Here is a 57671-nt window from a genome sequence, read left to right on the forward strand (position 1 = left end):
CGCGCCCGCCCAGGAGCCGTCTTCCCCGCGGCGGGGACGGCGTGCTCTCAGCGTCCTGACCACGGTCCTGGTCGGGGTGCTCGGGGCGATGGTGGGCCTGCTGCTGGTGCCCTCGACGCCCGTGGACGTCGGGCCGCTGCACGCGACCGTGCATCTGCGGCCCTCCCTCGACTCCGCCACGGTCCTCCTGCTGCCTCCCGTGGGCGAGGTGGCCTTCGACTCCCACACCGCACCGGTGCGCATCGAGGCGACGGTGCAGAGCGTCGACATCGAGAAGGCGCAGGACCTGTTCACCTCGATGGAAGGACTGCGGGAGCTGCAGCGCACCGCCCCGGAGGCGATCACCGCAGCGGCCGCACAGAACGCGGTGCTGAACGCCCTGTTCGCCGCGGCCGGGGCAGGTCTGGCGGTGGGCCTGACGTTCCGGCGGGTACGACGGGCGCTGATCGCCGCCGGCTCCACTGTCGCGGTGGTCGGGGTGTCCGTCGGCGCGACGGCCGTGACCTTCTCTCCGCACTCCCTCGCGCAGCCGCGCTTTGAGGGGCTGCTCTCCCAGGCCGCGTATATCGCGGACCTGGGGCAGGGCAAGGCGATCGACTACCAGAACTACCGCGACACCCTCGCGGAGTTCGTCGGACAGGTCTCGGCGCTGTACATCGCCGCGGACTCCCTGCCGGCGGGGCTGGATCGCGAGAACGTGATCACCGTGTTGCATGTCTCGGACATCCACGACAATCCGCAGGCCTACGACGTCATCGACCAGCTCAACGGCCAGTTCGACATCGACCTGGTGATCGACACCGGGGACATCGTCTCCTGGGGCACGCCGCTCGAGAACGAGCTGCTGCACCGCATCGGCTCACTGGATGTGCCGTACGTGTACATCAGCGGCAACCATGACGGGCAGGCTGCGGCGGAGGTCATCGAGTCCCAGCCCAACGCGACAGTGCTGGACAACGAGATCGAAGAGGTCGCGGGGCTGACGATCGCCGGGATCGGCGACCCCCGTTTTGCGGCCGATGACGACTCCGATGCGGGCGGCTGGCGCGAGGGCGATCAGGCGGTCATCGCGAGCGTGTTCCAGCTGGGCGAGACCATTGAGGCCTATAACGCCGAGAACCCCGATAATCCCGTGGACATCGCGCTGATCCACGACCCGACGAAGCCGGAGGGCATGCTGGGGCGGGTCCCGCTGGTGCTGTCCGGGCATATGCACACCTCCTCCGTGGAGCGGGACCGTGAGGGCTCGGGCACCGAGTGGATGACCGTCGGATCCACCGGTGGGGCGCTCGCCTCCGGGGGTGTGCAGCCGGTGCTGCGCGGCGAGGATCCGCTGGACCTCACGGCCCGGATGCTCTACTTCGATGCCGAGACCAAGCGGCTTGTGGCCTATGACGACATCGTCATGGGGGGCCTGGGCCTGGTGTCGGTGTCGATCCAGCGCGCGCAGGAGAGCCGCGAGGAGCTGGAGCTGACGATCCCTGAGGGCGCCGAGACCCCGGAGGGCACGATCCCGCCGGAGCAGGAGGTCGAGCCCGGCGAGGGCCTGCCCGATGAGGATCGCGTGACGCCGACCGACCCGATCAGCCCGCTGCCGAGCGACGGCGGCGGCGCCGAGAGCCGGGATCCGCAGGACGCCACCGATGGGCAGGGCGGCGCCGATGGCCAGGACGGCGCCGACGCGCAGGGCGGCGGGGAGGACGCCGAGCAGCCCGCGGGGTGACCCGTGTCGCCTCCGGGCGGAAGGGGTGGGGCCGGGCTATACGATGGCCGGGACCATTCGAGACCCAGAGAGATCCACGGTGACACAGATCAATCCCCGCACCGACGAGGCCGTGTCGGCCTCCTCCGCCGTCGAGCCCAGCTCCGGCGCCCCCGCTCCCCAGCCCCAGCAGACCTTCGCGGACTTCGATGTCCGCTCCGACATCGTCGAGGCGCTCGCCGAGCAGGGCATCGTCCACCCCTTTCCGATCCAGTCGCTGACCCTGCCGGTCGCGCTGAAGGGCCGCGACATCATCGGCCAGGCGAAGACCGGCACCGGCAAGACGCTGGGCTTCGGCATCCCGCTGCTGCAGAACACCGTCGCACCGGGCGAGCCGAACCCACAGGGCCGCACGATCGATAAGCCCCAGGCCCTCGTGGTGCTGCCCACGCGCGAACTCGCCGTGCAGGTGGCGCAGGATCTGCAGGCCGCCTCCGCCAAGCGCACCGTGCGCGTGCTGACCGTCTACGGCGGGCGCGCCTATGAACCGCAGATCGAGGCTCTGGCCAAGGGCATCGATGTCGTGGTGGGCACGCCGGGCCGTCTCATCGACCTGATGCGCCAGAAGCACCTGGACCTCTCACAGGTCTCCACCGTGGTGCTCGACGAGGCCGATGAGATGCTGGACCTGGGCTTCCTCGAGGACATCGAGAAGCTCATGCAGGCGGTGCCGACGAATCGGCAGACGATGCTGTTCTCCGCCACCATGCCGGGGCCGATCATGGCGCTGGCGCGGCGATTCATGCTGCAGCCCACGCATATCCGCGCCCACGACCCCTCGGACACCGCCCGCACCAAGGCGGACATCAAGCAGGTGGTCTACCGCGCTCATCAGCTCGACAAGATCGAGGTGATGGCGCGGGTGCTGCAGGCGCGCGGCCGCGGGCTGACCATCGTCTTCATGCGCACCAAGCGCCAGGCGGACCGCGTGGCCGGTGACCTGGCCGATCGCGGCTTCGCCGCCGCGCCTCTGCACGGTGACCTGGGCCAGGGGGCGCGTGAGCAGGCGCTGCGCGCCTTCCGCAACGGCAAGATCGACGTGCTGGTGGCGACCGATGTGGCCGCGCGCGGCATCGACGTCGAGGACGTCACCCACGTGGTGAACTGGAACTGCCCGGACGATGACAAGACGTACCTGCACCGCACGGGCCGCACCGGGCGCGCGGGCAAGAAGGGCACCGCGATCACGTTCGTGGACTGGGAGGACCTGGCGCGCTGGGCGCTGATCGCCCGCCAGCTGGGGCTGGAGTCCACCGAAGCGGTCGAGACGTACTCGACGTCCGAGCATCTGTTCACGGACCTGGACATCCCCACCGAGGCCAAGGGCACCCTGCCCAAAGATCAGCGCACCCGCGCCGGTCTGGACGCGGAGGAGATCGAGGACCTGGGCGGCCCGGACTCCCGTCGGCGCGAGCAGCGCGGCGGTCGGGAGGGCGGTCGCGGAGGCCGGGGCGGTCGGGGTGGCGGCCGCGGTGGTCGCTCCGGTGGCCGTGGCGGTCGTGGCGGCGCGCAGGGTGAGGGCGAGGATTCCGGTGAGGGCCGCTCTGAGCGGCCGCGCCGCAAGCGGTCCCGCTCGCGCACCCGCCGCGTGAACGGCGAGGTCGTGAGCCGGGAGCGCACCGGCGGTGAGGACGGCTCGAAGGGCGGCGCCGAGAGCGGTGGCTCGTCCGGCGGCGAGCGCTCCGGCGCGCAGCAGGGCTCCGGCTCGGGCGAGCGCTCCGGCGAGGGGCGTCCCCGTCGGCGCCGTTCCCGCGGCGGTCGCGGCCGCGGCCGACGCGGCGGCAACCAGGGCGACCAGCAGCAGGGCGGCAGCAGCGCAGACGGCGGGGCCCCCGAGGCCTGAGCTCGTCAGCGCCCTGCGTCAGGGGCGGATCAGCCTCGTGCCGCTCGTCCCGCGCGCCTCGATCTGCTCGAGCACCTGCGGCGCGGTGAGGTTCTCCCCCAGCTCATTGGGCTTGCCGGCCCCGTGGTGGTCGCTGCCGCCGGTGATCAGCAGGTCGTGACGGCGGGCGAACTCACTCAGGCGCTCACGCTCATCGGACCCGTGCTCACGGTGGTGCACCTCCACCCCATCGAGCCCGGCTGCCACCATCGCCTCGAGCAGCTCGAGCGGCAGCGCATCCCCGCGGGTCACCGAGCCGGGGTGGGCTGCGATCGAGACGCCTCCGGCCTCACGGATGAGCTCGATCACCCGCACCGGATCAGGCGCGTAGTACGGCACGTAGTAGGGGCCGCGCGGGGAGAGGATCTGCGCGAAGGCCTCGGAGCGGTCCGTCACCACACCCTGGGCCACGAGCGCATCGGCGATATGGGGGCGCCCGATGACGGTCGAGTCGTCGGCCACCTGGGAGGTGACATCATCCCAGCGCAGCGGATGATCCGCGCCGATGCGGTCCACCATGGCGCGAGCCCGCTCATCACGGGAGGCGCGGGCCCGGGCCATCTCCACGGCGAGCCCCGTGTCCGCTGCAGGATCCGGCAGCAGGGCGAGGATGTGCACGCTGCGCCCGTCATACTCGGCGGAGACCTCGATGCCCGGCACCACCGCGACGCCGCTCGCGGCGACCGCCTCCGGCAGCTCCTCCCAGCCCGCTACCGTGTCGTGATCGGTCAGCGCCAGCACGTCCAAGCCCGCTGCGGCGGCATCGGCGAACAGCTCCCGCACCGACGTGGTGCCGTCGGACCACGAGGAGTGGGAGTGCAGATCGATCCGCGGGCGGGGCCCGACGTCCGGCTCATCACTCATACCTCCAGCCTAGACCGGGGCGTGAGACCATCGGGGGGTGAGCACCGAGAAGCAGAACAGCATGACCACCACCGACGCGACCGCGGAGAAGACCACCGACGAGCTCGCGAAGGACCTCTCCTCCCGCGGCGACACCCGCTCCCAGCGCCCCAACAGCGAGGCGTTCCGCGAGTTCATCGCCTCCGGCTGGGATGAGACCGTCCCCGACGCCGACCGTCTGGAGGCCGCGGACTTCACGCCCGCCCGTCGTGACGCCCTGGTGCGCCGGATTCCCGCCACCCGCATGGTGCTGCCCGCCGGCGTGCTGAAGGTCCGTTCGAACGACACCGATTACCCCTTCCGCCCGGACACCGCCTTCGCGTACTACGCGGGGCTGGGGACCGATGAGGAGCCCGACAGCGTCCTGGTCGTCGAACCCTCCGTGGAGGATCCGGCGCGCGCGCAGGCCACGTACTTCTTCCGCCCCCGCGCCGGTTTCGACACCTCCGAGTTCTACGCCGATTCCCGCTACGGCGAAATGTGGGTGGGCCGCCGCCCCACCCTCACCGAGGCCGAACAGCGCCTGGGCATCGAGGTGCGGCACATCGATCAGCTGCGCGACCACCTGGCCAAGGACGTCGGCGCCCAGCTGTCCCTCGCCGTGATGCCGAGCGTGGATGCCGGCGTGGAGGAGATGGTTACCCAGATCCGCGAGCAGAACGGCCTGCCCACCGGCGATGAGGCCGCCGCGGAGAACGCCGCGCTGAAGGAGGCCGCAAGCGAGGCGCGCCTGGTCAAGGATGAGTACGAGGTCCGCCAGATGCGCCGCGCCGTGGACGCCACCATCGCGGGCTTCGAGGACGTCATCCGACACCTGGACCGCGCCGTCGGCCATGAGCGCGGTGAGCGCGTCATCGAGGGGGTGTTCGCCGCGAACGCCCGCGCCGAGGGCAACGGCGTCGGCTACGACACGATCGCCGCGGCCGGTGACCATGCCTGCACCCTGCACTGGATCCGCAACAACGGCGCCGTGCGCGCCGATGAGCTCGTGCTCATCGACGCGGGTGTCGAGGTGGACTCGCTGTACACCGCGGATGTGACCCGCACCCTGCCGGTCTCGGGCACCTTCTCCCCCACGCAGCGGAAGGTCTACGAGGCGGTGCTGAAGGCTGCGGATGCCTCCTTCGCGGTCGCGAAGCCGGGCGTGAAGTTCCGTGACTTGCACGCCGCGGCCATGGACGTGCTCGCCCCGATCCTCGAGGAGTGGGGCCTGCTGCCCGGCACCGCGGCGGAGTCCCTCGCCCCGGAGGGGCAATGGCATCGGCGCTGGATGCCGCATGGCACAAGTCATCACCTGGGTATGGATGTGCATGACTGCGCGCAGGCTCGCCGCGAGATGTACCTGGATGCCGAGCTGGTCCCCGGCATGATCTTCACGATCGAGCCTGGCCTGTACTTCAAGGAGAACGACCTGCTGGTGCCCGAGGAGCTGCGCGGCATCGGCGTGCGGATCGAGGATGACGTGCTGGTGACCGAGGACGGCGTGGAGAACCTCTCCGCCGCTGCGCCCCGCACCGCCGATGACGTGGAGGCGTGGATGGCCTCACTGCGCCGATGAGCACCTCCGCGCAGCAGCGCTTCTACGCCGCGCGCCTGGCCGGCACCACGGTCTTCGACCCCATCGGTGACGTGGTTGCCACGGTGCGGGACGTCGTCGTGGTGCCCGCGAGCCGCACGAGCGCGCGCGCTGTCGGTTTCGTGGTGGAAGTGGCGGGCAAGCGCCGTGTGTTCCTGCCCATCACGCGCGTGACCTCCATCTCCCCGGGCCAGGTGATCTCCACCGGGGTGCTGAATGTGCGGCGCTTCGAGAAGCGCACGGGCGAGCTGCTGGTGATCGGGGATCTGCTGGACCGCCGGGTGACCCTCGGGGACGGCTCCGGGGAGGCGACCGTGCTGGACATCGCCCTGGACCAGAACCGGCATCGAGACTGGGAGGTCTCGCGGCTGTACCTGCGCCGCCGACCCAAGGGCGGTTCGCTGACCCGCCTGGTCTCCCGCGGCGAGACGCTCACCGCCTCCCTCGAGGAGGTCTCCGGACTGTACGGCTCACAGGCTGAGCAGTCCGCGCACCTGCTGGCCGCCTCCTATCAGGACCTGAACCCGGCCGATCTCGCGGAGATCATCCAGGAGCTGGAGCCCAAGCGACGCATCGAGCTGGCAGGCGAGCTGGCTGATGAACGCCTGGCGGACATCCTCGAGGAGCTGCCGGAGGACATCCGCGTGGAGGTCGTGACGGGGCTGGAGGCCTCCCGCGCGGCCGACGTGCTGGATGAGATGGATCCCGATGACGCGGCGGACCTCGTGCAGGAGCTGCCCGAGCCGGTGGCCGCCCAGCTGCTGAACCTCATGGAGCCGGAGGAGGCGGAGGATGTGCGCCGCCTGCTGGCCTATGACGAGTACACCGCCGGCGGCATGATGACCACCGAACCGCTGATCGTGGCACCGGAGACTCCGGTGGCGCACTGCCTGGCGATGATCAGCCGGGAGGCGGTGCATGCGGCCCTGGCCTCCACGGTGCATGTGTGCCGCTCCCCCTTGGAGACGCCGACGGGGAAGCTGCTGGGCATCGTCCACTTCCAGCAGCTGCTGCGGGAGCGCCCGGACCGGGCCGTCGGCGAGATCCTGGATGCCGACAAGGTGGTGCTTGAGCCCACCGCGCCGCTGTCCACGGTGACCCGTGAGATGGCGACCTACAACCTGGTGTCCCTGCCGGTGGTGGATGAGGACGGTCGGCTGCTGGGTGCCGTCACGGTCGATGACGTGCTGGATCACGTGCTGCCGGAGGACTGGCGCGAGCAGGATGAGCCGCAGCCGACGACCGGGCAGATCGACCTGTCGGAGATCGCGCGCGCCACGTCGCGAGAGGAGGACTGATTGATGGCCGAGCACAACCCCGCACCGCTGGATGATCCGGCGCCGCGCAGCGGTGGCCGTCTGCGGATCCCCTTCTCCGGCGATGCTTTCGGTCGCGGCGCGGAGGCTTTCGCCCGCATGATGGGTACGCCCGCCTTCTTGGTGGGCATGACGATCTTCTGTGCCGTGTGGCTGGGCTGGAACTCGCTGATGCCGGAGTCCGCGCAGTTCGATCCGCGGGCGCTGAACTTCACGCTGCTGACGCTGATCCTCTCGCTGCAGGCCTCCTACGCGGCGCCGCTGCTGCTGCTGGCGCAGAACCGGCAGGATGACCGCGACCGCGTGCAGGCTGAGCAGGATCGCCAGTCCAATGAGCGCAACCACGCCACCACCGACTACATCACCCGGGAGATCGCCTCGCTGCGCCTGGCGCTGAACGACGTGGCCACCCGCGACTTCGTGCGCGGCGAGCTGCGGGACCTGCTCGAGGAGATCGAGGAGGACAAGCAGACCGCGGACGCATCGGCCCCTGCTACGGCCCTGGATGCTGAGCAGCTGCGGGCCGTGCTGCGCGAAGAGGTCGAGGCGGCCCTCACCGCCCGCTCGAGCGCTGCGCCGACTGCCCCGTCGGCCCCTCATGCATCCTCCGCGACCACCGCCCCGTCGGCCCCTGCGCCGCCCGATCAGGTGCAGCGCGATCAGGCCCCGAGCTCTGACACAGACCCCACCGCTCCCATCGACCCGAAGGAGACCGACCCCCGGTGACCCCCGCCGAGACCCCGGAGACCCCCGACACCCCTGGCACCGGGCAGCACCCCGATGCCCCGACGGCCCCCGCGGCGGCCGATGCCAGCACTCCCCACACGACTGGGACGAGCGGTACGACCAGTACGCCCGGCACGTCCAGCCCGGCGCAGGATGACCGCGTCACGCGGATCCGCGCTGCCCTGGACGGGGTGATGGACCCCGAGATCCACCGCCCGATCACGGAGCTCGGCATGGTGGATGCGGTCGAGGTGGACGCCGACGGGATCGCGCGCGTGCACGTGCTCGTCACGATCGAGGGCTGTCCGATGCGCGATCGGATCGAGCGGGAGACCGCGGAAGCCGCCGCAACCGTGCCGGGTCTTTCGCGCGTGGAGGTCACCAGCTCCGCGATGAGCGAGCAGCAGCGTCAGGAGCTCACCACGCGGCTGCGGCAGGGGCGTCGGCAGATCCCCTTCAACCAGCCCGGCTCGCTGACCCGCATCTTCGCAGTCTCCTCCGGGAAGGGCGGGGTGGGCAAGTCCACGGTGACGGCGAATCTCGCCGCCGCGATGGCGGCCGACGGGCTGCGGGTGGGCGTGATCGACGCGGATATCCACGGGTTTTCGATGCCCGGGATGTTCGGCATCACCGAGCAGCCCACCAAGGTGGGTGACCTGCTGATGCCGCCCACCGCCCACGGCGTGGCGGTGATGAGCATCGGCATGTTCGTGCCCGAGGCGCAGGCGGTGGTGTGGCGCGGCCCCAAGATGCACCGGGCCATCGAACAGTTCGCCTCCGATGTGTTCTGGGGCGATCTGGATGTGCTGCTGCTGGACCTGCCACCTGGCACCGGGGATGTGGCGATCTCGGTGGCGCAGCTGCTGCCGCAGGCCCAGATGGTGGTGGTGACCACCCCGCAGGTCTCCGCCGCGGCCGTCGCCGAACGGGTGGGCTCCCTCGCCTCCTCGACGAAGCAGCAGATCGCCGGGGTGGTGGAGAACATGGCGGGCCTGACCCTGCCCGATGGCACGGTGATGGACGTGTTCGGCACCGGCGGTGGGGACCGGGTGGCGCAGACCCTCGGCAAGGCCGTGGGGGCCGACGTTCCCGTCCTGGGGCGCGTGGGCCTGGATCCGGCGCTGCGCGAGGGCGCCGACGGAGGTGTACCGCTCGTGGTCTCCGCCCCGGGCTCCCCCACTGCGCAGGCGCTGCGGCAGGTGGCTCGCGCGCTGACTCGAGCGCCGCGGGGCCTGGCCGGAAAGAAGCTGCCGCTGAGCGTCAGCAGTCGCTGAGGGGTCGCCGATACAGGGGGCCTGGTCGGCTCAGGTGGCGTCGGCGGCTCGTGACCTGGTCGGCTCAGGTGGCCTCGTCGTCGAAGGGGGCGCGCTGCGGGCCGGAGTCCTTCCGGGAGTTCTTCCGCCCGGAGCTGCTGGATGACCCGGCAGTTTTCTTGGTACTGCCGGCCGCGGCCCCGCCGGTGGCGATGCCCATCGCCTCCTTGTCCGGCAGCAGCTCCTCGAGGTCGGTGTCCCCCCAGGCCTCGCGGATGATGCGGCGGGGATCATACTGCCGCGGGTCGTATTTCTTGAGGTCCTCGATGGCGATGCCCATCTCGTCCTCGACGGTGTGGCGTGAGTCGTCCACCCAGCGCCGGACCTGGCGCACCCACTGCACGACCTGGCGGGTCACCTCGGGGAGCCGCTGCGGGCCCACGATCACGAGGAACACGATGAGCACAACGACGATCTCCCAGCCGCCCAGGCCGAAGAATCCGGTGCCGCCCATTGTCCACCTGTACGTCTCGAGGTCACGTGATCAGGTGACATTATTGCATCGAGCAGCAGGGCACGCGGGATCCGGTCCGCGGCGTGCGCTACTGCCGTAGGATCGGCCGGATCCCTGCAGGCGCAGGGGCAGGAGAGGAGAGCGCATGACCCCCGGGAAGGTGGCCGGCTGGGCCCATGGCGAGGAGTTCGTCGAGGAAGCCGGTCTGTTCTCCGATGACCAGGTGCTCGCGCGCGCCCGTGAACGCGGCAGCGAGCTGGGTGCCACTCCGGTCCTGCCCGGGGCGGGGGCGCTGCTGCGCGTGCTGGCCGCGGCGGTGAATGCACGGGCCGCGGTGGAGATCGGCACCGGTTCCGGGGTGGGGTCGCTGTACCTGCTCTCGGGGATGCATCCCGACGGCGTGCTCACCACGATCGATCCCGAGGTGGAGAACCAGCGGGCGGCCCGCGAGGCCTTCGTCGAGGCGAAGATCCGCTCCCCGCGGGTGCGGACCATCGCCGGGCAGCCGCGCGACGTCATCGGTCGCCTCACCGATCACGCCTACGACCTCGTCTCCTTCCCCGCGCATGCGCCGCACGCCCTCGAGCTGCTCGAGCATGCTCGGCGTCTGCTGCGCCCAGGCGGGGTGCTGGTGATCCCGCATGCGCTGTACCACGACCGGGTCGCGGATCCGGCCGCGCGCGATGCCACCACCCAGGCGGTGCGGGCGCTGCTGCGCGCCGTCTCCGAGAGCGAGGACCTGATCAGCGTCCTGACCGGCAGCGGAGACGGCGTCCTCGCCGCGGTGCTGCGCCCGATGGCCTGAGGAGCGGGGCGCAGCACCTCCTGACGCGCCCCTCCTCCTCCTGACGTGCCCCTCCCGGCACGCCACCCAGCACCGCGACACGCCGCTCCGTTCCGCCGAGTGCAGCGATACGTGCCGAAACGGGCACAGATCGGTGCACTCGACGTTGCTCATCGGCCCGGCGACGGTGTCGACGTGACGGCGGTGTCGGCGTGGCGGCGGTAGCGGCGCGGGCCCGACGTCGACACGGCGGCCGCGGCCTCCGCCCGGCAACGCGGCTCCGGCGCCCCTCGGCGCGGCTCCCCCGCAGACAGCGACGGCCCTGCCCCAGGTGTTCCTGGTGCAGGGCCGTCGTGGCGTGCTGGGGCCGCTTACTTGATGACGCCCTCGAGAGCGTCCCGGAGCTCGACCGCTTCCGATGCGGCGATCTCGACGACCAGTCGGCCGCCCCCCTCGAGTGGCACCCGCATGATGATGCTGCGCCCCTCCTCCACGACCTCGAGCGGACCGTCCCCGGTGCGCGGCTTCATAGCAGCCATGGCGTGCCTCCCTTGATGGTGTCGCTGCCCCTGCTGAACTCCCCCGGACGGGGCTGTGGACAGCGCTCGTGCCCGCCCATTATCTCAGGTTCGCGGAGTGCGCGGTGACCGTCGGGCGCGTCGGGGCCGTGCAGGCAGGTCCAGACCCCTCCCTCGGCGTCCGGTGGAGACCACGATCATGAGTGCAGCGACCACGAGCGCTACCAGGAGCAGCAGCAGGACGATCGGGCTGGTGGCGGTCACGCGACGCCGTTCTGTCCCGGCAGCTGGATGGGTGAGTCCTCGCGCTCGACGAATTCGTGCAGCACGGAGATGGCCTCCTCGGCACTGTCCACCACACGCAGCAGATCCATGTCCTCGGGGTTGATCATTCCGCCGTCCACGACCGCGGTGCGCAGCCACTCCACCAGGCCTGACCAGTAGTCCCGGCCCACCAGGACCACGGGGAACAGATCGATCTTGTGGGTCTGCATAAGGCACAGCGCCTCGAACAGCTCATCGAGGGTGCCCATGCCGCCGGGCATGATGATGAAGCCGCTGGAGTACTTGACGAACATGGTCTTGCGGGCGAAGAAGTAGCGAAAGTCCACGCCGAGGTCCACGTACTGGTTCAGGCCCTGCTCATGCGGCAGTTCGATACCCAGACCCACGCTGGTGCCCCCGGCCTCCTGGGCGCCGCGGTTGCCGGCCTCCATAATGCCGGGGCCGCCGCCGGTGATGACGGCGTAGCCCATGTCGGAGATGCCGCGGGCGATCTCGACAGCGAGCTCGTACGTGGGATCGCCCTCGCGCAAGCGCGCGGAGCCGAAGATCGAGATCGCGGGCCCGAGCTCGGCGAGCGCACCGAAGCCTTCGACGAACTCGGCCTGAATGCGCAGCACCCGCCAAGGATCGGAGTGGACCCAGGCGCCGGAGCTCTGCTCCTCGAGCAGACGCTGGTCGGTGGTGCTGGTGGGCCGCTGCTTGCCGCGCAGCGTGACAGGGCCCTTGCGATGGTGATCTCGGTTCTGCGACGTCATGGACGAAAGCGTAGACGGCGCCATACGCATACGGGGCCGATGACGCATACGGGGCACATGATGCATGTGGGGCCGATGTTCCCGGGGGGGTGTCCCTATGTTCCGAGTCAAGCCGCGAGCGGGGCCGGCTCGGGGGTAGGGACGGTGGTCGGTGGCTGGTAGTAGGTGCCGTCGCGGAGCATCGCGAAGATGACGTTGCAGCGGCGGCGTGCCAGGCAGATCACGGCGGCGTTGTGGCGCTTCCCCTCGGCGCATTTGCGATCGTAGTAGGCCCTTGGAGGTCTGGTCGCAGCGGGTGAGGGTCTGCTCGATCTCCTCGCGCGATCTCGCAGCGCTGACCTGCGTTGACGAGGCGTACTTCCCGCGCATTCGAGGCTCCTCTCTCGGCTGCTGCGATCCGTGCTTCGCCTCGAGCACGCCGCCCGGCAGAACCCGGCCCCGGCTACCGAGGCCAGGACGCCGGAGAGATCGGCTACGCCTTCTCCGGCGTCACCCAGCGCGCCTACTCGGTGGGCGCTGGCGTGGAGCTGCCTCGCACGGCCCGAGCCCAGTGGGCGGCCTACAAGGGGAACCGCGTCGACCCGGCCGACATCCAGCCCGGTGATCTGATCTTCTGGGCTTACGGCCGCCTCGGCAGCACCGTCTCCCACGTCGCGATCTACGTGGGCGACGGGATGATGGTCGAGGCGTCCATCAGTCGCAACCGGGTCGTGCTGACCCCGGCCCGGCTGAGCGACCGAGGCTTCGTCGGCGTCGCCCGAGTCGTCGACGGCGCGGCGACACCCGCAGCCCCCACGGCTTGACGTCCTCCTCGTCCTTCAGGGCGGGGAGGACGTCAACCATCCAGTTCCCAAGGTCAGCTGAACCAGTTCCGAACTCCGGCAGGCACTCTGTGCCGAGAGACGAGGAAGAACCCCAGGATCTCGCCATCGCTCCCGCTTTCACGTCCATCGAGCACGCGCTGGTCCCGGATCGCCCAGGAGATTCCGACCACAACGCCGGCAATCGCAGGGATGACGCCCCACGACCCCAGCATGTCCCAGAGGTGGATGAGTCCAGCCGCGAGGAATAGGCCGAACACGATGTACCCGAGCCAGTCGGTCACTCGCACTCGCCTCACTGCCCACAGGATGAATCCGCGTACCGACAGGATCAGGAGCGCGATCGGGTAGAGAGTTTTGATGACCACCCAGACAGATTGAGGAAGCTCGTCCATGGCTAGACCTCTCTGCCCTTGACCAGGGCAATGCAGTCTTTGACGCCCAGCACGTCGGCCACGACTCCGGCCGCCCCGAAGAGCACAATCATGCCGTACTTGTACTTCGACCCCTTCTGTTCGACCTTGTGGCGGGCCTTGGCGAACCCGACGTTCTTGACCTCCTTGGCGAACTCCTTGAGCGTCGACCAAAGCGCCTTCGCCCGATCAGCGTTCGATCCACCCATCTTCTTCCACGCCTGATACGCCTCGTACAGCTTCGTGCCCGACTTCGCGGCCTTGAGCCGCTTGGCGATCTTGGTGCCGACGCTCGCCGCCTTCGCCGCAATGGACCCGAACGCCGCAATGTTCGCCAGGCACAACGTGGCCTTCTTGGCGTACCACCATGCCGACGGGTCCGCCACGATCGGGAACGCCGCCCCTTCGGTGTCGACGACCTGTTTGAAGTACCCGTCGCCCGTTTCGAAATGAGTGGCGATCTGCTGCCCGTTCGCGTCGATGGCCCAGGGCTTGTTGATCGTGACGAGAGGATTCCCGAGTGCGTCGATGAGCTTGAGCCCGCCGTCGGACTGCTTCTCCCACCTGGTGTCCGACGAGGTGGACACGGCGAAGGTCGCTTCCGGCGCGGACCGTTCGCCCTCGATCAAGAACGCTATCTGCCCGCCGCCCGAGGTAGTGTGCGCCATCGCTTTGAGACCAGAACCGTCCGCCGAGTCTGAGACAGCGACGCCGTCGGTGACGGATGTCGTGCTGGATCCCACTGCTGTGATCACGACGTCGCTCGAACCCTCAAGGGAGCCGCCGCTGAGGCTGATTTCGTCCCCCAACTCCGGCAGAACTGTCGCGTATCCGCTCGGCGCATCCACACCTACCGGTAGGTCGACAGTCGGTGCGATGAGCTGATCGAGCGTCTCGGAGTCGAAGTCATCAGGAAGCTCAGCTCTCAGAGCCTCGAAACCCTCGTCTGTCGGCGTTTCCGGCTGGAACAGCTCAGCGAGCTGCTCTCCACCCTGCCCACCTGCGCCGTTACCCTCCGCTACCGCTGTAGGTGCGTAGCTCGCTGTCAGAGCCACAGCCAGCACCGATGCAACCGCTAGCTTCACCGAGCCCCCTATGCCCGGCCACTGTCTTACTCCCCGCTTCATTCCGCTTCCTTTCTGAGCGTCTGGACAGCCCCTCAGGGAATCCTGAGAGACGTCTGCAGAATACGGCGCAAGTTCGAATCGCTGTGGCGGAATGCGGCAGCTCGACCTACCGGCGGCACCGTGGCTGCTGCAAGGTGTGTCACCAGACTGCGACGGATCCGTCGGTGCGGACCGTCGCGTTCGCGGGGACCTGAGCACCGTGCGGCACGATCGCGTGCTCGGAGACGAACGCATCAGTACCGATCGACGACTTGCCTCGGACGTGCTCCCGCTTACCGACATGGGCGCTGGCACAGACAACGGCCCGAGCACCGACCTCCGCTCCCTCCTTCAGCAGGGGGCCGTCGCCGACCTCGGCGTCCCTCCCGACATGTGCGCCGCGTTGCACCCGAGCATCGGCACCGATCCGCGCACCGGCTGAGACGCCGGCACGTGCACCGGTCGACGCCCCCGCACTGATGCGGGCACCGGCCTGAACCATCGCTCCCTCCCCGATCACCGCCCCGTCCCCGACCTCGACACCTTCACCGATGGACACGCTCGGATGAGCGCTCACCGCCGCACCCCCCGGACTTGCGGTATGCGGCCGGCCTGGGCGGGGGTGTCAGCTCTCGGGGCGTCCCTCACGCCAGTACCCCATGAAGGAGACACGGCTGCGATCGATGCCAGCATCCCCGACGACCAGCCGACGCAGGGAACGGACCATGGCCGATTCCCCGGCGATGAACACATAGGGGACGTCCTGGCCGCCGACGGTCTGAGCTTCTTCCGCGAGCGACCATTCGCGGAACGGCCCGCAGGCCACCGGTGCGGGACGGGAGAGGACCTCCCCCGCGGCGACGTTCAGGCGCAACAGGTCGATGGTGGTGCGCATCGCCCAGTCACCGGCGCGCTCGCCCGCGCTGCGGTTGCCCACCCGCAGTCGCACACGACCCTCATCGGCGCACAGCGCGGCATCCACCGTGTCGGCGAGGCCGATGCCGGCAGGCAGCTCGATGAGCACATCGGCCGGTGGGGCGGTCGGATCATCTGCGAGCTCGAGAGCGATGGAGACGAGCGCCGGGGCCGCGGTCTCGTCACCGATGGCCAGGATGCCGCTGGCACCCTGCGGCGCCCAGGCCGACCACGCCGGGACGTCCGGGCCGGGCAGCAGCATGCTGAGCCGGTCACCAGGTCGAGCGGCCCGCGCCCAGCGCAGTCCGGGGCCCTGGTGAGGGTCCTCGGCATCCTCGGGGTCACCGTGCAGCGCGACATCGACCAGCATCGCGGGAACAGCCCCCTGCTTGGTGCGAACCCGGGCGACGGCGCGTGCAGTGTAGGTGCGCATCCACCCGGCTCCTTCGACCTCGAGGCGGTGGAGCTGCTCACGCAGCGGACTGTCGACGTCGACCTCGATCACCTCGCGTCCGGGGGCGGGCACGAGGAGTTTCACGAACGCGTCAGCGACGGGCCACACACCGGTCCCGGTCCCGTCGACTGCTTGCTGGATGCCGACGATGTCGGGGCCGGGACGCAGGAGCGGGCAGGCCTCATCGATCGCGGCTCCTGCCAGGAGCAGACGGCGGAATCCGGGGTCGGGGTCGGCGACGGCGAGGACCTCGATAGGAGCGCAGGTCATGTCGGTCATGGCTGGGCCTCCTTTTCGCTGCGCGGCAGCACGACGGGGTGCCCGAGCAGCGGATCGGTGATGACGTCGGCGTGCAGCCCGAAGACTTCACGCAGGACGTCCGGGGTGATGACGTCGGCGGGATCGCCCTGGGCTGCGATCTGGCCGTTGTGGACGGCGACGATGTGGTCAGCACAGCGGGCGGCGAGACTGAGCTCGTGCAGGACGGCGACCACGGTGGCGCGTCGCGGCTGCGACGCCGCATCGGCGGGTCTGCTCAGCACGGGAGGTGTCCCTATGTTTCGAGTCAAGCCGCGAGGGCAGCCGGCTCGGGGGTAGGGACGGGTTCTGGGGCCTGGTAGTAGGTGCCGTCGCGGAGCATCGCGAAGATGACGTTGCAGCGGCGGCGGGCCAGGCAGATCACAGCGGCGTTGTGGCGCTTGCCTTCGGCGCGTTTGCGATCGTAGTAGGCCTTGGAGATCGGGTCGTGGTTCGAGGCGACCCAGGCCGAGTAGAACAGTGCGTTCTTCAGGCGCTTGTTGCCGGATCTGGCGGGGAACTCTCCGCGGATCGAGATGCCGGATCTTCGTGTGACCGGCGCGATTCCGGCATAGGCCGCGAGGTGGCCTGGGGTCTCGAACGCGGAACCATCGCCGATGGCCAGGAGGATCTGGGCGGTGGTCTGGGGGCACCTCCCGCGCGGAGCGTGGGGGAATGCCGATCCCCGGCATGCTCATCAAGACCGAGGCGAGAGGGAAGTCCTCCAGCATGGCCTCGACCTCCCGCGCCACCGTCGCCCTCTGCTCCTTGAGTTCCTTCACTTGACCAGCGACTCGGGGAATCACGAGCTCAACTGCAGAGGTTGCTGGGACGATGACAGTCTGCTCGCCCAGCGCCTTGAAGATCTGGTCGATCAGCGCTTCGGGATCGCGGCGCGAATGGGATCGGGCAAACCGGAGAACCTTGGCCCGGCCTGCAGTCTTAAACCCGGTCGGGCCGCCGAACTTCTCCAGCAGGTCCAGCACGAGCCCGGTCGAGAGGGTCCCGCCGGCGAAGACTCGCTCGAGCGCAGGATGAATCTGCGTCAGCAGCGACCGTATCCGGTTCAGCGCCCGGGTGGTCTCGTGGGCGAGGTCCTCGTCGAACCCGGCGAGGACCTTGAGCGCCGAGAGAACCTCGTTGTCGCGGTCGACCTGGCGAAGCGTGTGGGGCATGGTGCGGGCCGTGTCAGCAATGATGAACGCATCCCGCGCATCGGTCTTCGACCTGCCCGGATAGAGGTCCGCAGCCTTCCGCATCGCCAGCCCAGGGAGGTAGGCGACGGAACAGCCGGAATCTCTGGCGACCGCGATCGGTAATGCTCCGATCGTGTTGGGCTGATCGACCACCATCAGAACTTCGCCGTGGTTCTGCAGCTGGGTAAACAGCTCGCGGAGCTTGGTCTCGTCCTGCGGGAGCGGCTTGTCGAACAGCTTGTTCCCCTCCGGGTCCAGTGCGCAGGCGTGATGGGCGGTCTTTCCGACGTCCAGGCCGATGACGACCGCGAATCGTGTGTTCATGATGCTGTCCTTCCCTGGAGCATCATCGCTGGTCGCAGTCTCGACACCCGATGCCGGCACCCACGTTACGAAGAGACCTCAGACGAGCTGGGCCGTGTCCCTATCAGCGGTCAACGCGTGTCTCTCGACCGGGCGGCAACACCCCCCGGACCATTGATGGCAGGGCAACAAAGCCATACCCGGCCGAGCGACCAGACCCCCGACCATCAGGGGTGCTCACAAGGTAACGGGGGGGCGAATGTCGCAGTGGGCCGCTGCTGCGATGGCACCGTGGGGCCGCTGTCGCGATGGCGCAATGGGGCCGCTGTCGCGATGGCGAAATGGGGCTGCTGTCATCACGACGGCCGACGGGCCGCCCTGCCGGGCGCGCCGACGGCCCGACTCAGCGGATCAATGGCTCAGCGGCGCTGAAGCTCAGCGGATCAGGAACCGCCGCAGCCCGATGAGCGCCGTCTCAAGATCCGCGAGCGGCACGTGCTCGTCATCGGTGTGGGCGAGCAGCGGGTCTCCGGGGCCGAAGTTCACCGCGGGGGTGCCGAGCGCCGAGAACCGTGCGACGTCGGTCCAGCCCTGCTTGGCCTCGACGGCAACGTCTTCTCCGAGGGCGGCGAGGAAGTCCTGGGCGGCGGGGGCGCTGAGGCCGGGCAGCGCACCGGCGGCCGCATCGGTCACCTCGATGTCGACGTCCAGGTCCGCGAGCAGTTCGCGCACATGGGCTTCGGCCTGCTCCAGGCTGGTGTCGGGGGCGAAGCGGTAGTTCACGGTGAGCGCGGCATGATCCGGGATGACGTTCCCGGCGATGCCGCCGCTGATCGACACGGCGTTGAGGCATTCGCGGTATTCGAGCCCGTCGATCACGGCGCGGCGCGCCTTATAGGCGGCCAGGCGCTCGAGCACGGGGGCCAGGTGGTGGATGGCGTTGTCCCCCACCCAGTCGCGGGCCGAGTGCGCGGCGGTGCCGCGAGCGGTGACTTCGAGCTTCATGGTGCCCTTGCAGCCGCCCTCGACCCCGGCGCTGGTGGGCTCGCCGAGGATCGCGAAGTCCGCTGCGAGGTGCTCGGGGTGCTCGGCGGCGATGCGGGTGAGGGCATTGTCCGCGGCGGCGACCTCTTCGTGGTCGTAGAAGATCCAGGTGAGGTCCATGGGGGCGGCGTCGGCCTCCACGGCGAGTTTGAGCAGTACGGCGACGCCGCCCTTCATATCGCAGGTGCCGCGGCCCACGAGTTCCTCGCGCCCCTCCCGGGTGCGCCGCATGGAGGGGAGGTTGTTCGCAACCGGGACGGTGTCCAGATGCCCGGCCAGCAGCACTCGCTGCGGCAGGCCGCGGTCGGTGCGGGCGATCACGGTGTCGCCGTCGCGGATCACGGTCAGGTGGCCGGCGTGGGTGCGCAGGGCCTGCTCGACGGCATCGGCGAGGGTCTTCTCATTCCCGGACACGGATTCGATGTCCACGATCGCGGCGGTGAGCTCGACGATATCGGCGTGGGGGTCCAGGACGGGAGCGGCGGTGGCGGTCATGCCCGCCATCCTGTCACGGCCGGGCCGGGACGTCGCGGCCGACGGGGCTGGCAGCGTGGGTGCGTGACCGCGGCGGCCCACGCTCCCCCGGTCAGGTCCCCGCCTGCCCCGCCTCGGGCAGCGCCCCAGCGGCACGGGCGAGCCGCAGCGCGACCGCCTCGGCGTGGCGCAGCAGCTGCGCGCCGGTGCCGGGCTCCGCGGTGATCGCAGAGCCGGGCTGGGCGGTGGTCACGGGCACGCCGAGCATCAGGCGCCGCTCGTACACGGTCCCGTCGGCCCCGATCGGTGCGTACAGACCATCGACGGCGATCGACCCGGTGGCCACACGCTTGCGGCTGCCGCGGGAGGCCCAGGAGTCGCGCTGGACCTCGCCGCGGTCGCGCCAGGCACTGATCAGATGGCTGCGCCAGTGGGTGAGGTCCACGCCCGGCAGGTGGGCTTCGAGCACGCCGTCGGCGAGGGCGACCAGACCTTCGGCGCCGCTGATCGCGAAGCGCCCGGAGGCGTCATCGGGCTCGATGCGCATGCGCGGGCCGATGAAGGTCACCAGCCCCGCTTCCTCGAGGGCCAGCAGCTGGCGCACCCGCAGCACCGGCGGGCCGGAGGCCCAGGAGGCGAAGGCGTTGCGCAAGTGCCCGTCGATATCCGCACGCACCGACTCGGTGGTGTACGCGCCGAGGTCCACCAGACGGTTGACCTGGATGCGCAGGGCGATGAGCACCCGATAGACCAGCAGCCAGGCAGAATCCGGGGCGGTGGCGCGGTGCAGGGCCTCGCGCAGTTCGTCGCGGGTGCGGCGGTGCGCATCGTGGCTCGCGCCGCCGCGGCGCCCGAAGGGGAACAGCACGCGAATGAGAGCCTCGTCGTCGGCCCATTCATGGTGCCCCTCCTGGGCGAGGGCGCGCCGCAGTTCGGCGAACATCAGCGGCATGACGTCCTTCTCGTGGTCCACCCCGGCGGGGCGCACGGCCAGCTCGAGGACGCGTTCGGAGGTGAGGACCTGCGGGGTGTACGGCGCGGGCATGCGGTCGCCGAGATCGGGCTTGGGGCGATAGATCATGCCGGAGCGGGAGCCGACGAGCAGATGCGGCTCCCCGCCGCCGGGGATATACCGCAGGCCGGAGGGAGCCTCGGGGGCGGGCTCGAAGCGACCACCGGCGACGGTGGTGAGCATGCCGATGGCGTCGTAGAAGTTCAGGCCCATGCCCTGCACGGCGATGCGCTCGCGGCCCAGCAGGGAGGCGTAGTCCACGTCCAGGGGGTTCGCGGGGCCGATGTGGATCAGGCCGTAGCGGTCCGCCGCTTCGGCGAGCTGCGCGGAGCGGGGCGAGAGGGTGGTGGGCAGGTGGCCAAGGGCAAGGGCCACAGCGTCGGCGCGCAGGGTGCGACCGTCATCGAGCTTCACGCGCTGCGGCCCATCGGCCGGGCCGATGACGTCCACGGCCTCCGCGGCGTGGGTGACGATGCGCAGCCGCGCGGGGTCGGCGTCGGCGCGGGCGGTCTCGAGCACGGCGGCGAGGTACCTGCCGTGGGCGGCGCGCGGCGCGAAGTCGGTGGGGGCGAGACCGTCGGCGGCCAGGTGATCGGCGAGGGTGTCGCGGCGCGGAACCGGCAGGATCGAGCGGCAGGACTCATCGGGGTACATGGTGGTCTGGCAGGTGGTGGTGTTCATCAGCAGCACCTCGTCCTGGCCGGAGCGCCAGACCGCCCCGCCGAGGCCCACCTGCGGGTCCACCAGATGCACCGTGACCTGCCCCTGCCAGGCATCGGTGAGGGAGGCGGCCACCAGGCGCTCGATCACCGCGGTGCCCCGGGGCCCGGCCCCTATGACGACGACGGTGCGGGCGAGCTCGGCGGCAGAGGTGGTCATCGGGCCAGTATGCCGCGGTGCGGGGGGCCGGGATGCGTCGCGGCGTCCCCTCCCCCTCACACACTTCGCACTTTTCCTGGCATCCGCGCGACCATGCCAGGAAAAGTGTGAAGCGGTGACGATAGGGCGGGGCGTCGGAGTGGGGCCTGCAGCGCGGATGAGAGAATGCGGGGCATGTCGAGCCCCGATGCCGCCTCGCCGCCCGACCCGCTGCAGGACACCACGCCCCAGGCCGCAGATACCGACCGTGGCAGCGCCCTGCTGCCCTGGGGCGGCCGCGTCGCCCGGATCCGCGCGGCTGTGCGCGAAGACGTGCTGCCCAGCGAACGAGCGGACGCGGATGCGCTGGTGATGACCGCCTGGCTGACGGCTGACCAGCGGAAGCGGTACCTGGAGGGCCTGCGCGCCCGCGACGACTCCGAGGACTTCGCCCGCGCTCTGGCCGATGAGCGCCGTGTGGTGCTCGAGGAAGGGGCCGATCCCGTGCCCGATGAGCTGGAATCCGCCCGCGCGGCCGAGAAGGCGGCACGCCAGATTCCGCTGCGGCTGCTGGAGGCGGCGCTGCTGCTGGTGGCGCTGGCCCTGGTGATCATGGGGCTTCGTGAGCTGGTTCCTCCCCGCAGCGCGGCCGGTCTCGCGGTGCTGTGGTACCTCGGCGGGGGGATCTTCGCCGCGATCGTAGCTGCCGCGGTGGGCCGTCTGGCGACGCGGCGGCGGGATAAGCAGCTGCTGGACTGGGCAGTCTCGCGCCCCGGGCAGCTGGGACGCGGTCTTCCGCTGCGGCGGCCGCTGCAGGGCGAGTCCCTGGGGCCGGCGATCGTGCAGGGCCTAGGGCCGGCGCTGCTTGTGGCCGTCGGGGTCATCAGCATCGTGGCGGGTGCGTCGGTGCTGCTCATCGTGCTGCTCTCCCGCGAGGGTCAGAACATGGTGCCGATGAGCATCTGGGCTCTGGTCGGCGGTGCGCTCGCGCTGATCCTCGCGGTGCTGATGTCTTACCTGCGGGCACGCAGGCTCTGGACCATGGCTCGCCGGACGCGTGCCGCGCAGTGGATCGGCGCGGCTCCGGCGGTCGAGGACTCCGACGGGATCTGAGGCGGCAGGGGCGCCGCGGCGCATTGGCGCTGCGGCAGGCTCAGGTGCGCTCCAGCGCATCGGCCTCCGACGGGGCGGACTCGGAGGTGCCGTCCGCGAGCAGCCCGCGTTCACGGGCGAAGTCCTGCCAGCGCGGAGAGGTCGGCACCTGCCGCAGGTCTCGGCCCAGCAGCACCACAAGGGCCCCGGCGGCGGTGATCACGGCGAAGACGAGCATCGTCGGCAGGGCTCCGACGAGGTCCAGGCCCCAGCCGGCGATCGCGGGTGCGAGCGGCATCATGCCCATCGCCCCAAGTCCCATGAAAGCGCCGACGCGCCCCATCATCGCCCGCGGGGTGAGATGCATGAAGAAGCCCTGGCTGCTGGCGTTCAGGGCGGGCAGCCATAGGCCCATCACGGCGTAGGCCCCAGCGATCCACCACATCGAGGGCAGCAGCGGGATCACCGCGCCGAGCACGGCTAGCAGCAGCAGCGGCGCGGCAGTCAGGATTCCAGTGGGAACCCGGACGACGAGCCAGGGCGCGAGGAGGGCACCGAGGAGGATCGACGCGGCCAGCACCGTGTTCAGCAGGCCGATGCGCGCAGCCGGCACGCCCTGATCGGCGAGGTTCAGCGTGACCGCGAGCAGCAGCCCGTTCGAGCCGAGGTTCACGAGCATCGCGCAGGCCATAAGCTGCAGGCGGATGGACTGCGAGCGGACCCAGGCCCAGGCTTCCCCGAGCTCTTCGCGCACACGGCGGTGCGGCGCATCGGCGGTGCTCGACCGGTAGTCGCCGCGCAGTGCGAAGGTCGCGAGCAGCGAGCCGAGGTTCCCCAGCAACTGGGCGAGGGCGGGCAGGGCGATGTTCACCGCGAGCAGCGCACCGCCCGTAGGTCCGGCTGCCATCTCGATGGCCGCACCGCGTCCCTCGTTGACGGAGACGGCGCGGGGCAGCTGCTCGGGGGTGACGATCTGCTTGAGCATGGGGTCCGAGGCCGAACCGAGCAGGGTCCCCCGCGCGGCATTGACGAAAGCGATCGTGGCGAGCACCGTCAAGCTCCCCCAGCCCTGCAGCAGCACGACGATGAGCAGGGCTTGCATCACCATGCCGGTGACAGCGGCGAGCAGCCGCAGGCGCCGTCGGTCGTAGCGGTCGGCGAGTAGGCCGCCCGGGATCATCGCCGCCAGCGTGCCGAGTCCCTGCACGAGCCCCACCATGCCCGTTGCGGCCAGAGAGCCGGTGACGGCGAAGGCGACGAGCGGGAAGGCGAACATCCCGATGCCCGCCCCGAGATCGAGGGCCGTCCCACCGATCACCCAGGCGAGGTATTCACGGTTGCGGCGCAGCGGCGGAGCGGGGGTGGCGGGGTTGTCCGCGATGTCGGTCATACCGGAGACCATACTCACGCACCATCTATTGCGCACTTGTTTTTGCGCACCGTCTGATGAGACATGGGCGCCTCGCGTTTACGCTGGGTCCATGGCCTCCGATGACATCCCGCGCCCGATGGGGCCGCGCCATGCCTCTCGTGATCAGTTGCGCGCTCTCGCGCACCCGCTGCGCCTGGAGATCATGACGCGCGTGGGCCGACGCGGCACCGCCCGTGCCGCGGACATCGCCGCGGATCTCGGCATCCCGGCGAACTCCGTGAGCTACCACCTGCGGATCCTCGCCCGCGGCGGCGTGATCGTGGAGGCGCCGGAGGCGGCGCGGGATCGGCGCGACCGGGTGTGGACGCTCGCCCAGCATTCCTTCGAGCACGGACAGCGCGCGTCGAACAACCCCGGGGAAAGAGACCGCGACTATCTCGACGCCTCCGCCGCGACGTCACTGGCCGGCATTGACTGGTTCCGCAACGCGTGGACGCGGCATCTCGCCACGCTGCGGGACAGCTCCGCGACGTCTGAGGGGAGCTCCTCGCAGGGCACCCTGCTGGCCATGGATCTGCGCATGTCCCCGCAGCAGGCGGAGGAGCTCACCGCCACGATCACCGCGGCGATCAAGGACGCGAACCGACTCAACCGCGATGAGCACGGCGTGGATCTCCCCGGTGATCCGGACTCCGAGGGCTGCGCACAGGACTTCCGCATTCTGTTCGCGATCACGGAAGACTCCCCCGGCGCCCCGGACCACCCCGCCCCGCACAGCGACTGACGGCCCTCGCCCCTCTCCGCCCACGCCCACGCGTGGCGCACCCCGCATCGCGCCGTCAGCACTCCCCCAGCGCACCCTCCGTAGACTCGGGTCCATGACGACTTCGAGCACCCCGACCTCGCCCGACGCCACGAAGACCCCCACCCGCGCCTGGGGCATCGGCTTGGCCACCCGCGCCGCCGACGGCTCCACCCTGGATGTCTGGTACCCGGCGCCGCAGCTCGGTGAGGCCCCCGCGGAGACTGAGGCCCATCCGCTGCATGCCCAGCTCGGCGGTGCCGCGCGCACCGATGAGGTGCGCGGCACCACCCAGGAGGTCGTGGTGCGCGCGATCGAGCTGGCCGCTCCCCCGGCCGATGCTGAGGACGCCTACCTGCGTCTGCACCTGCTCTCCCATCGGCTCATCCGGCCCAACGCCCAGAACCTCGATGGGCTGTTCGGGAAGCTCACCAACGTGGTGTGGACCTCCGAGGGCCCCTGCGCCGTGGCTGGTTTCGAGGAGACACGGCTGCGCCTGATCGCCGCGGGCCGCACCCCCACGGTGCTGAGCGTCGACAAGTTCCCGCGCATGGTCGACTACGTAATGCCGACCGGGGTGCGCATCGGCGATGCGGACCGAGTACGGCTCGGCGCGCACCTCGCCGAAGGCACCACCGTCATGCATGAGGGCTTCGTGAACTTCAACGCCGGGACGCTCGGCACCTCCATGATCGAGGGCCGCATCTCCCAGGGCGTCATCGTCGGGGACGGCTCGGACATCGGCGGCGGCGCCTCCACCATGGGCACCCTCTCCGGCGGCGGCACCGAACGGGTCTCCATCGGCCGACGCTCCCTGGTGGGCGCCGAGGCCGGGGTGGGCATCGCCCTGGGCGATGACTGCGTCGTGGAGGCCGGGCTGTACGTCACCGCCGGCACGAAGGTTGAGCTGGTGGGCGAACGGGATGGCGAGTCCCGCGTGGTGAAGGCCAGCGAACTCTCGGGCGTGTCGAACTTGCTGTTCCGCCGCCATTCCCTGACCGGGGCGGTGCAGGCCGTGGCCCGCGCCGGGCAGACCGTCGCGCTGAACGCCGACCTGCACGCGAACTGACCGGACCCACACGCACACGGCACAGCGGGGACGGCACAAGGTGGCAGCACGCGCGCGGCAGCGCCGCGGATCGCGCAGCATCACCCGCCGCTCCCCGCTGCGCCATCTCGTGATGCCGCTCGTCCTCGTGCTGCTGCTGGGCGGTATCGCCGGGGGCAGCTATGTGGCGCTGCAGCGCTACGGCACGCCCGTCGGTGAGGGCACGTGCATGGCGACAGGCCTGGGGACGAGCCACCGCTACACCGTCGAGCGGGTGGCGAATGCGGCGCTGATCAGCGCGGTCGCGGTGGACCGACAGCTGCCGCCGCGCGCCGCCTCGATCGCGCTCGCGACCGCGTACCAGGAGTCGCAGCTGCGCAACATCGACTACGGGGACCGTGACTCGGTGGGCCTGTTCCAGCAGCGGCCCTCGCAGGGCTGGGGCAGCGTCGAGCAGATCATGGACCCCGTCTACTCCACGAACGCGTTCTATGACGCGCTCGAGCAGATTCCCGGCTACGCCGAGGGCGACATCAACGATGTGGCGCAGCGCGTGCAGCGCTCCGGCCATCCCGAGGCCTACCGGGATCACGAGACCGAGGGGCGGCTGTATGCGAGCGCGCTGACCGGGCAGAGCGGTCCGAACCTCGTGTGCACCCTCGGGCTGGCCCGCGGCACCTCCTCCCCCGAGATGGTGCGCGAACAGCTGGTGCGCCAGTTCCCGCGGGCGGTCGAGTCCGGCCGGATCGGCGTGACGCTGGATTCCGCCCGCGCCGTGGCCGGGCAGGTGCCGACGCACGCGGGAGCGACCGCGCTCGTGCTCGATCCGGGCGACGATGAGGCCCTGGGCTGGGCGCTTGCCAACTGGGCGGTGGCCCGCGCGGCCGAGGATGCGGTGGTGCAGGTGTCCTACCGCGGGCGAGCCTGGGAGCGCGCCGCCCGCGGCGCCGACGCCGAACGCTGGGGCGAGGTCGCCGGCGGCGCCCCGGAGCGTGTGGTGGTCCTGGTCAGCGGGGGCTGAGCGTCCCGAGGCGCACTCCCCCGGGCGCAGCGCCCCTCGCCTCACCTGCGCAGGTCAGTGCGTCTCGATGCCCCGGGCGCGGAACTGCTCGCGCACCCGCTCCACCGTCTCCTTGCTGGGCGGCTGGGCGTCCCGGAGCTTGTACTCCATGCCCAGCGCATCCCACTTGTCCTGGCCCATGTTGTGGAAGGGCAGCACCTCCACGCGCTCGACCACATCCCTCCAGCGGCAAACGATGTCGGCGATGTTCTCGACGTTCTCCACGTCGTCGGTCCATTCGGGCACCACCACGAAACGCACCCAGATCTTCACGCCCTTGGCGTTCAGCCGGTCGCCGAAGTCGATGGTGGGCTGCAGGGCTCGCCCAGTGAGCTTCTTGTAGGACTCCTCGCTGCCGGACTTCACGTCCAGCAGCACCAGGTCCACGTTGTCGAGGAAGGAGTCGGTGGCCACGGCGCCGAGGAACCCAGAGGTGTCGATCGCGGTGTGCACCCCCATCTCCTTCGCTGCCCGCAGCACGTTCTTGGCGAAGGCGGGCTGCATGAGCACCTCCCCGCCGGAGAGGGTGATCCCGCCACCGGAGGCCTCGAACACCCGCCGGTAGCGCTTGATGCGGCGCACGATCTCCTTGAGGGTGACATCCCGCCCCCGGCGCATCTCCATGGTGTCGGGGTTGTGGCAGTACACGCAGCGCAGCGGGCAGCCGGAGAAGAACACGGTCAGGCGCGTGCCGGGACCGTCCACTGCGGTGACCAGCTCCCAGGAGTGGATGGAGGCCAGTTCCCCGCCGCGGATCGCGGCCAGGCGCTCCGAGCGCTCCAGCTCGGCTTCGGCCATGCCTTCGATGCCGGCGCCGGTGCGTCGGTTCTCGATCGGTGTGGCCAGGCGCAGGTCGATGCTTCCGCCCATGTCTCCTCCTCGACCGAAGCGCCGGGCGGCCATGCCGCCCGGCGCCTGCGGTGATCAATGATCGTCGTGCGTCAGATGCGCCCTACCGGGCGCGGGCGCTCAGGCGCCCTGGTGGAAGGTGCGGTTCAGCACGTCCAGCTGCTGCTCGCGGGTGAGCTTCACGAAGTTCACCGCGTAGCCCGACACGCGCACGGTCAGGTTCGGGTAGTTCTGCGGGTTGTCCATCGCGTCCTGCAGCGTCTCCTTGTTCAGGACGTTGATGTTCGCGTGGTACAGCCCGGACTCCATGTTGTTGTTCTCGCGGTTGGCCTTCATCGAGGCGAGCCGCTCGTCGAACGTCTTGGTAGCCATGTGGTTCTCCTTCGGTGGTGCGATGTCCCGGGGACGGGGCCGTCCTCGGCGGTCAGTGGTGGTCAGGGGCCGGACGGGGTCAGTCCTCGTCCATGATGAAGCCGGCGTCCAGGATGCCCGTGAGGTTCTTGACCTGCTCCTCCTTGTTGCGGCCCAGGCCCTGCGGGGTGATCGTGTTGGTCAGCGAGATGCCGTCCAGCGCGTCGTTGTAGTCCAGCTTGCCCACGCTCAGCATGGAGGCGACCATGCCGTGGGTGTCGGCGCCGTTCTCCGGGTTCGCGCCCGGCGAGAAGGGGGTGCCCTTCACGTGGCCCGACGGGAAGGAGCCGGTGGCCTTGCCGTACACCACGTTCGAGGTGATGGTCAGCACCGACTGGGTCGGGATCGCGTCGCGGTACATCGGGATCGCGTTGATCTTCTGCATCACGGTATGCACGATCGTCGCGGCGATGTCGTCGGCGCGGTCATCGTCGTTGCCGTAGCGGGGGAAGTCGCCCTCGGTGATGTAGTCCACCACCAGGCCGGTCTCATCGCGCACCGGGGTGACCTTCGCGTACTTGATGGCCGACAGGGAGTCCGCCACGATCGCCAGACCCGCGATGCCGCAGCCCATGGTGCGGACGATCTCGGAGTCGTGCAGCGCCATCTCGATGGACTCGTAGGCGTACTTGTCGTGGCTGTAGTGGATGATGTTCAGGGCCTCCACGTAGGTGCCCACCACCCAGTCCAGCATCTCCTCGTACTTGGCCCAGACCTCGTCGAAGTCCAGCGGTCCGTCGCCCTCGATCGGGGTGTGGCCGGTGGTGACCTGCTTGCCGGTCATCTCGTCGCGGCCGCCGTTGATGGCGTACAGCAGGGACTTCGCGGCGTTGACGCGGGCGCCGAAGAACTGCATCTGCTTGCCGACCTTCATCGGCGAGACGCAGCAGGCGATCGCGGCATCGTCGCCCCAGCGGTCACGGATCTGCTTATCGGACTCGTACTGCACCGAGCTGGTCTCGATGGAGATGGCCGAGCAGAAGTTCTTGTAGCCCTCGGGCAGCTCCGGATCCCAGAAGATGGTGATGTTCGGCTCCGGGGCGGGGCCCAGGTTCCGCAGGGTCTGCAGCAGGCGGAACGAGGTCTTGGTGACCTGGCTGCGCCCGTCCTCGCCCATGCCGCCATCGGACCAGGTGGCCCAGTAGGGGTCGCCGGAGAAGATCTGGTCATAGTCGATGGTGCGCAGGAAGCGCACGATCCGCAGCTTGATGACCAGCGCGTCGATGATCTCCTGCGCCTCCTGCTCGGTGATCGTGCCGGCAGCCAGGTCGCGCTCGAAGTAGATGTCGAAGAACGCGGACAGGCGGCCGATGCTCATCGCGGCGCCGTCCTGGCTCTTCACGGAGGCGAGGTAGGCCATGTAGGTCCACTGCACGGCTTCCTGCGCGGTGGCGGCCGGGCGCTTCAGGTCCAGGCCGTAGAGCTCACCGAGGGTCACCAGCTTCTTGAGCGCCTTGATCTGCTCGGCGTGCTCCTCGCGGTAGCGGGCCCAGTGCTCGCTGAACGGCTGATCGGCCACCGAGTCCTTGGCCTGCTGCTTCTCCTCGATGAGGAAGTCCGCGCCGTACAGGGCCAGGCGGCGGTAGTCGCCGATGATGCGACCGCGGCCGTAGGCGTCCGGCAAGCCGGTGATGATGTGGCTGGAGCGGGCGGCGCGGATGCGCGGGGTGTAGATGTCGAAGACACCGTCGTTGTGGGTCTTGCGGTAGCGGGTGAAGATCTTCTTGATCTCCGGCTCCGGCTCCTTGCCCGCCTCCTTGATGGCGGTCTCGACCATGCGCCAGCCGCCGAAGGGCATCATGGCGCGCTTGAGCGGCACATCGGTCTGGAGGCCCACGACCACGTCGTCGTCCTCGCTGATGTAGCCGGCGGGGAAGGCGTCGATATCGGCCGGGGTGTGGGTGTCCACGTCGTAGACGCGGCGGCGACGCTCCTCGGAGAGGTAGTTCTTCTCCAGGTGGTCCCACACGCGCAGGGTCTTCTCGGTGGGGTCGGCCAGGAAGCTGGCGTCACCGTCGTAGGGGGTGTAGTTGCGCTGGATGAAGTCGCGGACGTCGATCTTCTCCTGCCACGGGCCGACAGCGAAGCCCTTCCAGGCGTCAGGGCCCGCAGCTTCGGTGTCCGGGCGTTCAGTGGTGGCAGTCGTCATGGGGTCCCTCCTCGATACGGAAGGGTCCGGCGGGATCGAAGGCCGATCAGGTCGAGCCCTTCCTCTGTGACACCACCAGGGTACCGGCCGCCCCCCGAGCTGTCTCGGGGCCTATAGTCCCGCCTCTGACCTGCACAAATGCGAGCTCGATCACGGCGAACATCAGTCCTCCGACCCTTGCGTCGAAACGGTGTGACGGAGCCGACGAAAACACGCCGCGAGCCCGTCGAAGGTCCGACGGGCTCGCGGGCAGGCGGGACGTGAGACGGGGCTGGGCGGATCAGCCGCGCTCTTCGATCTCCTTCTGCAGCTCGGCCAGACGCAGTTCGCTGGTTCCGGTGCGCTCGCCCATGGGCGTGTAGTCGCGCTCGGTCTGGCCGACGTACACCTGGCGCGGGCGACCGATCTTCGTCTCCGGGTCGTGGATCATCTCCTGCCACTGAGCGATCCAGCCCGGCAGGCGGCCCAGTGCGAACAGGACCGTGAACATGCGGGTGGGGAAGCCCATCGCCTTGTAGATGATGCCGGTGTAGAAGTCGACGTTGGGGTAGAGCTTGCGCTCGACGAAGTAGTCGTCGGCCAGGGCGATCTCCTCGAGGCGCATCGCCATGTCCAGTCGCTCGTCGTGCACGCCCAGGCGCTCCAGGACGGTGTCGGCGATGGACTTCACGATGCGGGCGCGCGGATCGTAGTTCTTGTACACCCGGTGGCCGAAGCCCATCAGGCGGATGCCGTCCTCCTTGTTCTTCACCTTCTCCATGAAGTCCCGCGGGTCCATGTCGCGGTCGCGGATCTCGTTGAGCATCTCCATCACGGCGGCGTTGGCGCCGCCGTGCGCGGGACCGGACAGAGCGCCGATGCCCGCGGAGATCGAGGTGAACAGGTTGGCCTGGGCGGAGCCCACCAGGCGCACGGCGGAGGTGGAGCAGTTCTGCTCATGGTCCGCATGCAGGATCAGCAGCTGCTCCATGGCCCGCACGATCACCGGGTCGGCGATGTATTCCTCGACCGGGAACCCGAAGGTCAGGCGCAGGAAGTTCTCGATCAGAGAGAGGCGGTTGTCCGGGTACAGCAGGGCGTGGCCCTGGGCGATGCGGTGCGCGTAGGCAGCCATGGTCGGCAGCTTCGCGAGCAGCCGCACGGAGGAGACCCGCACCTGCTCCTCGTCGAAGGGATCCAGGGAGTCCTGGTAGAAGGTGGACAGGGCGGAGACCCCGGCCTGCAGCACCGCCATCGGGTGGGCGTCGCGCGGGTACCCATCGAACAGGCGCTTGAAGCGCTCATCGAGCAGGGTGCGCCGCTCCACCTGGGCGCAGAAGTTGTCGAGCTGGCCGCGGGTGGGCAGCTCCCCGTGAATCAGCAGGTAGGCGACCTCGAGGTAGCTGGAATGCTCGGCGAGCTGCTCGATGGGGTAGCCGCGGTAGCGCAGGATTCCGGCATCGCCGTCGATGTAGGTGATCGAGCTCTTGACGTTCGCGGTGTTCATGAAGCCCGGGTCATAGGTGACGTCCCCCGTCTCCTTGCGCAGCGGGCCGATCGCGATGCCGGAGTTGCCTTCCACCGCGGGGACGACGGGCAGGTCGAGGGTCTGGTCACCGTGGGTGAGGCGGGCGGGCGTCGCGTGATCCATGGGCTCTCCGTTGTGCGTGGTCGGATCGGTCAGGCGGGGGCGCGCCCCCGAGAGTGTGCGGTCAGCGGCTCGTGAGGCGCGAAGCGGCGGCAGCGATCCGCTCATCGGTCGCGCTGAGCGCGATGCGGACATGCCCCGCGGCTCCCTCACCATAGAACATCCCCGGTGCCACCAGCACACCGAGCTCAGCCAGACGGTTCACCGTGGTCATGCCGTCCTCACCGAAGGTGGTCCACAGGTACAGCCCGGCCTGGGATCCGGTGACCTGGCCGCCGGCGGATTCGAGGGCGGGCAGGAGGGTGTGTCGGCGGGCGCGGTAGCGCTCATGCTGGGCCGATGGGGCCTCGTCGTCGCCGAGCGCTGCCGTCATCGCCGCCTGCACGGGGCTAGGCAGCATCATCCCGGCCTGCTTGCGCACGGCGATCAGCTCGCCCACCAGGTCAGGATCCCCGGCGACGAAGGCGGCGCGGTAGCCGGCGAGGTTCGCCTGCTTGGACAGGGAGTGCACGCACAGCAGGCCGGTGAGGTCACCGCCGCTGACGCGCGGATCCAGGATGGAGGGGACCTCGCGGACGGTCCAGGGCAGCAGGGCGTAGCACTCATCAGAGGCGATGATGATTCCGCGCTCGCGCGCCCAGGCGACGATCGCCGTCAGCTGCTGGGCATCCAGCACCTCGCCGGTGGGATTCGACGGGGAGTTCAGCCACAGCAGGCGCAGGTGCCCAAGATCCAGGTCCGCGGGCAGCGCCGCATCACCGCGGGCGGCGAGGTCGGCGATATCCACCGGCACGGGCCGGGCGCCGACGAAGCGGGCGCCCATGTCGTAGGTGGGGTAGGCGATGTGGGGGAAGGCGACGGCATCGTCGGCGTCGATGCCGAGCTGGAAAGGCAGATGCGCCACGAGCTCCTTGGAGCCGATGGTGGGCAGCACGTGCTCGGCCGTGAGCGCGGCAGCGGCACCGCGGCGGCGGTGCAGGAAGTCGGCGATCTCCTCGCGCAGGGCCGGGGTGCCGATGGTGGTCGGGTACCCGGGGCTGTCCGCGGCATCGGCCAGGGCCTGCTGCACGCAGGCAGGGGTCGGGTCCACGGGCGTGCCCACGGACAGATCCACGATGCCGTCCGGATGCTCTGCGGCTCGGGCCTTGGCCGCCGCGAGTGCGTCCCAGGGGAATGCGGGCAGGCGCCCGGCGAGCGAGCGGCGCGGCGCGGGGGTCGGAGCGCTGGTCGTCTCGGCGTCGGCCATGCCGGGGGCCTGGGCGGCGTCGGTCACGGGAGGATCAGTCCTCCAGCGGGTTGGGCTGCGGCGGCAGAGCCTCGATGATCGGGTGATCCTTGTCGATCACACCCATCTTCGCGGCGCCGCCGGGGGCGCCGATCTCGTCGAAGAACTCGACGTTGGCCTTGTAGTACTCCGCCCATTGGTCCGGGGTGTCGTCCTCGTAGAAGATCGCTTCGACGGGGCACACCGGCTCGCAGGCGCCGCAGTCCACGCACTCATCGGGCTGGATGTACAGCATCCGGTTGCCCTCGTAGATGCAGTCCACGGGGCACTCGTCGACGCAGGCGCGATCCTTCACGTCGACGCAGGGCAGGGCGATGACGTACGTCATGGGGTGGCTTCCTTCCGTCTGCGACGGGCTCCATCCTCTCACCTCAACGCACCCGGGGGCGCCTGCACCCCGCCGTGACCCGAGGCACAGGGGCAGGCGCGGGATACTGGGCGCATGGTCGAGGAGAGCGCTGGACAGGACGCGGAGCACGAGCAGGCGCCGCCCCCGCACACACAGACCCCGCCCTCGCAGCATCGCGCACCGTCGCCCGCGTCTGCTGGCGAGTCCGCACGTCCCCGTGCGGGGTGGGCGCCGTTCCTGCAGGTGGGGCGGCGTGTGGTGCTGCGCTATGCGATCGACCGCGAGGCCTCCCCGCACGGCGAATCGATGAGCGATGCCCTGGGCACGATCCTCGCCGCCGAGGAGCAGGTGGTGCGCGTGATGACGCGGCGCGGGGAGTTGGCGGTGCCGCGGGCGCTGGTCATCGCCGCGAAGGAGGTCCCTCCCCCGCCGGTGCGCCGCCCCCGCAGCAGCTAGCCCGCAGCGCATCACGCGGTGCGGCAGGCCCGCTCAGGTGCAACAGCCCCGCTCAGGCGGCGCGACCCGCGCCCGGCGCGATGCTCACGGCCGCGCCCGTCGCGCCTGGCGCGGTCCTCACGGCCGCGTCCGTCGGGCCCGGCGCCTTGCGCCGATGCTCACCACCGCCGCGACGATGAAGGGGATCAGGATCCCCAGGGCCTGCACCACCAAGCCGGAGTACTGGACCTGGTCGCCGATCTGTGCGGGGAACAGCACCCCACCGCCCGCGCCGCGGCCCAGGAACGGCGTGGCAAGCAGCCCCCACAGCATGCCCACCACCAGCAGCGGCAGGCGCGCCCCGCTCGCCGCCCACAGGAACACGCAGATCACCACCTGCAGCACCGCCGCGAACAGCAGACCCACCGGCAGGGTCAGGCCGGCGACGTCCACGCTCACGCGGTGCGTGGTGACCATCAGCAACACCGAAATGATGGTGAGCACCACGGCCATCGCCACCTGCACCATCCGCGCCCCCAGGGAGGTGCGGTCGATGGCAGGTGGCCCGTCGGGCCGGGCCGGGGTGGTCATCGCCTCACGCCCCGGGCTTCCCGGACTTCACGCGCGAGAGGGCACGACGCCGCTCGGTGGGGTCCAGGATCACCTTGCGGATGCGGATGATCTCGGGGGTGACCTCCACGCACTCGTCCTCGGCGGTGAACTCGAGAGACTCCTCGAGCGTGAGCTTGCGCGGCGGCACCAGGTTCTCGAAGGAGTCGGCGCTGGCCGCACGCATGTTGGTCAGCTTCTTCTCCTTCGTGATGTTCACGTCCATGTCCTCATTGCGGGAGTTCTCCCCCACCACCTGGCCCATGTAGACCTCGCTGGTGGGCTCGACGAAGAAGGTGCCGCGCTCCTGCAGGTTGATCATGGCGTACGGGGTCACCGCACCGGGCCGGTCGGCCACCAGGGAGCCGGTGGAGCGGAACTCGATCTCCCCCATCCAGGGCTCGTAGCCGTCGGCGTAGGAGGATGCGATGCCGTTGCCGCGGGTCTCGGTGAGGAAGCGGGTGCGGAAGCCGATGAGACCGCGTGAGGGCACCTGGAACTCCATGCGCACCCAGCCGGAGCCGTGGTTGCTCATGGTCAGCATGCGGCCCTTGCGGGAGGCCATCAGCTGGGTGACGGTGCCCAGGTACTCCTCGGGCACGTCCACGGTCATGCGCTCGACGGGCTCGTGCACGGTGCCGTCGATGGTGCGGGTGAGCACCGTGGGCTTGCCGACGGTCAGCTCGAAGCCTTCGCGGCGCATCTGCTCCACGAGGATTGACAGCGCGAGCTCGCCGCGTCCCTGCACCTCCCAGGCGTCGGGCCGTTCGGTGGGCAGCACCTTGAGGGACACGTTGCCGACCAGCTCGGCGTCCAGGCGGTCCTTGACCTGGCGGGCGGTGAGCTTGTGGCCCTTGCCGTTCTTGCCCGCGAGCGGCGAGGTGTTGATGCCGATGGTCATGGAGATCGCGGGGTCGTCGATGGCGATCAGCGGCAGCGGCCGCGGGTCATCCACATCGGCGAGGGTCTCGCCGATCATGATCTCGGGAATGCCGGCGACGGCGACGATGTCGCCGGGGCGGGCGGTGCGCTCCATCGGCACGCGCGTGAGCCCCTTGGTCTCCAGCAGCTCGGTGACCTTCATCGGCTTGGTCTGACCCTCGTGGGTGCACCAGGCCACCTGCTGCCCCTTAGCGAGCTCACCGCTTTTGATGCGCAGCAGCGCGAGGCGGCCCAGGAACGGGGAGGCGTCGAGGTTCGTGACATGGGCCTGCAGCGGCATATCGGCGTCATAGGCGGGGGCGGGGATCGCCTCGAGGATCGTGGCGAACAGCGCCTCGACGTCCTCCTCGTCCGGCAGGGTGCCATCGGCCGGCTGGGTGAGGGAGGCGCGCCCGGCCTTGCCGGAGGCGTAGACGACGGGGACATCCAGCACCGCATCCAGGTCCAGGTCATCGACCTCTTCAGCGAGGTCGGAGGCCAGGCCCAGCAGCAGGTCGGTGGTCTCGGAGACGACCTCGTCGATGCGGGCATCGGGCCGGTCCACCTTGTTGACCACCATGATGACCGGCAGCTTCGCGGCCAGGGCCTTGCGCAGCACGAAGCGGGTCTGCGGCAGCGGCCCCTCGGAGGCGTCCACCAGCAGCACCACGCCGTCCACCATGGACAGGCCGCGCTCGACCTCACCACCGAAATCGGCGTGGCCGGGGGTGTCGATGACGTTGATGGTGATGCCCTCGGGGTGGCCGATCACCGCGGCCGACGGTCCGTTGTATCGGATCGCCGTGTTCTTCGCGAGGATCGTGATGCCCTTCTCGCGCTCGAGCTCCCCGGAGTCCATCGCCCGCTCGTCGTGCTTCTCCCGGTCGCCGAAGGCTCCGCCCTGCGTGAGCATGGCGTCCACCAGGGTGGTCTTGCCGTGGTCCACGTGGGCGACGATGGCGACGTTGCGGAGGTCCGTGCGGTGCTGAATGGTCATACGCGGGTGCTCTTCCCTGGTAGCTGCTGGCGTGGGGCGCGCTGCGGGGCGTTGCGGTGCGCGCGGCACGACGGAGTTCGACCCGCTCCCGGGCCTCGGCGAGTCTATAACCTGCAGGGCCGACGGCGACGGGGCTGCCGTGTAACGTTCGACGCCCCGCAGACCAGGTGCTGCGGGGCGTCGAGCGTGCATGCTGCCGTCAAGCTCAGGCCCGACCGGCGGCGGCGAAGGGATCCACCGGTCCCTCCCCCTCCTCGGGCAGGTCCGCGCCCTCGGCCTTCTCCTCATCGGCCTCGCCGACGGGGGCGGTGACCTCAATGGTCTCCGAGCCGGCCAGCGGGATGTCGCCGCCGGGGATCGCGGCCAGCAGGCGCTTGGTGTAGTCCTGCTGCGGGGCGTGGAACACCTCATCGGTGGTGCCCTGCTCGACGACCTTGCCCTTCTCCATCACCAGGGTGTTGTCGGCGATCTGCCGCACCACCGCGAGGTCATGGGTGATGAACAGGTAGCTGAGCCCCAGCTCGGCCTGCAGGTCGTTCAGCAGCTCGAGCACCTGGGCCTGCACCAGCACGTCGAGCGCCGAGACGGCCTCATCGCAGATGACCACCTCGGGATCCAGGGCGAGCGCCCGGGCGATCGCGATGCGCTGACGCTGACCACCGGAGAGCTCATTGGGGAAGCGCCGCATCATCGTGGAGGGCAGCGCGACTTTGTCCAGCAGGTCCCGGACCTTGGCCTCACGGCTCTTCGCATCGCCGATGCCGTGGATCCGCATCGGCTCCTCGATCGTGCGGAAGATCGAGTACATCGGATCCAGGGTGCCGTAGGGGTTCTGGAAGATCGGCTGGACACGGCGGCGCAGCGTCTTCAGCTCCGCCCCCTTGTAGGCGGTGACGTCCTTGCCCTCGAAGAGCACCCGGCCCTCGGTGGGCTCGAGCAGCCGCAGCACCATCTGCGCGACCGTGGACTTCCCGGAGCCGGACTCCCCCACGATCGCGGTGGTGGTGCCGCGCTCAATCGCGAAGGACACGTCATCGACCGCGGTGAACGGGGTGCTCTTCCACGGCACGGCGCCGCGGATGGGGAACACCTTGGTGAGGTTCTCGACCTCGATCACGTGGTCGGTGCCGGAGTCCTCGGGCTCATGCTCGTGGGCGTGCAGCTGCGCCTGCTCGCGCACCTGGGCGCGCTCGGAGGCGGAGACCAGGCGGCGGGAGGCCAGCGACGGCGCGGCGGCGATGAGCCGCTTGGTGTACGGATGCTGCGGGTTCTGCAGCAGCTCGAGCGCGGGCCCGGACTCGACCACCCGCCCCTTGTACATCACGACCAGGTGCTGGGCGCGTTCCGCGGCGAGCCCCAGGTCGTGGGTGATCAGCAGCACCGCCACCCCGAGCTCCCCGGTCAGGGTGTCCAGGTGGTCCAGGATCTGCTGCTGCACCGTGACATCCAGGGCGCTGGTGGGCTCATCGGCCACCAGCAGGGTGGGCCGGGCGGCGAGGCCCATCGCGATCAGGGCACGCTGCTTCATGCCGCCGGAGAACTCGTGCGGGTACTGCTCGGCGCGGCGCCCGGCATCGGACAGCCCCGCTTCCTGCAGCAGCTCGACGGTCCGGGCCTTCGCCTCAGCCCCCTTGGCGACGCCGTTGGCGACCAGCGCCTCCTTGATCTGCGTGCCCACCCGCCACATGGGGTTGAGGTTGCTCATCGGGTCCTGCGGCACGAGACCCACGTGGTTGCCGCGCAGCGCCCGGATCTCCTTCTCGGAGGCGTGGGTGATGTCGCGGCCCTCGAAGATCACCGACCCGCCGGTGATGCGGCCGTTGGAGGGCAGCAGATGCGCGATGCTCATGGCGGTGGTGGACTTGCCCGAACCGGACTCGCCGACGATCGCGACGGTCTCCCCCGGGTAGACCTCGAGGTTCGCGCTGCGCACACCCTTGACCGGTCCGCTGGAGGTGGTGAAGGTGATCTCCAGGTCGCGGATCTGCAGCAGCGGGGCATCCGCGGCAGGGCGGTCCTCGACGGGGCTGACGGAGGTGGCGGTCATCGTTTCCTCGCCTTCGGGTCCAGCGCATCGCGCACCGCGTCGCCGAGCATGATGAAGCTCAGCACCGTCAGGGCCAGCGCGAAGGACGGGTAGAACAGCATCATCGGCTGGGTGCGCAGCGCATCACGGGCGGCGGCGATATCCCGCCCCCAGGACACGACGGAGGTGGGCAGGCCCACGCCGAGGAAGGACAGCGTGGCCTCGGCGACGATGAAGACGCCGAGGTTCACGGTGGCGGTGACGATCACCGGGGCGATCGCATTGGGGATGATGTGGCGCAGCAGCACGACGGGCCGCGAGGCGCCCAGCGCCGTCGAGGTCGGCACAAAGTCCTGGCTCTTGGTGGAGATCACCGAGCCGCGCATGATGCGGGCGATGTTCGTCCAGCCGAAGATCGACAGCACCAGCACCACGGTCCAGATGGTCATCTCTCCCACGCGGGTGGCGATGACGATCGCGCCCAGGATCATCGGGATCGCGAAGAACACGTCGGTGATGCGAGAGACGATCTCGTCGAACCAGCCGCCGAGGTAACCGGCGAGCGCGCCGATCACCCCGCCGATCAGGGTCGAGCCGATCATCGTGAAGAAGCCGATGAGCACGGAGGTGCGGGTGCCCCACACGGTGCGGGCGAGGATGTCGTAGCCCTGGCGGGAGGTGCCGAAGGGGTGCTCGCCGCCGGCGGGCTGATTGGCGTTCATCAGGTCGCCGTAGCTGGGGTCCTGGTCGCTGAAGATCTGCGGGAACGCGGCGACGAACAGGATGAAGGCGATCAGCAGGGCGGAGATGACGAACACGGGGTTGCGCACCAGGTTGTGCGCGGCCTCCGCCCACAGGGAGCGGGGCGCGGTGGAGGTGTCGACGGCGTCGACCTCCTGCAGCGGGGTCTCGTCCAGCGGCGCCACCCAGTGCTGGGTGGTGGGCCGACGGGTGGCGCGTGCGTCACTTGCCATAGCGGATCCTCGGGTCGAGCACGCCGTAGAGCAGGTCCACGACGAGGTTGGACAGCAGGAAGATGATCACCATCAATGTCACCAGCGAGACCACCAGCGGGCTCTCGCCGTCGTTGATCGACTTGAACAGCAGCGTCCCGATCCCGGGCACGTTGAAGATGCGCTCGGTGACGATCGCGCCGCCCATCAGGGCGCCCAGGTCCGCGCCGATGAAGGTGACCACGGGGATCAGGGAGTTGCGCAGGATGTGGCGGGAGACCACGCCGCCGCGCGAGAGGCCCTTGGCAGTCGCGGTGCGCACGTGGTCCGACGGGACCGTCTCGGCGATCGAGGTGCGCGTCAGGCGCAGGACATAGGCGAAGGAGACGGCGCCCAGCACGAAGCCGGGCACCAGGAGGTTCTCCCACGACGGGTCGCGGCCCACGTTGATCGGGGCGATCCCCAGCTTGACGCCCAGGACGAACTGGGCCACGAAGCCGATCACGAAGGTGGGGGTGGCGATCAGCAGCAGCGAGAGCATCAGCAGCGTGGTGTCGATGAAGGTGCCCTTGCGCAGGCCCGCGATCACGCCGGCGATGACGCCGAAGGTGGTCTCGACCGCCACGGCGATGAGCGCGAGCTTAAAGGTAGTGGGGAAGGCCTGGGCGATCTGCTCGGAGATCGAGCGGCCGTTGAAGCCCACTCCCAGGTCCAGCGTCACCACGTTGCCGAGGTAGATCAGCCACTGCACGAGCACGGGCTTGTCGAGGTTGTACTGCTCCCGCAGGCGCTGCTCGACGGCCGGGGAGATCGGCTTGTCTCCGGCGAGCGTGAGGATCGGGTCTCCGGACGTGTAGAACGTCAGCAGGTAGATGATCAGGGTGGCGCCGAGGAAGACGGGGATCATCTGCAGCAGTCGCCGCGCGATGTACCAGATCACGTCGTTCTCTTTCGAAGTCGGGAAGGGTCCGGGGTCAGCCCCCGGGGGCGCCCGGCGGGCCGGGCGCGCGACGGCGGGAACCGGAGGCTCCGGTCCCCGCCGTCAGGGTAGGTCAGCAGGTCACTTGGTGATCTGGTGGTACAGCGGCACGGTGTCCCAGCCGTACTCCACGTTGGAGACCAGCGTGGAGTAGCCGCCGAAGGTGTTCTGGTACCACAGCGGCACGACGGGCAGGTCCTCCATGAGGATCGCCTCGGCCTGCTTCCACAGCTCGATGGCCTCCTCCTCGCTCGCGGCGGCGAGACCGTCGGACAGCAGCTGATCGAACTCGGGGTTCTTGTAGTCGCCGTCGTTGGAGCCCTTGCCATCCGCAGCCGCGGAGCCGTACAGGGGGCCCAGGAAGTTGTAGGCGGAGGGGTAGTCGGCCTGCCAGCCCGAGCGCCAGGTGCCGTCGAGATCGCGCTTGCGGATCTGCTCGCGCATCTCGCCGAAGGCGGGGAACGGGGTGGGCTTGGCCTCGATGCCCAGGGTGTTGGACAGCGAGTTGCACACCGCCTCGACCCAGTCGGAGTGGGGGCCGTCGGCGTTGTAGGCGAGCGTCAGGGGGCCCTCGAAGGGGCTCATGCTCTCGGCCTCCTCCCACAGCTTCTTCGCCTCGGCCTCATCGAACTCGAGCACCTCGGCGCCGGGGATATCGGTGGCACCGCCGCCGGGGATCACCGGGGAGACGAAATCGGTGGCGGGGGTGCGGGTGCCGAAGAAGAGGTTGTCGCAGATGGTCTGGCGGTCGATGGCCCGCGAGATCGCCTTGCGGCGCAGCTTCCCGGCCTCGCCCTCGAAGTTCTTGTCGTACCCGGGCAGGGTGATCGACTGGAACACAGCGCCCTCGGTGTTCACCGCGCGCTCGCCCAGCTCGTCCTCGAAGGTGGACAGGGCGGAGTTGGGGATCTGGTCCACGACGTCGACGTTGTCCGAAGACAGGTCGTTGTACATGGTCTCCGGGTCTTGGTAGACGGTGAAGGTCAGCCCGGCGTTCTGGGCCTTGCGGGGACCGTCGTAGGACTCATTGGGGACCAGCACGAGCTCCTGGTCGTGGCTCCAGCTCTCGAGCTTGTAGGGGCCGTTGGCGAGCGGCGACTCGCCGAAGGCCTCCATGTCCTCGAAGGCGGAGGGCGGCAGCGGCATGTACGCCGAGTAGCCCAGGCGGGTGGGGAAGTCGGACTGGGCGGAGACCAGGCGCACGGTGAAGGTCTTCTCGTCCACGACCTCCAGGCCGGAGAGGGTCGCATCCTCGGCGACGTCCTTGGCGGACAGCTCCTTGTAGCCCTCGATGGGCTCGAAGAAGTACTGGCCGATCTGGGCGTTCGTAGCGTTGGCGCCGTAGTTCCAGGCGTCCACGAAGTCCTGGGCGGTCACCGGGGTGGAGCCGTCGGAGTAGGTCAGGCCCTCACGGATGGTGATGGTCCAGTTCTGGTTGTCCTCGGACTCGATGGACTCTGCGACGTCGTTCTCGGTGGAGCCGTCGGCCTTGTAGTAGACCAGGCCCGCCCACAGCATGGTGATGATCCGGCCGCCGCCGACCTCACCGGTGTTGGTGGGGATCAGGGGGTTCTCGGGCTCGGTGGTGTTGGCGTAGATGGGCTCGCCGGAGCCGCCGTCGGCTCCGCCGCCACCGCTGCCGCCGTTCCCGCCGTCACCGCCCCCGCCGCAGGCGGCGAGGGTCAGCGCGGCCGCCGCCGGCGGCGGTGCTCAGCATCATGGTTCGGCGCGTGAAGGCCATGGGGGATCTCCTGGTGCGTTTGAGGGGTCGGGACGCCTCGGGGGTCGCCCGCACCGCAATGTGCGGATCTGCCGAGTATGCAGCAGCTCATGTCAAGAGGCGTTCATCCTTCGATAACTTCTCGGTGACGGAACCTACACGTTCTCCGTCCGGGGTGCGAGATCTGCTGGATAGCGCGCCCCTCGATCAGTCCGCGCGACGGGCGCGCGGGGCCCGGGTTCCGACGGAGCCGCTCAGCATCTGAAGACCATCCCGGCCGCCTGCGGTCCTCGCCCGTCCCCGAGAAGAGGGTGTTCAATGGCCGTATGACTGCGACCTCTGCATCCGCCACCGCCGCAACCCCGCCCGTCGACCCCACCACCACGGAGGCCTGGGCCGCGCTGGAGGCCCACAGCCTCGAGCTGACCACCTCTCTGCGGGAGATGTTCGCCGCTGATCCGCAGCGCGCCGAGCGCTTCACCCTCGATGCCGCGGACCTGCACGTGGACCTGTCGAAGAACGCCATCACCGAGGAGACGGTCCAGCTGCTGCTGCAGCTGGCCCGCGAGGTGGGTCTCGAGCAGCGGCGCGAGGCGATGTTCACCGGTGCGCACATCAACACCACCGAGGACCGCGCGGTGCTGCACACCGCGCTGCGCCGCCCGGCCGGGGCCGCCCCCGCCCTCGAGGTCGATGGCCAGCAGATCGACCAGGACGTGCACGAGACCCTGCAGCGCGTCTACGCGTTCGCGCGCAAGATCCGCTCGGGCGAGTGGACCGGCATGACCGGCAAGCCGATCCGCACCGTGGTGAACATCGGCATCGGCGGCTCGGACCTCGGGCCCGTCATGGTCTACGAAGCGCTGCGGCCCCTCGCACAGGAGAGCCTCAGCGCCCGCTTCGTCTCCAACATCGACCCCACCGACGCGTATGCCACCACCGCGGATCTGGATCCCGAGACGACGCTCGTGATCGTGGCCTCCAAGACCTTCACCACCCTGGAGACCATCACCAACGCCCGCCTGGTGCGGCAGTGGCTGCTGGATGGTCTGCGTGAGCAGGCGGGACTGACCGCCGAGCAGGAGACCGAGGCGGTCGCCAAGCATTTCGTGGCGGTCTCCACGGCGCTGGACAAGGTCGAGGAGTTCGGGATCGACCCGGCCAATGCCTTCGGCTTCTGGAACTGGGTGGGCGGACGCTACAGCGTCGACTCCGCGATCGGGACGGTGCTCGCGACCGTGCTGGGCCCCGAGGCGTTCGAGGAGCTGCTGGCCGGATTCCACGCGATGGATGAGCATTTCCGCACCGCCCCCGCCGAGGCGAACGTGCCGTTGCTGATGGGCCTGCTGAACGTGTGGAACGTGAATTTCCTGGAGGCGGAGACCCACGCGGTCCTCCCCTACTCGCAGTACCTGCACCGCTTCCCCGCCTACCTCCAGCAGCTGACCATGGAGTCCAACGGCAAGTCGGTGCGCTGGGACGGCTCTTTGGCCACCACCGAGACCGGCGAGGTGTTCTGGGGCGAGCCCGGCACCAACGGGCAGCACGCCTTCTACCAGCTGATCCACCAGGGCACCCGGGTGATCCCCGCGGACTTCATCGCCTTCGCCACCCCGAACCATGCGCTGCGCGACGGCGAGCAGGACGTCCACGAGCTGTTCCTGGCGAACTTCTTCGCCCAGACCAAGGCGCTTGCCTTCGGCAAGACCGCCGAAGAGGTCCGCGCCGAGGGCACCGAGGGCGCACTGGTGGCGGCCCGCGAGTTCTCCGGCGACCGTCCCACCACCTCGATCCTGGCTGCGAAGCTCACGCCCTCGACACTGGGGCAGCTGATCGCGCTGTACGAGCACATCACCTTCGTGCAGGGCGTGGTGTGGGGCATCAACTCCTTCGACCAGTGGGGCGTGGAGCTCGGCAAGCAGCTGGCCAAGAACCTCGCCCCGGCTGTGGCCGGCGACGACGAGGCGCTCGCGCAGGAGGACTCCTCCACCGCGGGACTGATCCGCTGGTACCTCGAGCACCGCGAGGACTGAGCACCGCAAGGACGGAGCGCCGCCCGTCATAGGCGGCACAGGCTCAGAGGGCCCGGGGGGCTGACATGCCCCCGGGCCCTCGTTCGTCACCCCGCCACCCCTAGGCCACCTCGCGTTCACCTGCGATGCACCGTGCGCCCCGGAGAGGTCACAACTGGGCCACATCGCGTGCAACCAACGGCAACCGTCATCCATGCTGCTGAAGCACCGGGACCATGTCCCCGTCGGCCGCACGAGCCGCGCGCTCCCCACCGTCGGGGGGCGCACCGCGATCAAGGAGGACCGCGCATGAACCCCACGACTACTCCCCGCACTCTGCCCCCGTCGCGCCGCGCCGTGACGCTGGGCGGCACCGCGGCGCTCGCCGCCACCGCCCTGGCCGCCTGCAACCCTGGCGGCTCCGGCGGTGGGGGCAGCAACCCCGATGCCGCGCCCGTCGAGGAGCAGGACGCCTCCGAGCTCGCCGGGAAGACCCTCTCCTACGTCTACTTCACCGATGGTCCCGATGAGCAGGCCACCCGTGACCTCATCGCCCAGTTCGAAGAGGAGTACGACGTCACCGTCGACCTGGAGATCGTGCCGTTCTCCGATATCACTACCACCCTGCAGGCGCGACTGTCCGGCGGTCAGGCCCCCGATGTGGCGCGCGTGGCCGCGACCGCTCCGTTCGTCGGTGATCTGCTGATCCTGGACGACTATCTGGGGGCGGAGTACCTCGAGGAGTTCTCCGAGGGGGTGCGCGTGGGCATGACCGATCCCGACGGGAAGATCCATGCGGTCGCCTCCGACCTCACGCAGAACGGTCCCTTCGTGAACCTCGACCTGTTCGAAAAGGCCGGGGTGGAGGTGCCGGACTCCTGGACCTGGGAGGAGATGGTCGACCTCGCCACGCAGGTGCAGGAGAAGACCGGGTGCGAGTACGCCTTCGCGATGGACAAGTCCGGGCATCGCCTCTCCACGATCCTCTCCCAGGGCGGCACCTACCTGGTGCAGGAGGGCGAGAGCTCCCTGGACCCGGCGGCCGCCACCACGGCGCTGCAGCCGCTGGTGGACATGATCGAGAACGGCACGTCGCCGTCTGATTTCTGGCTGGATTCGGGCACCAAGTACCAGGGCGCCAATGAGGTGTTCCTGGCCCAGCAGGTGCCGGTCTATCTCTCGGGCAACTGGCAGGTCGCCCAGTTCGACGAGGGTGCCGAGTTCGCCTGGGCCACGATGCCGAACCCCTCGATGACCTCTGGCGGCGGCTTCCCTGGCGGCAAGTTCATGGTGGGCTTCGCCGAGGGGCCCGAGAACCAGCTCGCCGCCACCTTCCTGCAGTTCATGAACTCCAAGGAGTCGCAGGAGGCCTTCATCACCGCGTCCTCGTTCATGCCCACCCGGGCGGATCTCACCGAGTCCGGCGTCACCTACCCGATGCGGGATCAGGAGATGGGCGTGTTCGTCACCGATCTCTCCGAGACCCCGGCGGAGGCCTTCGCCGCCTGCTACGACCCGAACTTCGATGCCGCCGCGCAGGAGTTCATCAAGGAGTTCTCCCAGGTGGTGGCCGGCAACAAGGATCTGGCCACCGCCATGGAGGATCTCAAGGCCGCCATCGACTCCGTCGTGGAGCAGGCCTGATGTCCTCGGCCACGGCACCCGCGGCCCCACGTCGGCGCCGACGGGTGCCGTTGTCCCTGCGGGCGGCGCCGTACCTGTTCCTGCTGCCCAACATGGTGATCTTCGGGCTGTTCACCATCTACCCGGCCTTCAGCGGGCTGAACATCTCGCTGTACTCCTCCCGCAACGGCCGCACCTTCGAATGGGCGGGGCTCGGGAACTACCAGCGGATCTTCGCCGACGACGAGTTCTTCCAGGCGCTGGTGAACACTGTCGTGTTCGTCCTGGTCTTCGTGGCGCTCGGTGTGCTGATCTCCGTGGTGCTCGCAGTGCAGCTGAACGCGCAGAACATCGGGAAGTCCTTCTTCCGCTCGGTGTTCTTCCTGCCGGTGCTGCTCAGCCCCGTGGTCGTCGGCATCGTGTGGCGCTGGCTGCTGGAGCGCAACGGCGGCTTGGTCAATGCGGCGCTGTCCGCGATCGGCCTGGATGCAGTGCCCTGGCTCGTGAACCCCACCCTGGCCATGGTCTCCGTGGTGGCGGTGAGCCTGTGGGTCAACGTCGGCTTCTACACCATGATCCTGCTGGCAGGACTACAGTCCATCGACCCGAACCTGTATGAGGCCGCGAGCCTGGACGGCGCCTCGCCGCTCGAGCAGTTCCGGCACATCACGGTGCCGATGCTCGCGCCCACCACGATGGTGGTGCTGATCCTGTCCACCATCCACGGCTTCCAATCCTTCGACGTCATCTACAACCTCACCGGCGGTGGACCGGTCGGCTCGACCACGCTGCTGGTGCAGTACGTGTACGACAACGCCTTCGGGCCCCAGATGCAGTACGGCATGGCCGCCGCCGGATCGGTGGTGCTGTTCCTGATCGTCATGAGCTTCACGCTGCTGAACTGGTGGCTGGGCCGGCGCGCGGAGGCGGTGTGAGATGAGCACGAGCACGAAACCGACGACTTGGACCTCGACCTCCCGCACCCGGGTGCGTCCGCGCGATGCGGTGCGCACCGTGAATCTCACGGCGCTGGCCCTGCTGGTGCTGATCCCGTTGCTGTGGACGGTGCTGGGCTCCTTCAAGAGTCCCTCGGAGCTCGCGCAGCGACCGCCCACGCTGCTGCCGGAGACCTGGCGGCCCGAGAACTACGTCCAGGCGCTGACCAGCTTCGACGTGCTGCGCTACCTCACCAACAGCGTGATCGTGGTGGTCGTGGCGACGCTGCTGACCCTGATCATCAACTCGATGGCCGCCTATGCGCTCAGCCGCTACAACTTCCGTGGCCGGGACCTGCTGTTCCTGGTTACGCTCGCGACGATCATGGTGCCGCTGCAGGTGATCCTGATCCCCGTCTACCAGGTGACCGCTTCCCTGGGGCTGACCAACTCCCTATGGGGCGTGATCCTGCCCGCGATCGCCACCCCGACGGGTGTGTTCCTGCTGCGCCAGTACATGCTCACGATCCCCGATGAGCTCATCGATTCCGCCCGCGTGGACGGCGCCCGAGAGTTCGGGATCTTCTGGCGGGTGGTGCTGCCGCTGTGCAAGCCGGCCCTCGCGGTGCTCGCGATCTTCTCGGTGCTGTGGCGGTGGAACGACTTCCTGTGGCCGCTGGTGGTCACCAATGAGAGGACCCGCACCCTGCCGGTGGCGCTGGCCCGTTTCGCGAGCCAGGAGGTGGTGCCCTTCAACCTGGTGCTGGCCATCTCCGTGGTGTCGATGGTGCCGGTGCTGATCTGCTTCCTGGTCTTCCAGAAGCAGATCGTCCAGGGCATCGCCGCAACCGGCATGAAGTGACCGGCGGGCGCCGTCTGACCGGCCGCACGCCGCGCCGTGATCTGGCGCCCGCCGCGGCGCGCGGTCCGCTGAGGCGACTCGCATAGTGGGCAATGGCCTGCGGAACCACCCGGCGACATGCGATGATGTGACCTGGCAGATATCACACCTCAAGGGGGACCCATGGAGCTTCTCCTACCCGTCGTCGGCGTAATCGTGATCCTCGCGATCGTGGGGCTGATCGTGACCGTCATCATCATGCGCAGCTACCGGATCGCGGCACCGAACGAGGCCCTGATCATCACCGGCCGCGGCACCAAGGCCGGGGACGTGGACCTCGAGTCCGGCGGCGCCCGTGTGGTGATCGGCGGCCGCGCGATCGTGCGCCCGATCTTCGATCGCGCTTTCGTGCTCTCACTCTCCTCCCGCCAGATCCCGGTGGAGGTCGAGGGCTACTCCATGAACGGCATCTTCCTGCGTCTGCGCGGGGTGGCGCAGGTGAAGGTGGGCGGCAATGTGGACGATGTGCGCAAGGCCTCCCAGCGCTTCCTGGACCAGCAGAAGCAGATCGACCACTACACCCAGGAGATCCTCTCCGGCACCCTGCGCGCCGTGGTCGGCACCCTGACCGTGGAGCAGATCATCCGTGACCGCGCCTCCTTCGCCAGCCAGGTGCAGGCTGAGGCCGAGCATTCGATGAACAACCAGGGCCTGGTGATCGACACCTTCCAGATCTCCGCCGTGGAGGATGACGGTTCCTACCTGCGGGACTGGGGTCGCCCCGAGGCGGCGCTGGTGGCCAAGCGCGCGGCGATCGCCGAGTCCGATGCGAACCGTGAGGCCACCCAGGCCAAGAACGTCAACCTCCAGCAGGAGGCGGAGTCCAAGCAGGCCTTCGATCTGCGCAACGCGGAGATCAAGGAGCAGACCGACGCCCGGCAGGCGGTGGCCGATGCCGCCGGCCCGCTGGCCCGTGCCGCCCAGCAGCAGAAGATCATCGAGCAGGAAGAGCTCATCGCGGTCCGGAACAATGACCTGCGCGAGAAGCAGCTGATCGCCGAGGTCATCAAGCCGGCCGATGCCTCCCGTCAGGCGCAGCAGCAGGAAGCCGACGCGAAGAAGTACGCGCGCGTGGCCGAATCCGAGGCGCAGCTGACCGATGAGCGCAACCGCGCAGAGGCCCGCAAGGTCTCCGCGGACGCCGAGGCCCACGCCATCGAAGCCCGGGGCCGCGCCGAAGCCGAGGTGGAGCTGCAGCGCCGCTCCAAGGACGCCGAGGCGGTGCGCCTGGAGGGCCAGGCGGAGGCCGATGCGCTGCGCGCCAAGGGCGAGGCGGAGGCCGCGTCGATCCGCGCGAAGGGTGATGCGGAGGCGGAGACCACCCGCGCCCGCGCCGAGGCGTACAAGCAGTTCAACGACGCCGCGGTCCTGGCCCAGGTGCTCGAGGTGCTGCCGCAGGTGGCCGGGGAGCTGGCCTCCCCGTACTCCAACATCGACAACCTCTCGGTGTTCTCCACCGACGGCGAAGCGAAGATCGGGCAGAACATCTCCGTGGGCCTCGCGCAGGTGCTGGAGATGGTCCGCTCCACCACGGGCGTGGATTTCCAGGAGACGCTCGAGCGGGCCGCCGCCGGTGGCCGCCAGGTGCGCGAGCAGTCCGAGTCCGCCGCCGATGCCCGGTCCGAGGACCCCGGCCAGACCGGGCAGAACTGAGGGCCCTCCGGACCGCCGCTGCGCGGTCCGCGCCCCCTAGAGTGGAGCCGGGGCGTTCCGCGCGGAGTGCCCCGGCTCCGGCCCGGCGAGAGAAGAGAGCACAGCTTCCATGAAGATCGGAATCCTGACCTCCGGCGGTGACTGCCCCGGCCTGAACGCCGTCATCCGCGGCGTGGTCATCAAGGGCAACACGATGTTCGAGGATGAGTTCATCGGCTTCAAGGATGGCTGGCGCGGCGTCATCGAGAAGGACTACATGACGCTGCCGCGGCGCCGGGTGCGCGGCATCGGCCGCATCGGCGGAACGATCCTGGGCACCTCGCGCTCCAACCCCTTCGCCGACGGGGAGGACGGCGCCGAGATCGTGCGCCAGAACATGGACGACATGGACATGGACGCCCTCATCGCGATCGGCGGCGACGGCACCCTGTTCACCGCGAACCGGCTGTTCGAGGCGGGCATCCCCATCGTCGGCGTCCCCAAGACGGTCGACAACGACCTCGATGCCACCGACTACACCTTCGGCTTCAACACCGCCGTGGAGATCGCCACCGAGTCCCTGGACCGCCTGCGCATGACCGGCGATTCGCACCACCGCTGCATGGTGGGCGAGGTGATGGGCCGCTCGGTGGGCTGGATCGCCCTGCACTCGGGCATGGCGGCCGGCGCGCACGTGATCTGCCTGCCGGAGTTCCCCCTGAGCCTGGACGACATCTGCCACTACGTGCAGGCGGCTTTCAATCGCGGGCGCGCCCCGCTGGTCGTGGTCGCCGAGGGATTCGTCCCCAAGGATGCGCCCGAGGGCTTCATGGACTACGAGCTCGACGAGTTCGGGCGCCCGCGCTTCGGCGGGATCGCTGAGGCGCTCGCCCCGCTGATCGAAGAGCGGCTGGGCATCGAGACGCGGGCGACGGTGCTGGGGCATATCCAGCGCGGTGGTGAGCCCACCGGATATGACCGGGTGCTGGCCACGCGGCTGGGCACCACCGCCCTGGATCTCGTGCATAAGGGCGGCTTCGGCCGCATGGTGGCGCTGCGCGGCACCGAGATTGTGGATGTGCCGCTCAGCGAGGCCATCGATTCGCTGAAGAAGGTGCCGGAGTCCCGCTGGCGTGAGGCCGAGGTGCTGTTCGGTTGAACCGGCGACCCTGACAGCGGCGGGGCCGGGGCGAGTGCATCGCCCCGGCCCCGCTGTGCTGGGCGCTCAGTGCTGTGCAGGGCGCTCAATGCTGTGCGGGGCGCTCAGTGCTCCTCGCGCGGCTGGTCGATCTCGCCCAGCAGGGCCTTCGCGTAGCTGGCATGCACCGACTCCTCATCGGAGGGGTGGTACATCCCGGCGCGCACATCCCGCGAGAGGCGTTCGAGCTCGCTGCGGCGGAAGTAGTGGGAGCCGCCCGAGGCGCGCAGCACCTGGTCCACTGCCGCGATCGCCGTTTCGGTGGCGCGGGACTTCATTCCGGAGAAGTGCAGGAACCAGCGCGCCCCATGGTCGGTGATGCCCGGGCCCTGCTCCCCCGTGCCCAGTGCGTCGAGGTCCGCCAGCAGCTTCTCGAGCTGGAGGATGACGCCGTCCACGCCGATCGCAGCATCGGCGAGGCGCCAGCGGATATCGGGGTCATCAGCATGGACGATGCCGCGGGTGACGCTGCGCCGGGTGTGCGCCACCTCGGTGCCCACGGTGATCGCGCGCTCAGCGATCCCGGTGTACACCGAGGCGATCAGCAGTTCGAAAGCCCCGAAGATCCCCATCACGAAGGGATCGGGATTGGGGCCGACGGGGGTCGTGGTCAGCACGTGCTCCGCGGTGATCGGGGCGCCGTGCAGGCGGGTGGTGCAGGACTGGCTGGGGCGCATGCCGTGGGTGTCCCAGTCGTCCTTGACCTCAACCTCCGTGGTGCGCTCGAGGATGCCGAAGACCAGGCTCGGATCCTCCTCGGCGGACCCGTCGTCTGCGGCGCGGCGGGCGTGGACCACCAGGCGGTCCCAGACCGGCGCGAGGGAGGTGAAGATCTTCGTGCCGGTGACGCGGAAGCCGCCGTCCTCCTGCGGCTCGGCCCGGGAGGAGGAGTCGAAGAGCATCGCCTCGTTCCCCGCCTCGGAGATGCCGAAGGCGAACAGGCGGTCCGCCGCCGCGTCCTCGAGGATGGGCCGCACTCCCGGCACGCCCAGGCGGTAAGCATGCAGGGCCGCGCCGGTGATCACCAGGTGCATGTTCATCGACAGGGCGGTGGCGGGGGCGGCCTGCGCGAGGCGCCGCTGGATCCGGGAGGCCTCCAGCAGGCTCGCGCCCGTGCCGCCCAGCTCCTGGGGCACCAGCAGGCGCAGGTAGCCGCGCTCGCGCAGATCGGCGAGGTCGTCGCGGGGGAAGGTGTTCTCGCGGTCGTGGACCACGGCGCGCTCACGGAAGGTCGTCAGCAGCTCGTCGGGCAGCAGGTCATCGGGCAGTTCGGTCATGGCCGCAGGCTAATGGAGGCGCGAACGGCGTGCAGGAACCGCCTCACTGGAAAGCGACGGTCTTGCTGTAGTTTCCGTTCTTGTCCACGGCGCGCACATAGAAGTCGGAGCCGCCGGAGGCGGTGGTGCTGATCTCGAAGGTGCCGCTGCTCTTCCCCACGGATTTCCATGCGCCCTGGTGGTAGGTGCGGAATTCGTAGTCCACGGCCGGGAAATCGGTATCGCCGATCGTCACGATGTAGGACTCGGTGCCCTTGGTCCCCTTCTTCCACGTGAGGTTGATGGGGACATGCGGCTTCCCACCATTCCAGGACGGCGTGCTGAAGGTGACGGTGGTCGGCTCGCTCACCAGACCTTTTTCGTTCTCCACCGTCACGGTCATCGTGTATTTCGCGCTCTCCGCAACATTGCAGGTCGCCCAGGTCTTCTCCGTAAGGTCGGTGCGGTTGCATTCCACATCACCGGAGTGAAGGGTGATGGATTTCAGCGGCACGCCGCCGAGATCTGTGGGCTTATCCACGCGGACTATCGTTTGACAAGCATTGAGCGAGTAGCAGATGAACGGGGTGTTGTCGCCCCGCGCGATCGGTGCCTCCGGCCGCGTGTACGGCGTCACCGAGTTCGAGGGATCCGAGGGCGCGGACTCCCCGCCCTTGAACCGGTTGCGGGCCTGCACCGTGAAACGGTACGAGCTGCCGTTGTCCAGAGTGTCGATGGTGACCTCGGTGGTGGAGGCGTCCACGGTCTTCGAGCCGCCGTCCCAGCTGATCACGTAATCCTTGATCGCGGTGCCGTTGTCCTGGGCCGGTTTCCAGGACACCACCGCCCGACCGTTGGGCCCGGCGCCGGTGCCCTCATTCGGCAGTCGTGCTTCCACGTCCTTGGGGGCTTCCGGAATCGCCCAGGGAACCACCTCCTTCGAGCGGGCCGATGTAGCGCCCTGCCCCACGGAGTTCTTGGCGGTGACGGTGAAGGTGTACCCGGTATCGGGGTCGAGGTTGCGCATGGTCGCGGAGGTGGCGTCACCGCCCGCGGTCACGGTCGTGCCGTCGGAGGCGCGGATGGTGTAGCCGCTGATCGGCTCCCCGTTGTGCACATCGGCATCGGGCTTGTCCCACGTGATGGTCACGCCGCCGCCCAGTCGGTCGTTGGTGCGGCTGGCCTCCACGCCCGAGACGGCTTTCGGCGGCCCGGCCGGGTGCTGCGGGCGGGACCAGCCGGACCAGTCCGAGGGCTCCTCCGAGAGGTTGTGGGCCCGCACCCGGAAGCTGTAGTCATGCCCGTTGTCCAGCTCATCCCAGGTCAGCTCGGTGCTGGTGGCGTCCACCGAGCGGGTCTCCAGGCGCCCTCCCTCATCGCGGCGCTGCACGTCGTATTTCTGCAGCGCCGAGCCGCGGTTCTCGGGCCGGGACCAGCTGACCTGCAGCTGCCGGTCGCCGCGCTGGACCTGCGGGGTGCCCGGCGGCTCCGGCCGCACATCCGGGGTGGCGGGGGCCGAGGGCGACGAGGCCGGGGAGTCACCGACCTCGTTGTGCGCCACCACCTGGAAGGTGTACTCGGTGCCGTTGGTGAGCCCCGTGACGGTGCACGTGGTCGACGTGCACTTCTGGGTGACATTGCCGCCGCTCGCGGCGGTGACCGTGTAGCCGCTGATCGGGGCGCCGTTGTCATCGCCCGCGGTGAACGCCAGCTCCACGGTGCCATCGCCCACCTCACCCACGCGAGGGGCCGACGGCGCCTCCGGCTTGCCGCGCACGGTCGCGCGGATCTCGCCGGTGGCCCGCCGTTCGGGATCACCGGTGGCGTCCTCCACCGTGTAGCTCGCGGTGAGGATGCCGGCGAACTCCGGGTCAGGTTCAATGATCACCTGGTCGCCCTCGAGCTTCACGCCACCGTCGCCGGAGACCCGCTGAGCATCCACGAGGGTCAGCGGCTCCCCGGGGAAGGGGTTGGAATCGTTCTCGAGCACGTCCACGCGGCCGGTCGTCCCCGCGTCGATCACCTGCTCATCCAGGCCCGGGGAGACCTTTGGGCGGCGGCTGCCGGTGACGGTGAGCTGGAACGTCTCCGTCACCGGTGCGGTCACGGAGTCGGTGACGGTCACCGGCAGCTGGATCGTCTCCCCGCGCGGGGCATCCAGCTCGGCGCTCACGCTCAGGGTGCTGCCGTTGATGGAGGCGCTCACCCCCTCGGGCAGGACGGAGTCATCCACACTGAACTCGAGCGGATCACCATCGGGGTCCTCCGCCGCGGTGCGCAGATCCACGGTGGTCGCAGAGCCGCCGGATTCCACCTCGATCAGGGAGCCGCGCAGCGTGGGCGGCTGGTTCGTCTCGCCGCTGAGCACCTCGATGGGGATGCTGAGCGAGCCACTCGCGGCGGTCGCATCTCCGGCGGCGCCGTCAGAGACCTCCACCGTGATCGTGTCGCGGCCCTCGTAGTCCTCGGCCGGGCGGTACACCAGCGTGGTCTCGTCCGCGACCAGCGGGGTGCCGTCGGTGTGGTCGGCCTGCGCTGCGTCATCGTCGAGCACCCGGGCATGCTGCGCGCCAGGCCGCACCCGCACCAGGGAGGAGTCGGCCAGGTCGATGCTCAGCTCGCTGCCGGAGACCACCTCGAGGGTCCCACCCACCCAGACCGGCGGGATGCGGGCGGTGCCGGGCACCCACACGTAGCCGGAGGAAGTCTGCTCATCGCGGTCGGTGATGGTGTAGCGCAGACGCTGCTGCTCCTCACCGGGGATCACCGTGAGGATGCCGTCATCGCTGAGCAGGGAGCCGTCGGCCCCATCCTCCATCCGCACCGTCAGATCGGAGATCGAGCCATCGGGGTCGCGATCATTGGCGAGCACATCCACGGTGATGGTCTCCCCCGCCGGGTCCAGCACCTGGGCGGGATCCACGTAGTCATCGACCGCGATGGGATCGCGCAGCGGGGCGCCCGGGTCCACCCGCAGCGTCACCGTCGCGGCGCTGGTCAGCTGGCCGTCGGACACCTCATAGGTGAGGGTGTGCGTGCCCGGCTCCTCCGGGGTCATCACGGTGATGCGATCGCTCGAACGACCCTCCGCGGGCGGGATCACCTCGATATCCGTCAGCGGGGTCACCGAATCGTGGAGGAGCTGGAGGGCATCCTCCTCCGGGTCGGAGTCGTTCATGAGCACGGGGATCTGGATCTCGCGGCCGGGCCGCACATCCAGCTCGTCATCCACGGCGTAGGGCGGCTGGTTGAGCTCCGGCGGCGCCGCGACGCCCACCAGCACCTCCGCGGTGCCGATCGCCCCGGAGGCATCCATCACCTGGTAGCGGAAGGTATCGGTGCCCACCGCATCCGGATAGGGCACGTACTCGATCCACTGCCCGGTGGCGCTCGTGATCTCCCCCAGCTGCGGGGCGGGCTCGGAGATCCCCATCAGCATCACCGAATCGCCCTCGGCGTCGATGCCGGTGGTGGGCACGGGGATGCGCACCGGGGAGCCCGCCACCGCGCGGGCTACGAGATTCTGGGGCTGCGGCGGAGTGTCCTCGGCATCGGCGGGGATGATCCGCACCCGGAGCCGACTGGAGCCATCGCGGCCGGTCTGGTCCACCGCCTCATAGGAGATCGTCGCCTCCCCCTGCGCATCCGGGGCGGCACGGAAACGGATCTGCTGATCATGGGTCTCGACCACCCCGAGACCCTCCACCCCGTCGGTCCCGGAGATCTCCCCCAGGTGCAGGGTGGAGCCGGTGGGAGAGATGTCGTTGCTCAGCACATCCACGAGCACCATGTCCCCAGCGCGGACCACGGCCTCATCCGGGGCGGGCACCGGGTTGGCGAACTGGGTATCGGTCGCGGCGAGCATGACCCGCACGGTGCCCGTGGAGCTGCCCTCGGCGTTCGCGACCTCATAGGTCAGCGGCACCGGCTCCTCGCTGACAGCGGCACCGGGCTCGACCTCCACGCGGATCAGATGATGCCCCACCACGGTGGCTTTGACACCGCTGTCCTCAGGGACGGTCACGGAGTTGGTGACCAGCACCCCGCCGGTGGGATCCACGTCGTTCTCCAGGGGATCCAGCAGGCTCTGCCCACCGGTGGTGGCCATGAGCATGTCATCCACCGCCACCGGCAGCATCGCCTCGGGGTCCGGTTCGGTGACGTCCACGCGGATCAGGCCCTGCGAGCTGGCCTCGCGGGCGGAGGCCGTGTACTCCAGGTAGTAGGTGCCCACCTCGCCGCTGACGCGCACCGATCCGCTCGTGAGGTCCGCATCGACCTCGAGCCCAGGGGCCTCATCCACATGGGTCAGCTCAAGGGAGCCGCCCGCGGGGTTGATGTCGTTCAGCAGCGGGCGAAGCACACCGGTGCGCCCGGCGACCACCTGCAGGTGATCGGTGGTGGTGATGGGGGCAAGCTCTGGGTCGGTCACGGACTCGACCTCGAGCACCGATTCGGAGGTGGCGCCGTGCTCATCACGGAAGGTGAGGGTGACCTGCTTGGGTCCGGTCTTCAGCCCCGCATCATCCACCGTCACCGTGCCATCGGCCCGGAAGGTCACCAGGTCCTCGGGCTGGATCGTGGCATCGGCCAGGTAGAACGCGTCACCCTCGGGGTCCTCCCAGTACGGCAGCACGTTCAGGGTGACGGTCTGCCCGGAGAGCACCTGCACGCGCGGGATGCCCTGTCCGGCAGGCTCCGGCGGAGAGTTCTTCTCGCCCGGGTGGACGGTGAGGGTGACGGTTGCGGTGTCGGTGCCGCCGCGGCCGTCGTCGACGATGTACGTGAAGGTGGCGGTGCCGCTGGCGTCCTCGTCCACGGCGATCTGCAGCTGGGTGCCACCGCGAATGGGGCTGACCGTGCCGATGGAGGGCTGCTTGCCCTCGAGGTCCGCGAGCAGCACATCACCGTCGGGGTCGGAGTCGTTGCGGGTCACCGGCAGGACCACGTTCATGCCGGGCCGCACCCCGAACTCGTCGTCCTCGGCCACCGGCGGGCGGTTCTCCTGGTCCCGGTCCTCCTGCACGTCGGTGATGGTGGAGGTGACGACCTCCTTCTCCTTCTCCTCCTGCTCGTCCTGCTGGATCTCCTGCTCGATCACCCACTGATCCACGATCTTCAGCGAGTCGCGGATCATCCAGGACAGCCCGGCCACGGTGTCGTTGAGCACCACGAGGTCGCGGTTCACGCGCAGGCGCAGGTCCGCACCGGGGCCCGCCTCCGGCACCGCCTCGATGACCGGCTCGTGGCCCTCGCAGATGCGGGCGAAACGGTTCGCGGCGTTCCAGGCGCCATAGGCGCAGCCGCCCACCTGGGCGGGGGCGGCGGGAGTTCCGGTGCCGCCCGCGGGATGGACGGCGATGTCCCCGCCGCGCATCGGCACCATCAGCAGGGAGTTCTCGGTGGCGACGGCGACGTGATCGGAGGCGTCGCCGGGCTGCTGGAGCACGAGGGTGTTGGCATCGGAGACCTGAGCCTCACTGAGATCTGCGGTGCGCACCTCGGTGCCCATGCGCAGCTGGCGCTTGGCGCGGTCCAGCACCACCGGCTCCTCCCCCACCGCGGTGAGCGCCACATCCTCGGGCTTCGAGGACAGCCCGCCGAGCGTGATGGGCTTGTCCTGCTGCGGGTTCTGGGTGTCGACGCTGCGGGGGAAGGTGTGCAGCTGGTCGCCGTCGAGCACCATTGCGGTGCCGGCGCGGGTGACGGTCACGTGGACCTCGCTGCCCTTGGCCTCGTAGGCGGGCTTGAAGGCGTCGGGGCTGAACGCGGCGGCCTGATCGGGGCTGAGCACCCACACGCGCCCGTCGGGGGTGGCGATCGCCACGCGGTCCCCGCCGAGGACGACCTCGCTCTCGGGCGGCAGCTCCACGACGCCCCCGCGCACCACGGACGCGGTGTTCACCGGGCTCACCCCGCGCGGACCGATGGTGAACACGTGGTACCCGGACTGCAGAATGTCGATGTCATCCCCGGCCACGGACAGGCGGGCGTCGTACTCGGTGGCATCCACGTTGAGCCGGCCGATGAGCGCGCGGTCCTGGTTGCTGACCCACACCCCGCCGTTGTTGACGTCCATGTCCGAGGACTGCTCGCCCTCATAGCGCACGGCGAAGGCGGTCAGCAGCACCGCGATCAGGGAGAGGATCACGGTGGAGGCGATCGTGCTGCGACGGCGTCGCCGCGCACCACCGCTCGCGCTCATCGTCGCTCCTCATCCCGTGGTCCTGCGCTCATCCCATGATCTCGCGCTCAGCCCGGGG

46 protein-coding genes and 2 pseudogenes (1 of these 48 cut by a window edge) are annotated in these 57671 nt (G+C 69.5%); 19 read left to right on the top strand and 29 right to left on the bottom strand.

The features are described 5' to 3' along the window. Positions 1–1723 carry the 3' portion of a metallophosphoesterase gene (locus CJ197_RS09390; protein ID WP_102236489.1) on the top strand. The gene continues 83 nt to the left of window position 1, outside the view, so the window shows 1723 of its 1806 coding nt (coding positions 84–1806); the start codon falls outside the window, past its left edge; the stop codon is at positions 1721–1723. Positions 1724–1766: 43 nt separating this feature from the next. Further along, positions 1767–3605: a DEAD/DEAH box helicase gene (locus tag CJ197_RS09395; RefSeq protein WP_102236490.1), complete on the top strand. Its 1839-nt coding sequence runs from the start codon at positions 1767–1769 to the stop codon at positions 3603–3605. Positions 3606–3623: 18 nt separating this feature from the next. On the opposite strand, the gene CJ197_RS09400 is transcribed toward CJ197_RS09395, so the two are convergent. Next, on the bottom strand, positions 3624–4508 hold the full coding sequence (locus CJ197_RS09400) for a PHP domain-containing protein (RefSeq protein WP_102236491.1): 885 nt from the start codon (positions 4506–4508) through the stop codon (positions 3624–3626). A 61-nt stretch (positions 4509–4569) separates the two neighbouring features. Here CJ197_RS09400 and CJ197_RS09405 point away from each other — a divergent pair, with 61 nt between their 5' ends. From CJ197_RS09405 to CJ197_RS09420, 4 genes are all read left to right on the top strand, one after another. Further along, positions 4570–6105 (top strand): aminopeptidase P family protein, encoded by a 1536-nt coding sequence (locus CJ197_RS09405; RefSeq protein WP_102236570.1) that lies wholly within the window; start codon positions 4570–4572, stop codon positions 6103–6105. After that, complete coding sequence (locus tag CJ197_RS09410) at positions 6102–7421, top strand: magnesium transporter MgtE N-terminal domain-containing protein (RefSeq protein WP_102236571.1); 1320 nt, start codon at positions 6102–6104, stop codon at positions 7419–7421. The genes CJ197_RS09405 and CJ197_RS09410 overlap by 4 nt, the downstream gene beginning before the upstream one ends. Positions 7422–7424: 3 nt before the next feature. Further along, positions 7425–8165: a DUF1003 domain-containing protein gene (locus CJ197_RS09415; protein WP_102236492.1), complete on the top strand. Its 741-nt coding sequence runs from the start codon at positions 7425–7427 to the stop codon at positions 8163–8165. A gap of 170 nt (positions 8166–8335) precedes the next feature. Further along, the gene (locus tag CJ197_RS09420; RefSeq protein ID WP_199173905.1) at positions 8336–9439 is read left to right on the top strand and encodes a P-loop NTPase; all 1104 of its coding nucleotides are present in this window, start codon (positions 8336–8338) and stop codon (positions 9437–9439) included. Positions 9440–9503: 64 nt separating this feature from the next. Here the strand turns inward: CJ197_RS09420 and tatB are convergent, their stop codons facing one another. Beyond that, the gene (gene tatB, locus CJ197_RS09425; RefSeq protein ID WP_102236494.1) at positions 9504–9932 is read right to left on the bottom strand and encodes a Sec-independent protein translocase protein TatB; all 429 of its coding nucleotides are present in this window, start codon (positions 9930–9932) and stop codon (positions 9504–9506) included. 145 nt (positions 9933–10077) lie between these two features. Here tatB and CJ197_RS09430 point away from each other — a divergent pair, with 145 nt between their 5' ends. Next, positions 10078–10737, top strand: coding sequence for an O-methyltransferase (locus CJ197_RS09430; protein WP_102236495.1), 660 nt, complete (start codon positions 10078–10080; stop codon positions 10735–10737). A gap of 350 nt (positions 10738–11087) precedes the next feature. On the opposite strand, the gene CJ197_RS09435 is transcribed toward CJ197_RS09430, so the two are convergent. The 4 genes and pseudogenes from CJ197_RS09435 to CJ197_RS09445 form a co-directional block, all read right to left on the bottom strand. Further along, on the bottom strand, positions 11088–11255 hold the full coding sequence (locus CJ197_RS09435; RefSeq protein WP_010551467.1) for a DUF3117 domain-containing protein: 168 nt from the start codon (positions 11253–11255) through the stop codon (positions 11088–11090). An 84-nt stretch (positions 11256–11339) separates the two neighbouring features. Next, positions 11340–11498 (bottom strand): hypothetical protein, encoded by a 159-nt coding sequence (locus tag CJ197_RS15365; protein ID WP_199173903.1) that lies wholly within the window; start codon positions 11496–11498, stop codon positions 11340–11342. Further along, on the bottom strand, positions 11495–12274 hold the full coding sequence (locus CJ197_RS09440) for a TIGR00730 family Rossman fold protein (RefSeq protein ID WP_102236496.1): 780 nt from the start codon (positions 12272–12274) through the stop codon (positions 11495–11497). Before CJ197_RS09440 ends, CJ197_RS15365 begins: the two co-directional genes overlap by 4 nt. A gap of 107 nt (positions 12275–12381) precedes the next feature. Then, a pseudogene (locus tag CJ197_RS09445) lies at positions 12382–12555 on the bottom strand (IS110 family transposase); the annotation flags it as partial. Between the two features lie 63 nt (positions 12556–12618). Here CJ197_RS09445 and CJ197_RS15565 point away from each other — a divergent pair. Then, the gene (locus CJ197_RS15565; RefSeq protein WP_102236497.1) at positions 12619–13077 is read left to right on the top strand and encodes a C40 family peptidase; all 459 of its coding nucleotides are present in this window, start codon (positions 12619–12621) and stop codon (positions 13075–13077) included. Between the two features lie 53 nt (positions 13078–13130). Here the strand turns inward: CJ197_RS15565 and CJ197_RS09455 are convergent, their stop codons facing one another. The 8 genes and pseudogenes from CJ197_RS09455 to CJ197_RS09490 form a co-directional block, all read right to left on the bottom strand. Further along, complete coding sequence (locus tag CJ197_RS09455) at positions 13131–13490, bottom strand: hypothetical protein (protein ID WP_102236498.1); 360 nt, start codon at positions 13488–13490, stop codon at positions 13131–13133. Between the two features lie 2 nt (positions 13491–13492). Further along, positions 13493–14593, bottom strand: coding sequence for a hypothetical protein (locus tag CJ197_RS09460; RefSeq protein WP_146007745.1), 1101 nt, complete (start codon positions 14591–14593; stop codon positions 13493–13495). A gap of 181 nt (positions 14594–14774) precedes the next feature. Then, a complete protein-coding gene (locus tag CJ197_RS09465; RefSeq protein WP_102236500.1) occupies positions 14775–15191 on the bottom strand; it encodes a hypothetical protein in 417 nt (138 codons plus the stop codon). A gap of 48 nt (positions 15192–15239) precedes the next feature. Then, positions 15240–16262, bottom strand: coding sequence for a siderophore-interacting protein (locus CJ197_RS09470; RefSeq protein WP_102236501.1), 1023 nt, complete (start codon positions 16260–16262; stop codon positions 15240–15242). After that, complete coding sequence (locus CJ197_RS09475) at positions 16259–16525, bottom strand: ABC transporter ATP-binding protein (protein WP_102236502.1); 267 nt, start codon at positions 16523–16525, stop codon at positions 16259–16261. The genes CJ197_RS09470 and CJ197_RS09475 overlap by 4 nt, the downstream gene beginning before the upstream one ends. Positions 16526–16548: 23 nt before the next feature. Further along, positions 16549–17800: pseudogene (locus CJ197_RS09480) on the bottom strand (IS110 family transposase). Positions 17801–18214: 414 nt separating this feature from the next. Further along, positions 18215–19318, bottom strand: coding sequence for a succinyl-diaminopimelate desuccinylase (dapE, locus tag CJ197_RS09485; RefSeq protein WP_233190798.1), 1104 nt, complete (start codon positions 19316–19318; stop codon positions 18215–18217). Positions 19319–19409: 91 nt separating this feature from the next. Then, positions 19410–21188: an FAD/NAD(P)-binding protein gene (locus CJ197_RS09490; protein ID WP_102236504.1), complete on the bottom strand. Its 1779-nt coding sequence runs from the start codon at positions 21186–21188 to the stop codon at positions 19410–19412. A 174-nt stretch (positions 21189–21362) separates the two neighbouring features. Here CJ197_RS09490 and CJ197_RS09495 point away from each other — a divergent pair, with 174 nt between their 5' ends. After that, a complete protein-coding gene (locus tag CJ197_RS09495) occupies positions 21363–22280 on the top strand; it encodes a hypothetical protein (protein ID WP_102236505.1) in 918 nt (305 codons plus the stop codon). Between the two features lie 40 nt (positions 22281–22320). Here CJ197_RS09495 and CJ197_RS09500 read toward each other — a convergent pair whose 3' ends face one another. Further along, positions 22321–23649 carry an MFS transporter gene (locus CJ197_RS09500; protein ID WP_158239426.1) on the bottom strand — a complete coding sequence of 443 codons (1329 nt, stop codon included), beginning with the start codon at positions 23647–23649 and terminating at the stop codon, positions 22321–22323. A 91-nt stretch (positions 23650–23740) separates the two neighbouring features. Here CJ197_RS09500 and CJ197_RS09505 point away from each other — a divergent pair, with 91 nt between their 5' ends. The 3 genes from CJ197_RS09505 to CJ197_RS09515 all read left to right on the top strand — a co-directional run bounded on the left by CJ197_RS09505 (position 23741) and on the right by CJ197_RS09515 (position 26502). Further along, positions 23741–24415 carry a helix-turn-helix domain-containing protein gene (locus CJ197_RS09505; RefSeq protein WP_102236507.1) on the top strand — a complete coding sequence of 225 codons (675 nt, stop codon included), beginning with the start codon at positions 23741–23743 and terminating at the stop codon, positions 24413–24415. A 94-nt stretch (positions 24416–24509) separates the two neighbouring features. Next, positions 24510–25502 (top strand): 2,3,4,5-tetrahydropyridine-2,6-dicarboxylate N-succinyltransferase, encoded by a 993-nt coding sequence (gene dapD / locus CJ197_RS09510; RefSeq protein WP_102236508.1) that lies wholly within the window; start codon positions 24510–24512, stop codon positions 25500–25502. 40 nt (positions 25503–25542) lie between these two features. Then, entirely contained in the window at positions 25543–26502 is a 960-nt protein-coding gene (locus tag CJ197_RS09515; protein ID WP_102236509.1) for a hypothetical protein, read from the top strand. A gap of 54 nt (positions 26503–26556) precedes the next feature. Here CJ197_RS09515 and pflA read toward each other — a convergent pair whose 3' ends face one another. The 6 genes from pflA to fdxA all read right to left on the bottom strand — a co-directional run bounded on the left by pflA (position 26557) and on the right by fdxA (position 33190). After that, positions 26557–27411 (bottom strand): pyruvate formate-lyase-activating protein, encoded by an 855-nt coding sequence (gene pflA / locus CJ197_RS09520; RefSeq protein WP_102236510.1) that lies wholly within the window; start codon positions 27409–27411, stop codon positions 26557–26559. A gap of 99 nt (positions 27412–27510) precedes the next feature. Beyond that, positions 27511–27762 carry an autonomous glycyl radical cofactor GrcA2 gene (gene grcA2 / locus CJ197_RS09525; protein WP_102236511.1) on the bottom strand — a complete coding sequence of 84 codons (252 nt, stop codon included), beginning with the start codon at positions 27760–27762 and terminating at the stop codon, positions 27511–27513. Positions 27763–27841: 79 nt separating this feature from the next. Further along, positions 27842–29950 carry a pyruvate formate lyase family protein gene (locus tag CJ197_RS09530; RefSeq protein ID WP_102236512.1) on the bottom strand — a complete coding sequence of 703 codons (2109 nt, stop codon included), beginning with the start codon at positions 29948–29950 and terminating at the stop codon, positions 27842–27844. 280 nt (positions 29951–30230) lie between these two features. Next, complete coding sequence (locus CJ197_RS09535; RefSeq protein WP_102236513.1) at positions 30231–31580, bottom strand: citrate synthase; 1350 nt, start codon at positions 31578–31580, stop codon at positions 30231–30233. Positions 31581–31641: 61 nt separating this feature from the next. Then, positions 31642–32823, bottom strand: a complete 1182-nt coding sequence (dapC, locus tag CJ197_RS09540; RefSeq protein ID WP_102236572.1) for a succinyldiaminopimelate transaminase — start codon at positions 32821–32823, stop codon at positions 31642–31644. A 34-nt stretch (positions 32824–32857) separates the two neighbouring features. Beyond that, positions 32858–33190, bottom strand: coding sequence for a ferredoxin (gene fdxA / locus CJ197_RS09545; RefSeq protein ID WP_102236514.1), 333 nt, complete (start codon positions 33188–33190; stop codon positions 32858–32860). A 114-nt stretch (positions 33191–33304) separates the two neighbouring features. On the opposite strand from fdxA, the gene CJ197_RS15570 reads away from it, so the two are divergent. Then, positions 33305–33667, top strand: coding sequence for an acetyltransferase (locus CJ197_RS15570; RefSeq protein ID WP_233190800.1), 363 nt, complete (start codon positions 33305–33307; stop codon positions 33665–33667). 117 nt (positions 33668–33784) lie between these two features. Here the strand turns inward: CJ197_RS15570 and CJ197_RS09555 are convergent, their stop codons facing one another. The 6 genes from CJ197_RS09555 to CJ197_RS09580 all read right to left on the bottom strand — a co-directional run bounded on the left by CJ197_RS09555 (position 33785) and on the right by CJ197_RS09580 (position 41649). Further along, positions 33785–34237: a hypothetical protein gene (locus CJ197_RS09555; protein ID WP_102236515.1), complete on the bottom strand. Its 453-nt coding sequence runs from the start codon at positions 34235–34237 to the stop codon at positions 33785–33787. A 4-nt stretch (positions 34238–34241) separates the two neighbouring features. Beyond that, positions 34242–36173 carry a translational GTPase TypA gene (gene typA / locus CJ197_RS09560; RefSeq protein WP_102236516.1) on the bottom strand — a complete coding sequence of 644 codons (1932 nt, stop codon included), beginning with the start codon at positions 36171–36173 and terminating at the stop codon, positions 34242–34244. Between the two features lie 205 nt (positions 36174–36378). Beyond that, entirely contained in the window at positions 36379–38220 is a 1842-nt protein-coding gene (locus CJ197_RS09565) for an ABC transporter ATP-binding protein (protein WP_102236517.1), read from the bottom strand. Then, a complete protein-coding gene (locus CJ197_RS09570) occupies positions 38217–39173 on the bottom strand; it encodes an ABC transporter permease (protein WP_102236518.1) in 957 nt (318 codons plus the stop codon). The genes CJ197_RS09565 and CJ197_RS09570 overlap by 4 nt, the downstream gene beginning before the upstream one ends. Further along, positions 39163–40092 (bottom strand): ABC transporter permease, encoded by a 930-nt coding sequence (locus CJ197_RS09575; RefSeq protein ID WP_102236519.1) that lies wholly within the window; start codon positions 40090–40092, stop codon positions 39163–39165. The genes CJ197_RS09570 and CJ197_RS09575 overlap by 11 nt, the downstream gene beginning before the upstream one ends. 120 nt (positions 40093–40212) lie before the next feature. After that, positions 40213–41649, bottom strand: coding sequence for an ABC transporter substrate-binding protein (locus CJ197_RS09580; protein WP_233190802.1), 1437 nt, complete (start codon positions 41647–41649; stop codon positions 40213–40215). A gap of 528 nt (positions 41650–42177) precedes the next feature. Here CJ197_RS09580 and pgi point away from each other — a divergent pair. The 6 genes from pgi (at position 42178) to CJ197_RS09610 (ending at position 50113) form a co-directional block, all read left to right on the top strand. Continuing rightward, entirely contained in the window at positions 42178–43884 is a 1707-nt protein-coding gene (pgi, locus tag CJ197_RS09585) for a glucose-6-phosphate isomerase (protein ID WP_102236521.1), read from the top strand. Between the two features lie 288 nt (positions 43885–44172). Next, the gene (locus CJ197_RS09590) at positions 44173–45507 is read left to right on the top strand and encodes an ABC transporter substrate-binding protein (RefSeq protein WP_102236522.1); all 1335 of its coding nucleotides are present in this window, start codon (positions 44173–44175) and stop codon (positions 45505–45507) included. After that, positions 45507–46421 (top strand): carbohydrate ABC transporter permease, encoded by a 915-nt coding sequence (locus CJ197_RS09595; RefSeq protein WP_102236523.1) that lies wholly within the window; start codon positions 45507–45509, stop codon positions 46419–46421. The genes CJ197_RS09590 and CJ197_RS09595 overlap by 1 nt, the downstream gene beginning before the upstream one ends. A 1-nt stretch (position 46422) precedes the next feature. Further along, the gene (locus CJ197_RS09600; protein ID WP_102236524.1) at positions 46423–47283 is read left to right on the top strand and encodes a carbohydrate ABC transporter permease; all 861 of its coding nucleotides are present in this window, start codon (positions 46423–46425) and stop codon (positions 47281–47283) included. Positions 47284–47445: 162 nt separating this feature from the next. Beyond that, complete coding sequence (locus CJ197_RS09605) at positions 47446–48975, top strand: flotillin family protein (RefSeq protein WP_102236525.1); 1530 nt, start codon at positions 47446–47448, stop codon at positions 48973–48975. Between the two features lie 109 nt (positions 48976–49084). Beyond that, positions 49085–50113, top strand: coding sequence for an ATP-dependent 6-phosphofructokinase (locus tag CJ197_RS09610; RefSeq protein WP_102236526.1), 1029 nt, complete (start codon positions 49085–49087; stop codon positions 50111–50113). Between the two features lie 104 nt (positions 50114–50217). On the opposite strand, the gene CJ197_RS09615 is transcribed toward CJ197_RS09610, so the two are convergent. Both CJ197_RS09615 and CJ197_RS09620 read right to left on the bottom strand, forming a co-directional pair. Then, entirely contained in the window at positions 50218–51429 is a 1212-nt protein-coding gene (locus CJ197_RS09615) for an acyl-CoA dehydrogenase family protein (RefSeq protein ID WP_102236527.1), read from the bottom strand. Between the two features lie 43 nt (positions 51430–51472). Continuing rightward, the gene (locus tag CJ197_RS09620; protein WP_102236528.1) at positions 51473–57613 is read right to left on the bottom strand and encodes an Ig-like domain-containing protein; all 6141 of its coding nucleotides are present in this window, start codon (positions 57611–57613) and stop codon (positions 51473–51475) included. Between the last annotated feature and the right edge of the window lie 58 nt (positions 57614–57671).

This window comes from Brachybacterium sp. UMB0905 (genome assembly GCF_002871795.1).
Lineage (GTDB): Bacteria > Actinomycetota > Actinomycetes > Actinomycetales > Dermabacteraceae > Brachybacterium.

Coding starts and splice junctions, on each gene's coding strand:
- CJ197_RS09395 (WP_102236490.1), top strand. CDS start 1,767: ATGGCCGGGACCATTCGAGACCCAGAGAGATCCACGGTGACACAGATC.
- CJ197_RS09400 (WP_102236491.1), bottom strand. CDS start 4,508: ATGAGTGATGAGCCGGACGTCGGGCCCCGCCCGCGGATCGATCTGCAC.
- CJ197_RS09405 (WP_102236570.1), top strand. CDS start 4,570: ATGACCACCACCGACGCGACCGCGGAGAAGACCACCGACGAGCTCGCG.
- CJ197_RS09410 (WP_102236571.1), top strand. CDS start 6,102: ATGAGCACCTCCGCGCAGCAGCGCTTCTACGCCGCGCGCCTGGCCGGC.
- CJ197_RS09415 (WP_102236492.1), top strand. CDS start 7,425: ATGGCCGAGCACAACCCCGCACCGCTGGATGATCCGGCGCCGCGCAGC.
- tatB (WP_102236494.1), bottom strand. CDS start 9,932: ATGGGCGGCACCGGATTCTTCGGCCTGGGCGGCTGGGAGATCGTCGTT.
- CJ197_RS09430 (WP_102236495.1), top strand. CDS start 10,078: ATGACCCCCGGGAAGGTGGCCGGCTGGGCCCATGGCGAGGAGTTCGTC.
- CJ197_RS09435 (WP_010551467.1), bottom strand. CDS start 11,255: ATGGCTGCTATGAAGCCGCGCACCGGGGACGGTCCGCTCGAGGTCGTG.
- CJ197_RS09440 (WP_102236496.1), bottom strand. CDS start 12,274: ATGACGTCGCAGAACCGAGATCACCATCGCAAGGGCCCTGTCACGCTG.
- CJ197_RS09455 (WP_102236498.1), bottom strand. CDS start 13,490: ATGGACGAGCTTCCTCAATCTGTCTGGGTGGTCATCAAAACTCTCTAC.
- CJ197_RS09470 (WP_102236501.1), bottom strand. CDS start 16,262: ATGACCGACATGACCTGCGCTCCTATCGAGGTCCTCGCCGTCGCCGAC.
- dapE (WP_233190798.1), bottom strand. CDS start 19,318: ATGACCGCCACCGCCGCTCCCGTCCTGGACCCCCACGCCGATATCGTC.
- CJ197_RS09490 (WP_102236504.1), bottom strand. CDS start 21,188: ATGACCACCTCTGCCGCCGAGCTCGCCCGCACCGTCGTCGTCATAGGG.
- CJ197_RS09495 (WP_102236505.1), top strand. CDS start 21,363: ATGTCGAGCCCCGATGCCGCCTCGCCGCCCGACCCGCTGCAGGACACC.
- CJ197_RS09500 (WP_158239426.1), bottom strand. CDS start 23,649: ATGACCGACATCGCGGACAACCCCGCCACCCCCGCTCCGCCGCTGCGC.
- CJ197_RS09505 (WP_102236507.1), top strand. CDS start 23,741: ATGGCCTCCGATGACATCCCGCGCCCGATGGGGCCGCGCCATGCCTCT.
- dapD (WP_102236508.1), top strand. CDS start 24,510: ATGACGACTTCGAGCACCCCGACCTCGCCCGACGCCACGAAGACCCCC.
- pflA (WP_102236510.1), bottom strand. CDS start 27,411: ATGGGCGGAAGCATCGACCTGCGCCTGGCCACACCGATCGAGAACCGA.
- grcA2 (WP_102236511.1), bottom strand. CDS start 27,762: ATGGCTACCAAGACGTTCGACGAGCGGCTCGCCTCGATGAAGGCCAAC.
- CJ197_RS09530 (WP_102236512.1), bottom strand. CDS start 29,950: ATGACGACTGCCACCACTGAACGCCCGGACACCGAAGCTGCGGGCCCT.
- CJ197_RS09535 (WP_102236513.1), bottom strand. CDS start 31,580: ATGGATCACGCGACGCCCGCCCGCCTCACCCACGGTGACCAGACCCTC.
- dapC (WP_102236572.1), bottom strand. CDS start 32,823: ATGGCCGACGCCGAGACGACCAGCGCTCCGACCCCCGCGCCGCGCCGC.
- fdxA (WP_102236514.1), bottom strand. CDS start 33,190: ATGACGTACGTCATCGCCCTGCCCTGCGTCGACGTGAAGGATCGCGCC.
- CJ197_RS15570 (WP_233190800.1), top strand. CDS start 33,305: ATGGTCGAGGAGAGCGCTGGACAGGACGCGGAGCACGAGCAGGCGCCG.
- CJ197_RS09555 (WP_102236515.1), bottom strand. CDS start 34,237: ATGACCACCCCGGCCCGGCCCGACGGGCCACCTGCCATCGACCGCACC.
- typA (WP_102236516.1), bottom strand. CDS start 36,173: ATGACCATTCAGCACCGCACGGACCTCCGCAACGTCGCCATCGTCGCC.
- CJ197_RS09565 (WP_102236517.1), bottom strand. CDS start 38,220: ATGACCGCCACCTCCGTCAGCCCCGTCGAGGACCGCCCTGCCGCGGAT.
- CJ197_RS09570 (WP_102236518.1), bottom strand. CDS start 39,173: ATGGCAAGTGACGCACGCGCCACCCGTCGGCCCACCACCCAGCACTGG.
- CJ197_RS09580 (WP_233190802.1), bottom strand. CDS start 41,649: ATGCTGTGGGCGGGCCTGGTCTACTACAAGGCCGACGGCTCCACCGAG.
- pgi (WP_102236521.1), top strand. CDS start 42,178: ATGACTGCGACCTCTGCATCCGCCACCGCCGCAACCCCGCCCGTCGAC.
- CJ197_RS09590 (WP_102236522.1), top strand. CDS start 44,173: ATGAACCCCACGACTACTCCCCGCACTCTGCCCCCGTCGCGCCGCGCC.
- CJ197_RS09595 (WP_102236523.1), top strand. CDS start 45,507: ATGTCCTCGGCCACGGCACCCGCGGCCCCACGTCGGCGCCGACGGGTG.
- CJ197_RS09600 (WP_102236524.1), top strand. CDS start 46,423: ATGAGCACGAGCACGAAACCGACGACTTGGACCTCGACCTCCCGCACC.
- CJ197_RS09605 (WP_102236525.1), top strand. CDS start 47,446: ATGGAGCTTCTCCTACCCGTCGTCGGCGTAATCGTGATCCTCGCGATC.
- CJ197_RS09610 (WP_102236526.1), top strand. CDS start 49,085: ATGAAGATCGGAATCCTGACCTCCGGCGGTGACTGCCCCGGCCTGAAC.
- CJ197_RS09615 (WP_102236527.1), bottom strand. CDS start 51,429: ATGACCGAACTGCCCGATGACCTGCTGCCCGACGAGCTGCTGACGACC.
- CJ197_RS09620 (WP_102236528.1), bottom strand. CDS start 57,613: ATGAGCGCGAGCGGTGGTGCGCGGCGACGCCGTCGCAGCACGATCGCC.